Source organism: Parapedobacter sp. SGR-10 (assembly GCF_011030405.1).
Classification (GTDB): Bacteria; Bacteroidota; Bacteroidia; order Sphingobacteriales; family Sphingobacteriaceae; genus Sphingobacterium.
In genome coordinates this window covers 57,672-100,726 of the sequence record NZ_JAAJTJ010000014.1, presented here as the reverse complement: position 1 = coordinate 100,726, position 43,055 = coordinate 57,672, and the positions used below count along the sequence as shown (strand labels likewise).

37 protein-coding genes (1 of these 37 only partly in view) are annotated in these 43,055 nt (G+C 44.1%); 2 read left to right on the top strand and 35 right to left on the bottom strand.

All coding sequences use genetic code 11. From position 1 onward, the window contains the following. The 35 genes from G5B00_RS11435 to G5B00_RS11260 form a co-directional block, all read right to left on the bottom strand. Nucleotides 1-379 (bottom strand): hypothetical protein (locus tag G5B00_RS11435; protein WP_163875195.1); only part of this gene is annotated, 379 nt, incomplete at its 3' end. A 72-nt stretch (nucleotides 380-451) separates the two neighbouring features. Further along, the gene (locus tag G5B00_RS11430) at nucleotides 452-1,027 is read right to left on the bottom strand and encodes a hypothetical protein (RefSeq protein WP_163875192.1); all 576 of its coding nucleotides are present in this window, start codon (nucleotides 1,025-1,027) and stop codon (nucleotides 452-454) included. Nucleotides 1,028-1,139: 112 nt separating this feature from the next. Then, nucleotides 1,140-1,409 carry a hypothetical protein gene (locus G5B00_RS11425; RefSeq protein ID WP_163875190.1) on the bottom strand — a complete coding sequence of 90 codons (270 nt, stop codon included), beginning with the start codon at nucleotides 1,407-1,409 and terminating at the stop codon, nucleotides 1,140-1,142. 21 nt (nucleotides 1,410-1,430) lie between these two features. After that, nucleotides 1,431-2,099, bottom strand: a complete 669-nt coding sequence (locus G5B00_RS11420; protein ID WP_163875188.1) for a hypothetical protein — start codon at nucleotides 2,097-2,099, stop codon at nucleotides 1,431-1,433. 222 nt (nucleotides 2,100-2,321) lie between these two features. Continuing rightward, a complete protein-coding gene (locus G5B00_RS11415) occupies nucleotides 2,322-2,528 on the bottom strand; it encodes a hypothetical protein (RefSeq protein WP_163875187.1) in 207 nt (68 codons plus the stop codon). A gap of 410 nt (nucleotides 2,529-2,938) precedes the next feature. Further along, nucleotides 2,939-3,355, bottom strand: coding sequence for a hypothetical protein (locus G5B00_RS11405; protein WP_163875181.1), 417 nt, complete (start codon nucleotides 3,353-3,355; stop codon nucleotides 2,939-2,941). A gap of 181 nt (nucleotides 3,356-3,536) precedes the next feature. After that, the gene (locus tag G5B00_RS11400) at nucleotides 3,537-5,000 is read right to left on the bottom strand and encodes a hypothetical protein (protein WP_163875178.1); all 1,464 of its coding nucleotides are present in this window, start codon (nucleotides 4,998-5,000) and stop codon (nucleotides 3,537-3,539) included. A gap of 353 nt (nucleotides 5,001-5,353) precedes the next feature. Next, nucleotides 5,354-6,577, bottom strand: a complete 1,224-nt coding sequence (locus G5B00_RS18345) for an O-antigen ligase family protein (protein ID WP_163875175.1) — start codon at nucleotides 6,575-6,577, stop codon at nucleotides 5,354-5,356. Continuing rightward, on the bottom strand, nucleotides 6,574-8,538 hold the full coding sequence (locus G5B00_RS11390) for a discoidin domain-containing protein (RefSeq protein ID WP_163875172.1): 1,965 nt from the start codon (nucleotides 8,536-8,538) through the stop codon (nucleotides 6,574-6,576). Before G5B00_RS11390 ends, G5B00_RS18345 begins: the two co-directional genes overlap by 4 nt. Before the next feature lie 246 nt (nucleotides 8,539-8,784). Then, the gene (gene cysM / locus G5B00_RS11385; protein ID WP_163875169.1) at nucleotides 8,785-9,663 is read right to left on the bottom strand and encodes a cysteine synthase CysM; all 879 of its coding nucleotides are present in this window, start codon (nucleotides 9,661-9,663) and stop codon (nucleotides 8,785-8,787) included. Next, nucleotides 9,663-10,472, bottom strand: a complete 810-nt coding sequence (gene epsC, locus G5B00_RS11380; RefSeq protein ID WP_163875166.1) for a serine O-acetyltransferase EpsC — start codon at nucleotides 10,470-10,472, stop codon at nucleotides 9,663-9,665. The genes cysM and epsC overlap by 1 nt, the downstream gene beginning before the upstream one ends. A gap of 251 nt (nucleotides 10,473-10,723) precedes the next feature. Beyond that, on the bottom strand, nucleotides 10,724-11,107 hold the full coding sequence (locus G5B00_RS11375) for a DUF3037 domain-containing protein (RefSeq protein WP_163875163.1): 384 nt from the start codon (nucleotides 11,105-11,107) through the stop codon (nucleotides 10,724-10,726). Next, nucleotides 11,085-11,882: a HipA family kinase gene (locus tag G5B00_RS11370; RefSeq protein ID WP_163875160.1), complete on the bottom strand. Its 798-nt coding sequence runs from the start codon at nucleotides 11,880-11,882 to the stop codon at nucleotides 11,085-11,087. The genes G5B00_RS11375 and G5B00_RS11370 overlap by 23 nt, the downstream gene beginning before the upstream one ends. A gap of 97 nt (nucleotides 11,883-11,979) precedes the next feature. Then, on the bottom strand, nucleotides 11,980-13,071 hold the full coding sequence (locus tag G5B00_RS11365; protein WP_163875158.1) for a serine hydrolase domain-containing protein: 1,092 nt from the start codon (nucleotides 13,069-13,071) through the stop codon (nucleotides 11,980-11,982). 49 nt (nucleotides 13,072-13,120) lie between these two features. After that, complete coding sequence (locus G5B00_RS11360; protein ID WP_163875155.1) at nucleotides 13,121-14,284, bottom strand: serine hydrolase domain-containing protein; 1,164 nt, start codon at nucleotides 14,282-14,284, stop codon at nucleotides 13,121-13,123. 124 nt (nucleotides 14,285-14,408) lie between these two features. Next, on the bottom strand, nucleotides 14,409-15,440 hold the full coding sequence (locus G5B00_RS11355) for an isoaspartyl peptidase/L-asparaginase family protein (protein ID WP_205966397.1): 1,032 nt from the start codon (nucleotides 15,438-15,440) through the stop codon (nucleotides 14,409-14,411). A gap of 112 nt (nucleotides 15,441-15,552) precedes the next feature. Continuing rightward, complete coding sequence (locus tag G5B00_RS11350) at nucleotides 15,553-16,428, bottom strand: alpha/beta hydrolase (RefSeq protein WP_163875153.1); 876 nt, start codon at nucleotides 16,426-16,428, stop codon at nucleotides 15,553-15,555. A gap of 128 nt (nucleotides 16,429-16,556) precedes the next feature. Next, on the bottom strand, nucleotides 16,557-17,363 hold the full coding sequence (locus tag G5B00_RS11345) for a cyanophycinase (RefSeq protein ID WP_163875150.1): 807 nt from the start codon (nucleotides 17,361-17,363) through the stop codon (nucleotides 16,557-16,559). 82 nt (nucleotides 17,364-17,445) lie between these two features. After that, nucleotides 17,446-18,987 (bottom strand): glutamate racemase, encoded by a 1,542-nt coding sequence (locus tag G5B00_RS11340; protein ID WP_205966396.1) that lies wholly within the window; start codon nucleotides 18,985-18,987, stop codon nucleotides 17,446-17,448. Continuing rightward, on the bottom strand, nucleotides 18,984-20,522 hold the full coding sequence (locus G5B00_RS11335) for an N-acyl-D-amino-acid deacylase family protein (protein ID WP_163875146.1): 1,539 nt from the start codon (nucleotides 20,520-20,522) through the stop codon (nucleotides 18,984-18,986). The genes G5B00_RS11340 and G5B00_RS11335 overlap by 4 nt, the downstream gene beginning before the upstream one ends. A 20-nt stretch (nucleotides 20,523-20,542) precedes the next feature. Next, the gene (ggt, locus tag G5B00_RS11330; RefSeq protein ID WP_163875143.1) at nucleotides 20,543-22,249 is read right to left on the bottom strand and encodes a gamma-glutamyltransferase; all 1,707 of its coding nucleotides are present in this window, start codon (nucleotides 22,247-22,249) and stop codon (nucleotides 20,543-20,545) included. A 43-nt stretch (nucleotides 22,250-22,292) separates the two neighbouring features. Then, complete coding sequence (locus G5B00_RS11325) at nucleotides 22,293-23,276, bottom strand: N-formylglutamate amidohydrolase (protein ID WP_163875140.1); 984 nt, start codon at nucleotides 23,274-23,276, stop codon at nucleotides 22,293-22,295. 8 nt (nucleotides 23,277-23,284) lie between these two features. Beyond that, complete coding sequence (locus tag G5B00_RS11320) at nucleotides 23,285-24,448, bottom strand: hypothetical protein (RefSeq protein ID WP_163875137.1); 1,164 nt, start codon at nucleotides 24,446-24,448, stop codon at nucleotides 23,285-23,287. Between the two features lie 5 nt (nucleotides 24,449-24,453). Further along, nucleotides 24,454-25,365, bottom strand: coding sequence for a hypothetical protein (locus tag G5B00_RS11315; RefSeq protein WP_163875135.1), 912 nt, complete (start codon nucleotides 25,363-25,365; stop codon nucleotides 24,454-24,456). A 10-nt stretch (nucleotides 25,366-25,375) separates the two neighbouring features. Continuing rightward, nucleotides 25,376-26,947, bottom strand: a complete 1,572-nt coding sequence (locus tag G5B00_RS11310; protein ID WP_163875132.1) for an N-acyl-D-amino-acid deacylase family protein — start codon at nucleotides 26,945-26,947, stop codon at nucleotides 25,376-25,378. A gap of 105 nt (nucleotides 26,948-27,052) precedes the next feature. Beyond that, entirely contained in the window at nucleotides 27,053-28,120 is a 1,068-nt protein-coding gene (locus G5B00_RS11305) for a serine hydrolase domain-containing protein (protein WP_163875129.1), read from the bottom strand. A gap of 139 nt (nucleotides 28,121-28,259) precedes the next feature. Further along, a complete protein-coding gene (locus G5B00_RS11300) occupies nucleotides 28,260-29,189 on the bottom strand; it encodes an N-formylglutamate amidohydrolase (protein ID WP_163875126.1) in 930 nt (309 codons plus the stop codon). Continuing rightward, on the bottom strand, nucleotides 29,189-30,109 hold the full coding sequence (locus tag G5B00_RS11295; RefSeq protein WP_163875123.1) for an N-formylglutamate amidohydrolase: 921 nt from the start codon (nucleotides 30,107-30,109) through the stop codon (nucleotides 29,189-29,191). The genes G5B00_RS11300 and G5B00_RS11295 overlap by 1 nt, the downstream gene beginning before the upstream one ends. A gap of 65 nt (nucleotides 30,110-30,174) precedes the next feature. Further along, a complete protein-coding gene (locus tag G5B00_RS11290) occupies nucleotides 30,175-30,792 on the bottom strand; it encodes a hypothetical protein (RefSeq protein ID WP_163875121.1) in 618 nt (205 codons plus the stop codon). Nucleotides 30,793-30,849: 57 nt separating this feature from the next. Then, a complete protein-coding gene (locus G5B00_RS11285) occupies nucleotides 30,850-32,568 on the bottom strand; it encodes a hypothetical protein (protein ID WP_163875119.1) in 1,719 nt (572 codons plus the stop codon). A gap of 2 nt (nucleotides 32,569-32,570) precedes the next feature. Next, a complete protein-coding gene (locus G5B00_RS11280) occupies nucleotides 32,571-34,208 on the bottom strand; it encodes a hypothetical protein (protein WP_163875116.1) in 1,638 nt (545 codons plus the stop codon). 1 nt (nucleotide 34,209) lies between these two features. Continuing rightward, on the bottom strand, nucleotides 34,210-35,646 hold the full coding sequence (locus G5B00_RS11275; RefSeq protein ID WP_163875113.1) for a RagB/SusD family nutrient uptake outer membrane protein: 1,437 nt from the start codon (nucleotides 35,644-35,646) through the stop codon (nucleotides 34,210-34,212). Between the two features lie 21 nt (nucleotides 35,647-35,667). Then, nucleotides 35,668-39,180, bottom strand: a complete 3,513-nt coding sequence (locus G5B00_RS11270; protein ID WP_163875110.1) for a SusC/RagA family TonB-linked outer membrane protein — start codon at nucleotides 39,178-39,180, stop codon at nucleotides 35,668-35,670. A gap of 29 nt (nucleotides 39,181-39,209) precedes the next feature. After that, nucleotides 39,210-40,391: a FecR family protein gene (locus G5B00_RS11265; protein WP_163875107.1), complete on the bottom strand. Its 1,182-nt coding sequence runs from the start codon at nucleotides 40,389-40,391 to the stop codon at nucleotides 39,210-39,212. 127 nt (nucleotides 40,392-40,518) lie between these two features. After that, on the bottom strand, nucleotides 40,519-41,106 hold the full coding sequence (locus tag G5B00_RS11260; protein ID WP_163875104.1) for an RNA polymerase sigma factor: 588 nt from the start codon (nucleotides 41,104-41,106) through the stop codon (nucleotides 40,519-40,521). A gap of 304 nt (nucleotides 41,107-41,410) precedes the next feature. Here G5B00_RS11260 and G5B00_RS11255 point away from each other — a divergent pair, with 304 nt between their 5' ends. Both G5B00_RS11255 and G5B00_RS11250 read left to right on the top strand, forming a co-directional pair. Then, nucleotides 41,411-42,625 carry a glycosyltransferase family 4 protein gene (locus G5B00_RS11255; RefSeq protein WP_163875101.1) on the top strand — a complete coding sequence of 405 codons (1,215 nt, stop codon included), beginning with the start codon at nucleotides 41,411-41,413 and terminating at the stop codon, nucleotides 42,623-42,625. Nucleotides 42,626-42,642: 17 nt separating this feature from the next. Beyond that, nucleotides 42,643-43,055, top strand: partial view of a hypothetical protein gene (locus G5B00_RS11250; RefSeq protein WP_163875098.1) — the 5' portion only. 703 nt of this gene lie beyond the right edge of the window; only the first 413 of its 1,116 coding nucleotides appear in the window; its start codon is at nucleotides 42,643-42,645; its stop codon lies beyond the right edge, outside the window.

Sequence of the window (43,055 nt, the reverse complement as noted above, 5' to 3'; positions counted from 1 at the left end):
CAGGATCTCCAGTGCCTCCGATACAAATCGTTCCGTATGCGGGTTCACACACGTCATTGCAGACCCACTCCCCACCGGACATCGTCGTCATACCCTTCGAAGACACCCGTCGGGCAAGCACCTGAGAATTTGGCACAGCGTGACGTCTCACCGGCCGTCCATCTACCACACGAACGATCCCTGTACGGCTACCCGTAGGCGTGAGGTACTCCAGATAGCCTGTATAATCTTCCAAACCGTACAGATGCAGGTGGCTCACATCGTAGTTATACTTTTCCAGATAGGGCCGGTCAGGGTGATAGCGTACGATCTTGGAGACAAAGGGCGAAGAAGCATTCTCCCGGAAGATCACCAAACGGTCAAAGATCGTCTTGAGCATAGTACGATTAAACCTGTAGCCCAGACTGTTGGTATCATGTCTTAATAAAAAAATAGACCTAAATAACTTTCTTTACTTAAACGTAATGCTGTTCAACAAACTATCGATAAAGACATGTGCTTTGAGACTATCCGTTTTTTTAACGTATATACAACCTTGTACTTCATATCTATCTAGATTATCTTGTATGATAAAATTTTTACGAGTAGATCTTGTTTTATAATAATCCACCAAAACCTTAAAATCATTGACCGACTTGAGCTCCGTAAAATAGTCGTTAACCAAAGTCATGTCCTTCGATCCGTCGCGTCTAGGAATGGAAGTAGGTGTACTGGCAAGCTGAATATCTTTCATATCTTCTTTTGGATAATTTACAGTAATCTCCCGCGGGATAATATTGACCAACATACTATCTATCCACCAATATTCTCCGATCATGTCATCGGCCGTCTGTCTGATGGTATTGGGATCGATCTCCAGAAGCTTTGTATTGGCCTGTTCCATTGTCAACCTCGGATACCCCTGTAATATGGAACTGTTTGCGATGGACAGCATAGAGATCACATTATGACCATCGATATACTTCTGTCCGTTTGATACATTCACTATCAGCATCATTAATGCTGTGATAAATCCTATATTTTTCATGACTTTAATACTAAATGAATTAAGCATTACATGGATTATTATCCGGGACGAATGATCAAGTGCTGCTTCTGATAGCGCACGCTTGCCGCGTGTGCTTGTTTTCGAAGGAAAACTAATTTTTGTCAGAAACTAAGGCTTCAAAGCCCGAGTATGTATTGATATTGTCATAATAGATCGTAGGAAGGTCTTCTATATTTCCTCCTGCAATAGCCATCCATCTCAATTCGTCCCTAATCTTGGACAATGGGCTAAATTCATTATCAACAGTCCTGTGACGCACAGTTATGCTGAAAACTACACTATCGATCAGAAAATATTCGCCGTTCATCCTTTCACTTGTCATCGACAGTTCGCCAGCCCTTTTAAATGACCAGCCATTCACTATGCGGATGATTACCTTACGTTATTCAATTCCCTCTGCCAACATCACTTTTTCTGCATAGATGTTTTCAGAAAACCGTACCATACTTAGTTGTATATCTTTACGATGAAAGTAGAAATAAAAATCAAAGGAACCGCCTACAATACCTTTTTCAGGTATATATACAAAGCGGTCTATGCCTCTATCTACTTCATAAAAAACACCTTGCTGATACCAATTCGTATAAGTCCAAAACTGGTAGGCCTTTTGCCCTTTGTAGTCAAATATCTTAGATAGGTACTCACGGCGATCACGTATCCGATCAAAGGAACCATACATGGTTTCGTAGCTGTCTAAAGGAAAATCAGAAATGGATTTATATTTTTCTTTGTACAGTGCACGCATATCTTTAATGGAACACGGCGACTGTTCTGTATTGATCGTGCCATAAAAATTGGGGAACGGATCGGGTCTGTTTCTGATTGCAAAAAACTGCAACAAACAGTTTTTTGCAGCATAGTATTTACCACCCCTTTCCACAACTAGATTAATTTCATTGAAATACTTTGTTTTTTCTGAATAAGTCTTGTCAAACCTCTGCGCAAGGGAAGATTCCTTCAATTCATTCAGATTTTTGTACGATAAAGTGTCTTTTGCAATACTGTCTAAGTTCACGATAGCCCAATCCGCATTACCTTCAAGATTAGGCAATACAGAAAAAAGGATTATATCCTGAAGTTCCGAAGGCAGGTTTTTAGGAACAGATTATACAACTCCACCTGACCGGAGAAAGGATAAAGGCTCTCTGTACGTAGAACATAGTTTTTCATGCTATATCTCGTGTTGTTGTCCCGCAAGACAAAATACTTTATTTGTCCTGATCCATGACTAGAAGAGAGTATTGCGACAATTAGGAAAATATATTTGATCCAATTATGGATTATTATCACAATCTGTTCCATATGTTGAATTTTTAAAATTCATATTTATATTCTTCTCAAACTGTGTAATTCCGGCAGGATCAACAATTCCTGCTTTGGCAAGAGCCATGGCTTCGTAAGGGCTAATATTTGGATTATAGGATATTATTGCATCTGCTAAATCCTGTAAATACTCGCCAAAATCCTCGTGACCAATCAAATACTTGGGTCCTCCCGTAAAGGACTATACTCAACAATAGTCGGATAATTCTGCTGAAATGCCACCGCTCCTAATTCTTGTTTAAGAGAATAAAGGTAAGCATGTAAAACCTCATGGTACATTGTAACTAAAATATATTCTTGACTTGCAGAATCCAGTATATTAGTATTTAGTGTAATCAAATGCCCAGTTCCATTCTCCGCCTGTGCCGGACACAGCCGACATACCTCGATAGGTATACGGTGTGACCTACACAGTTTTCTTGACACCTTGTCACTGGAGAGTAAAAAAAGCCTTCGGAAGTTTTTGAACTTCCGAAGGCTTTTCATAAAAAACATGAGGTTTCTTTACAAAGAATCAGATATTGCTTGATATGATTGTTATATATAAAAGACCTCATACCATTCTTCCTAGTTGAATGTAATACTGTTTAATATTTGCGTCAGTAAAGAATGAGCCGTATTAGCATCGCTAACCTTATGATAAATACTTCCCATACATACATATTGCCCTGCAGTATCCTGAATGATGAATGAGCTTGAATTTGAAACCTTAAAGTACGAAATCAAAGCTTCAAAATTCGAATAAGTGCTGATATTATCATAATAGATAGCAGAGACATCTTCCGAATCTCCACCTGCGGCAGCCATCCATCTGTAAGTATCCCTTATTTTGGACAATGGACTAAATTCATTATTGACAGTTCTTTGACGCACGGCTATATTAAAAACTACACTATCGATCAGAAAATATTCGCCGCTCATCCTTGCACTTGTCATCGACAGTTCGCCAGCCCTTTTAAATGAATCTATTTTAGATAAAGCCAAACTATAGGAAATTCTTACCGAATCAGGTAGATAACTACTTGTGGCAACACTGTTAAACGGAATAACCCCTACTCCCGAAATATAGGTCTGTGCGCTAGCATATTTCAGTGTACAAATGAAAATGCTTAATGTTATTAAAATTTTATATCTCATTTCTATATATTTAAAATTTACAATTCAATTAACAAGGATTGACAATCGGCCCACCAAGAGTTAACTGTAATGGTTGAAAATCCAAGGTGTTTTGCACAGGAGACCTATATATATTGACCGTATTGCCGTACATCTCCAACAAAGCACTCAGCTGTGACTCGACACTATTAGTCCAGCCAAGCGTTTTCATATACTCATGTGTTAACCTTCTATATTCATCGTTTGCTGCATCTCTATTTGATTGTACACTTAGGTCTATTCCAGACCATCGAGTAGTATTCTTTATGGTAATAACGTAAATATAGTCATCGGTCATAACAGTCGAAGTGTAATAACTACTATAAATTGATTGTTCCGCAGTAGGGACAGAACTATACCATTGTGACCCAAAAAATAAATCAGAAGGAGACGGCGCACTATTAGATGGATGTATATGGGTATAACCTATCGTATAACCATCCAGAGGAGACCATCTTGTATCTAAATTAACCCCAGCAGGATTATTGGATGTTTTCACAGGATTCACTTTAAACTCTTTACTAGACAAATCAGTCAACAAAGTTTCAAATCCATATTCTACTTTTTTACCATTTACTAAGTTATTGTTCATCCTAGACCTTGTAGTATCCATAGAGGATGAGATAGTATCTTTGTTTAACCGTTCATTCACAGCTGCTTTCCCTCCACAGGGATCATTCGATGGAGCGATTTTAAGTGTATCTAAGAGTATTTCTTCAGGTTCCTCCGGCCCCTCTGGATCCCCATAACATTCTTCCCAGTTTTCAGGAAAGTCACAATAATCCGGTTCCTCTTCCTCCACCCATTCACAATCGTCATAGCAATCCTGTCCTACGACATCATCGCTACAGATCTCGTCTTCAGGGTTATCGGGGTCTTCCGGGTTGCCCACACATATCGTTTGTATGATGTCCTCGCATATTTCTATGCAATCCCAGTACCCGTCCGACATGATCGACATACCCCGGGACTCCTGACGCTTGGAAGCTGATTTGCCCTTGCCGCTATACTTCCGCACAGGACGTCCATTCACCACACGAACGATCCCTGTACGGCTACCCGTAGGCGTGAGGTACTCCAGGTAGCCTGTATAATCTCCCAGACCGTACAGATGCAGGTGGCTCACATCGTAGTTATACTTTTCCAGATAGGGCCGGTCAGGGTGATAGCGTACGATCTTGGAGACAAAGGGCGAAGAAGCATTCTCCCGGAAGATCACCAAACGGTCAAAGATCGTCTTGAGCATAGTACGATCGGGCTTGTAGCCCAGACTGTCACGGCTAAAACTCAGCAACGAAACAATACGGTGCGTCGCATAAAAAGGAATTTCTACGACCTGCCTTTCTCCTTTCGCAGTCGTATGGGCTTTCTGCCACAGCAGATGAAACCTGGGGAGAGCTGCTGCCGGCTGCTTGCCTTTGGCAACACGCCCGATGGAAAGCTTCGAGAACCGGGACTGGAGGGAATCTCCCATCTCTTTACGCAACTATTTGACAAAGTGTTGTCTCGCTGCTTCGACAAGTCCCGAATCCTGAGAGACACTATACATTGTCTTTTGTCCTAGATCGTCAGTGATCCACTTGTTGCACGAAAAAACAAATAGCCCTAACATAAACAATAAAAAAGAGAGTAATTTTCTTCTTGTCATAATAAGGTTTATTAAGTTAATGTTTGACACAGGTATGTATACATATATGTGTTTACGTTACCGTAAATATACAGACTCTTTTTTTATTTACCAAAAGTTATTATTTTTTTTATAAAATTACAAAACGGCTATTTATTGTACATTATGAAAAAAATACGGGTTTATATAAAAACGACACTTTATCTTATCTCCATGAGCAATCGCTGTACATCCTTCCTGATCATATCTACCCGTGCGGAAGGTACCTTGACCGGAAGCTCTATGATGGATTTGCCCCAATAGAATGCCTCCTCCTTCCGATCAGTCTCTATGTAGTAGGTAAATAAAGCAAAGCGGCTTTCAAAACGATTGGGCACCATGTAGATGGATTTTAAAAATGTCCGTTCGGCTTCATCATACCTTCCGACCTGATGGTAGCATGTGCCCAACGACATATACATACGGTGTCCTACCCAATGTGGCAGTGCCTGCTCAAATATCTCGATCGCTTCGTGAAATCTACGGGCAGACATCATCATTTCCGCATAGTCGCGGAGGAAACTTGCATCTGCCTGTAAATAGGGGTAAGCAACTTCAAAATTATGAAAGGCTTGATTGAAGTATCCCATCCTACGCAACGAATTGGCCTCCCTCCATTGGTGATAAGCCTCACGGGCAATGATCTTGTGTCCAAACTCCGCAGTCAAGAGCATAAATACGCCCAACAGCACACATGCGAAATAGAATACACGGTTTTTGATCCACTGCTTCGCAAAGCCCCACACGATCACACTTAGGCTTAAGAGGAAAACGATCTGTATATATACCCGCTCAAACACATGGTTAAAGCAGGCGGCTACGGCTATGGTCATCAGCAATACACATCCTGTAAGAAACGCAGTATTTGTCCGATCTGCAGAAGAAAGAACTTTGTGTATCATGTAGACTATAGAAGATATAGCCAACAACAGCACTACACCTCCAAAAACTCCCCACTCCAACATAAATTGCCAGTAATCATTAAAAGCATAGTAGGTATTGCCGGCCAACAGCAGTTCCTGTTCGCTGTAATTTCCCCGCTCGAAATATGCTGCCTGATAGTGCAGATATTGTTTCTTAAAGTTACCAAGGCCAAGGCCCCACAGATAATGCTCTCTAAAGATACCTGCCGACACCTTGTAAATGAGTATACGACCATGGGTAGAGGCACTTTTTACGGCAAGCGCCAGCACAAGTATCAATCCTGTAAAGCCCATCGTAACGAGACAAATCGATATAGCAGAAAAGCGAAATTTATTTGCCGTAAACAAAAGAAAAATCAAAGCAGCTACAGAGCCTAAAATAAAAGACCTATTCTCCAGGTATATCGAAAGACAAAGTATAATACACGCCGACAGGAATGGAACCAAATATGCTTTTCTCACCACCATATCTGCTTTCCATGCTCATAGGTAAAGATACGCTCCTCCTTGCCTCGGGTAAGGTTGTGCAGGATATACAGTCCATTAGCAGACACTTGCTTATATTCCAGGTACTGGTGAGAAGCAACCTGTTTGCCCAGAGATTTCCATTTCCCATCGTCCCAGACACACAACTCATACGTATCGCCCGCCAATATAAAGTTGGTATCACTTCTGGGAGCATATCTTACCTTGGAAATTCTTCTCGGTTTTCCGAAATCCAAGCCCGCCCAGCTTTCCATTTTTTTACCATATGTAAAGAAATAGGTACCGGGGTCTCCATCGAAAACGGCATGATAAGACGTCCCGTATTCTTTCTCTGTCTCTGGGTAGCCTATACTACGCCCCTGCAAAGGAGAATCACTGTCCCTATCATCATACAGTATAAGTTCACCGACGCTCATTCTTTTATCTCCATCTGACAGGATACGGACATAACGAAACCTTTGCGGATGATCGAAAATAATTTCTTCTATACTATCTGGTATTTCCGTGATCTTATAGAGATCGACAGCGTCCGAAAAATCTGCTTTATTGGCTCCTTGTATCCGGCTCCCGACAATGAGTCTCTCTAAATTCAATATTTGCGGAAACCGTGGAAACTTACGTAGCAAATGCATATCCTGCACTCCTGATGGACATATATAATGGATTTCACCGGATCTTTTAAGAGAGAACGGATCACTAGCCGGTACTAATTTACCTTGTTCGTAGAGCATGGCCATATACACCAAGTCGGATCCCATATTATCGAAATAGGCTTTACCTCCCTCCCTGATATCCCCCCAAGACTGTGCCTTCCACTCTTTATTGTCAAATGTACAGATGACCGCACGTTTTTTGTTCTTCTCCCTGGCTGACGGATATAGCTCTACAACTATATCATGAGTCGTGGTATACAGATGGGTCACATCCAGGCGTTCCCTGCCAAGCAGTGTAGCCGGAACATCTTCATAGAGGACAGGCAGTTCAAGATCGAAATCTTTCATTTTAAATACCTTGCGATACACTTTCGCTGCTCTGTAATGGGAATAGTCAAAGTCTCCGAAAGATTTGGATGCAATGACATCAAACGGGAGTGGCACCCCATCCTCAAGATGTAACACACACCAGAAATGACCTCCGTTTCTCGATCCCCATAATGGGACATAATCTATAGACACGGGCAGACCATTCGCACGCATGACCATAGTCATATAGTGAACAAGATTAGGACATACTGCCCGTCTCCCGATTGTCATAAGACTATATGGGATATCATACGGATAGCTGTTGAAAACACTAGCGATTCCCAGCCTCTTAGACAAGTAGTTGTAGATATCTTCAGCTGCCTTCCTCCTATCCCTAGCTTGTGTGGTGTCCCGAAATGTCTGATAGGCTTCATAGACCTGCCGATGCCAATCTTCAGGACGTTCGGTACCTATGCGATAAGGCAGGATACACTCATAAAAATCAGTTTTTGACATTCCTTTTGCCCAAGGTATGCTATCTCTGATCCGAAAGGCCTGATCTATGTGATCGATGAGCCGGGTAGCCTTGTAATACTCGTAGTCATAATATTTTTCTGCAAACTGAGGATTAGGAACTCCATGCAAATGGACAAGATGATCCCACTTACTGCGAACCAAAACGGAGTTCTTCGGATTCATGATTTTATTCCGCCGCAATGAATCCATATAGTAAAATAAGGTATCAAAACCCGTCACGATCTCACCTGTATAGAAATATTTATTGCCCATCGCCCCGATCAGATAATAGGCAGCATCCTTTTTCTCCCATTGCCCCAAACTATCATAATGCGCAATAACTTTTAATAATTCGTCCCGGTTGCTACCTGCTTTTTCGATCACCCGTTTATAATCATCAGGCATCCGATTGCACGCAACGCATATACAGAGAAACAAGAATAAGATTTTATTTTTCATTCGATGATTACTTATGCCTTGCCTAAAGATAATAAATACAATGTGGTTTACCAAGCCTCTGCCAGAAACCATTATATCTTCAAAATAAAAAAAGCCACCAAAAAAGGCAGCTTTCTTAAGTCGTACATGTTCATAAACAATATGACATCGGCCATTACCCAAATAAACCACTTTCTCTCACAAGTTACACAATAGAAAATCCCGTTCTTTTTAGGATTTTCTATTGCTAAACTTGCGAGAGGGAGGCTAACTTACCCCAAACAGGTCCGAGCTCAGATACCGATCACCCCGATCACAGGCTATAAATACGATCACCCCCTCCTCGAGCTCCTGGGCAACCTGCAGGGCCGCATGCAAGGCTCCGCCTGTACTCATTCCGGCAAATACTCCTTCCTTACGCACCAATTCCCTCGAGCGGCGCACTGCATCGTCTTGGTCCACGTCAATGACCCGATCCACACGGGAAGGATCGAATATCTTGGGCAGGTACTCCTTTGGCCAGCGGCGGATACCGGGAATAGAAGACTCCTCCGTAGGTTGACATCCCACAATCTGTATATCCGGATTCTGCTCTTTCAGAAAAGCCGAGCAACCCATGATCGTACCTGTCGTCCCCATGGCACTGACAAAGTGTGTGATCTTCCCTGCTGTATCCCGCCAGATTTCAGGACCTGTAGTCTTGATATGTGCTTTGTAATTATCGGGGTTGGAAAATTGGTTCAAAATGAAGAGCCCTTCCTTTGCCGCTTTCTCCTCGGCATAATCCCGGCAATACTCCATTCCTTCCAATAATGTGACCTTTGCCCCGAAAGCCTCCATCGTCAACGTACGCTCCCGCGTAGAGGTCGAGGGCATGACCAGTTCCAGCTCCAACCCGTACATGCTGGCGATCATCGCCAATGCAATGCCGGTATTGCCACTCGTCGCCTCGATAAGCCGATCCCCTTTTTTGATTTCGCCCCGCTCCATAGCGGAGCGTATCATATTCAGTGCCGGTCTGTCCTTGACGGATCCTGCCGGATTATTTCCTTCCAATTTGACAAACAGACGTACATTTCGATTATCGTGAAAGCTGGTCAGTTCGACCAATGGCGTATTGCCTATAAAATCAATGATATTTCCCATTAGATGACAGGTTTTGTATCGATAAATTTAGAATTGGGTTGATGATAGACCGTTGTATAAGGCTCTACACTGCTGGTGAGCCATACATTTCCACCGATCACCGAATGGTGGCCGATACGTGTCTCTCCTCCCAGAATAGTCGCTCCTGCATAGATGATGACATGATCCTCGATAATCGGATGTCGCTGCGTACCCGCAAACCCTTTCTCTACGCTCAACGCACCCAACGTGACCCCTTGGTACAATTTTACGTGGTCCCCGATGATACAGGTTTCGCCGATGACCAGGCCTGTACCGTGGTCTATGTACAGGTATCGACCGATCTGCGCCCCAGGATGTATATCTATCCCAGTCTTGGAATGTGCATGTTCGGTGAGTATACGAGGAATCAAAGGCACCTCGGACTGCCAAAGCTGATGTGCCATACGATAGATGCAGATGGCCGTAAAACCCGGATACGTACGGATGACTTCCCGGATACTCTGCGCCGCAGGATCACCGTGCATAATAGCTTCGGCATCGGTCTGCATGACTTCGTAAACTTCGGGAAGTTCAGCGAAAAATTTTTGGGCAATGCGCTTATTATCGCAGTGCGAACAAGCCTTCGTTTTCAACAACAACTCAAACAGTTCATTTTCAGACTGCTCAAAGGCCAATTTGATCTCTTCTACACTTTTGAATCCCCTGGAATTTCTTTCGGGAAACAAAAGATGAAGCAGGTTTGTCGACCATGCAGCAATACGTTCATTGGAAGGCATATCCTGTACTTCCAGTTGTTTTAAAAACAGTTGCTTGTAAAATTCTTCCATCTCTTTCGATATTGACTATTCAAAGATAAAACAATTGCGACCAATCTTATAGAATTAATTCTATTAAAAACCACATAGGAACATAGTCATCTTATTTAAGTTTATGAAAAGAAAACATATAAATCTCTTTAGAGATTTCACATAGACTGCAGCTTTGCTTCGGAACTATGTGCCTCTATATAGTCTTGACTAAAAAACTCAAACCTATGTATCTATGTGGTTAAAAAATTTAGGACATACCCATTTTATTCCTACAAAACCAACTTCGCAAACAATTCATCCAACGTCTGCTGTGCATCCACACACAACCCCGGATGCGACACCGAACACTGTATCATCGTACTCCGTTTGGCCGTAAGCCAGCGAAACCGTTCTGCCTGATCCAATTGGGCAATTTGTCCCCCATCCCGCTCACCTGCACAGATACGTTGAAAAGATTCCAGATGTCGCTCGATCAGATCAATATCCACATCCGGGTCAATAGCTCTTAACCTGTCCCGATCCACATGTATCCTGACCGCTGCAAACCGCTGTCTACGGCAATACAAGGCTACCCCCACATTGACAAACTCCTCCCGCTCCACACGAGGAACCACACGCACCACGGCATACTCATATACTGTTCTCTCGTTCATGCTCGATCTGTTGAATGAATACTTCGGATTGTGCTATTCGCTGTATCAAAAAATCGGCATACACCTGCCGTACGCCATCAGGCGAGAGGTCCCTGCCTTCGTCTATGAGCCACTCGTCAGGGATTACGCTCAATACGCTTTGTATATTTTCTTTTGAAAAACAACCTCGATACTGTTGGTCTATCTCACGCAAACGTGTAGCTTTCCGTAACAATACATGATCTTTGATCTGCACAAAAGGCTTGGCTACCTGATCCTTCCAATTGTCCCAGGAATGGTGAAAATACAGAGACGCTCCATGATCGATCAACCAAAGTTCCTTATGCCAGATCAACATATTGGTATTGCGGGCCGTACGATCCACATTCATCAGCAAGGCATCCAACCAGACAATCTTGGAGGCTTCCTCCGCTGTCACCGTATCGGCAATCGGGTCAAAAGTAAGAGCTCCGTTCAGAAAATGTACGCCCAGATTTTTTCCAACCGAAAACCGCAAGAGATCCTGGATTTCCTCGTCGGGTTCCATACGGGCGAAAGACTCATCCAATTCGGCAAAAACCATTTCCGGCATCCGCAAGCCTAAAAATCTTGCCAATTCCCCTCCGATCAGCTCGGCTACCAACGCTTTCTTGCCTTGCCCTGCTCCGCGGAATTTGATTACATAGCTGAACCCATCATCTGCATCCACCAAAGCAGGAAGGGAGCCGCCCTCACGAAAAGGCTGCACATATCGGATAATATTGACCTCCCGAATTTCCGGTTTTTTTATTTTCATAGATCAAAAATAAAAAAAACCTATAAGGTTTTGAGATTCTTATAGGTTTTTCCAAAGTAGAGACGCGATTAATCGCGTCTCTACGGAATCTATCTTCTTACCGCTGTGTCAGCCAATAGGTCTGATCTTTCCCAAAAAACTTCTCCAGCACATCTGGATTTATGTCACGGCCCTTATTCGAATTTGTAAACACGGTGATGGCCTTTTTACTTTCCGGGTAAACGACAAACAGACACTGAAATCCTGCTCCATTTGATCCAGTATGCCAATATGCCCTTCCGGCCTCATTGTCCTGGCTACGGATTCCAAAACAGCATTTGACATACTTATCTTTTTCCTTCTCTTTCCCTTTGGCTGCCGTGATGACCTTGGGGGTCAGAAAATCTTCGTGTAGCTTTTTGGATAGTCCCTTACCATTCAAAACACCTTCTATTACAAATTTCATGTATTCGTCGGCCGTCGTATACAAGGTGAAGGCAGCATTTCCGTTACTGAATTTGTGCACCCGATTCGTAGATTCCATATCTTTGTGGCCGATAGTGATATTCTCTCCTAGCTGCTGATTATAGACATATGTAGATTTTTCCATACCAAAAGGTTTGAAAATATATTCGGCACAGATCTCATCCAGAGATTTGCCCGTAAGCTTCTCTGCCACCAATTGCAGGTACTGATAGGCTTCTCCCGAATACTTGTAATCCGTCCCTGGCTTAAACGCTGCTTTCAATTCTGCACCTCTTGGCTTGGTCCAATTGGGCAGTCCTGTTTGATGAGTCAGGACATGGCGAGCTGTCATCAGTTTTTTGTAACGGTCATTAGCCAATCGATCGTACTCATAATATTCCCATAAGGGTTTATCCAGATCCAATATGCCTTTGTCTACCAAAATCAAAAAGGCGTAAGTGGCCACCACTTTGCTCAACGAAGCTGCCTGAAATATGGTCTGGCTGTCGATAGCATCTTTTTTTGCAATATCCTTATAACCATAATCGTAATGCTCGACCTGACCATCGTGCAGGTAAGCGATCTGAATGGCCGGGGTGATATTTTTAGCAATTCTACCGAGCTCCTTGTAGGTGGCTACAGAATCTTTCTTCTCTAAAGAATTTGTTCCTGCTACGGCCACATACCCAAAACATGCCGACAGTAACAAAAAGCAGGAAGTTAGTGTTAGATGTATAGTTTTCATATGTTTTTTTACTGTTTTTATCCACAGACCCATAAGGTTTGGATACTACTTATTTCTTTATAAAGTAATCGTGCAATGTACTTATGGTCTGCTTTATCAAAGCAATGTAGCCATCTTCCATAACGGTGTTCATACCACTGACAATGACCACAAAACCAAATTTCTTGTGTGGTTCGAAGAACATCGCACTGCGCAATCCCGAAGCAGAGCCCGTATGGCCGACCATGGTCTCGCCAGCAATCAGATCCTGGGCAATACGTAGACCCAGGCCGTAGTACCTCAAGTCTTCTACCTTGACAAAAGGTCTTTGCATCAAAGCCGACGATGGCTCTGAGACGATACGGACTCCATTAAATACACCATAATTCATATGCATCTGCATATATTTAGCCAGATCCGGTGCCGAAACCTTTAGTCCACCCGTAGGAGAAAAACGTGCGCCACTATAACCTATGACATAGTCTTTTTCTTCCACAGGCAACTTGTTGTAAGCTACTTTAGACTTGTCAAAAGTCCCCGTTTTTCGGTCATAGAGATAGAGTGACGCAAACCTCGATTGATCCAAAGAATCTACATTAAATCCCGCTTGCATACCTAGTGGGGCGAGGACCTCATCTCGAATGACATTGTCAAACCTTTTGTTGTGCAGCTTTTCCAAGATTGCTCCGGCCAGATTGTAGCCCATGTTGCAGTACTTGAATGCTCCACCCGGAGGGTAGTCGCTATAGCTCTTGGCATAGGTAGGGTTCTTGTCTGGATTGATAATATCCAAGTTTCCGTACTTTTGCGAATCGTTCATACTTGATGTATGTGAGAGCAACATTTCCAATGTAATGATCTTGTCCGGAAAATTAGGATTTACCACCGGAAAACCGATCAGATCACTGACATTGTCCTGTAGGCTGATTTGTCCTTTTTCCACCAGTTTCATCAATGCCGAAGTAGTAAAAGACTTGGAGATCGAAGCAATACGGAAAATAGCATCCTCTTTCAAAGGGGCTTTAGTCTCTATATCTTTGTCGCCCAATGCTTTGGTGTACACCACCTTATTGTCCTTGACCACGACCATGGCCACACCGACACCGCTATTTTCGACCCGAATGGCTTCCAAATCTCTTTCCAGATCTTTGATACTGCGCTGTGCCGATACAGGTGCATGGTATAAAAACACAAAAGCACATATAAGTGTAAAGTAAATGTTCAATTTATTCATGTTATTCTGATTAATCGTTTAAGTGTTTATATTGTTTAAGTGTTTAATCGTTTAACCGGTTCAATGTTATTTCTAACCAATCAAATAGTTAATCATTGTCAGCTGTCCATTGTCAGCTGTTCCCTTAAAATATCGCTACCTCTATTTCACCGTTCGCTTTGACGGCTCCACGGTACATACCCTTTGTATTATAAGGCACAGCCACTTTTCCATCCTTGTCCAAAGCGATGATACCACCTGTACCGCCCAATTCTCCTATTTCGTCGATAGCCTTCTGTGCGGCTTCCTGTACACTTCTATTCAAATGCTTCATCTGGGCCGACACATTGTAAGCCGCAGCTGTACGAATAAAAAATTCACCCCATCCGGTACAGGAGATAGCCACCTGATCATTTGCATAGTTACCGGCTCCGATAATAGGCGAATCCCCTACACGTCCATATTTCTTGTTCATCATCCCTCCTGTCGACGTGCCCGCAGCTAGATTTCCGTTTTTGTCCCTGGCCACGGCTCCTACGGTGCCGTATTTTTCATCCAGATTTTTCACCGTAGGTACAAATGTTTGTTTCTCATCATGATCCAGCTCTACTTTGGTCGAATCTCTTTTCAATATCTTCTGCAAAGCGTCCCAACGATGTTGTGTCCAAAAATATTCGGGAGAAACAATTTCCAACCCTGCACTCTCCGCAAAAATCTCTGCCCCTTTGCCGGTCAGCATCACGTGTCCGGATTTTTCCATGACAGCACGTGCGGCCTTGATCGGATTTTTGACCGTCGTGATCCCTGCCACTGCACCGGCCATTCTCGTTTTTCCATCCATAATGGAAGCATCCAGCTCATTTTTACCATTATGCGTAAATACTGCACCTTTTCCCGCATTGAACAACGGCGAATCTTCCATGACCTCGATAGCTGCAATCACAGCTTCCACACTACTTTCTCCGTTCTTGATCTTCGCATATCCGGCCTTCAGTGCTTCGGTCAATTTGGCTACGTATGCAGCCTCAACCTCTCCCTTGATACGATTAGGAGACATCGAACCGGCACCACCATGGATGACCAATACGTAATTTTCACCAGAAAACTTTTCTTGCGCCTGTGCAGCCGTCAATACACCGAAAAAAGTACAGATCGTACAAATAAATAATCTCATCATATTTCTCAATTTTATTTTTCTTATCATCTTGCCTGTTGCGGGATACGAGGTGCCTGTCCATTGTCAACTCTCCATTGTCCTCTGTCCACTTTCAACTTTCAACTTTCAACTCTCAACTACTTCCCCCATACAGAAACTCCGCGGCATCTACGGCCATCTTACCATTCTGATGACCTACACCGGGTACCGTACGGATACTCCAGTTGAAGGACATTCCCTCTTTTTCGGCAACTTCCCGTGCTGTTTTGAAAAAGTACTGTCCACGTTCGAAACGATGTTCTCCTTGTTTCATAGCTTCTTTTCCCTTGGGTAGTTGATGATGATTCGGGTCATTATCATTCTCTCCTAACTGCACGACCAACTGCTTGGCAAAAGCAACCCGCAAATGCTCCTTATCCACTGGCGTACCTTTCAGACCCCACGGAAAAGCGATATGCTGATCGAGCACCATATACGATCCCGCATTCGAAGCAACGACCCGATTAGCTTTCGTATCTTTATTGAACAAGAAAAAACGATGGGCAAACTGCGAGCCTGCTGAATGTCCAAAAAGATCGTACAACTGTACCTTACTATCGGTTATTTTGACCACATAGTCAAAAATGGGATCTATCAGCGAATAAGACCAATACTTCTCGTCCACCGAGTTCCCTCCCTTGGTAAGTACATTACCATAATTATAAGCACGACTACCAGGAAAGTCTTTGTTGGAAAACTCCGGTACAATGACCAATACCTTATGCTTGTCCGCTAACGACACCCAATTGTCCCTATACACATCCGCATTACGTAACATGCCGTGCATCACAAATAGTATCGGCATGCGCGTCACATCCCCGGTAGGTCTATAATAAAAGATGCGCATCTTCTTACCTTCCAGATGCTCATTATCCGAAAATTCAAAATATCCCTTGCCCTCGGTGATCTGAGCCTCCGCCATCATAACCAAACCTAAGAAAGCACAGATCGTGCAAATAAATGATCTCATATATTTCTCAATTTTATTTTGCTTGTCATCTTGCGAGGAGCCTGTTGCGGGATACGGGGTGCGAGGAGCCTGTCAACTCTCCATCGTCCTCTGTCCACTATCAACTGTCCACTGTTCCCTGTCAACCTCTACTCTCCCTTCAAATCATATGCATCCCCAGCTTTGAGAATGATTTTTTTAAGCTCAACGTTGTCTTTGTCCGCTTGAGGGGTTGTTGCCCGCAACACCGTGACGGTCCCTTTGCCGATCACGGTAAACTTATGATCACCTCCATATACCACACCTGTACTTTCATCTATACCGATACCGACCAGATTTGGATGTCTCTTCACAGCGGTTTCCAGGCGTTCCAACCGTTTACGCTCGCTAAAGTGCTGATCGATGATGACTTCGGGCCACAATTTCAACCCATAAGAAAGTGTAGGTATCAATACCTTGGTTTCCGGATCGCGTTTCGAACTTGCCATCATCACATCCGTTTGTACACTTGCTCCGGCACTTGTACCACCGATCAAGGTGCCCTCTGCATGTTTTTTACGAATGACATCGGCTACGCCTGCTTTTTCCAATGCCTTCCTCAGACGTACTTGTCCTCCCCCGGACATCCAGATGATATCGCTCTCTTCGATCACTTTTGCGGCTTGTTGGGAGTCCGACAAATCCAACACACGGATGTCTTTTACACCTGCTTTTTGAAAACTATCCTGTGTCTTTTTAAGATAAGTATTGATATCTTTGGCAGCATACGGAATGATCAGCACACGAGGTTCTCTGACCTTACTCAAGGACAAAAATTTCAGCATAAAAGCATTGTCCAGTGCACCTCCTCCTACAGGCACCAAATGTCCCGGCTGTGCAAAGGCACTTGTGGACAGGAGTACGCATACACTTAAAGTGCATAAGACTAAGGTAAAAAAGCGATTTATTGATTTCATATTATTTTATTTATAGACAGTTATCTTATTAACCAAAGCATTCCGTAATCCAGAACGGTTTATAAGCAGTGGACAAAATACATCAATTTATTTTCGCCTCTTTGGCAATCGCCGTACTCTTCGCATTATTTTGGCTGAAATTACGTATCAACGTAAACGTCTGTGGCACCATCTCCTTCAACCTATCCAGTGTTTCTTGAGGTACATTTTGATTGTCAAAAGGTACAGCCTTGACATATTCCTGGATCTCACCGGCATTGCGGCCATATTTATAATCGTAGGTAAAACGTCCCAAACTATCCAGTTGTATATTCTTGTTGGATGTATTGGGCACAAAAATATAGAACTCACTATTGGCCGACATATTGCCGTGATCATTGAACAATTGACGTTCTTTCATAACCTCAAACAATTCTCTCGCAACATAAATAGCGGGATCGATGATATCCACTTCGTCACTGATCAAATCCTTATAAAGATACGTTTGGGTCTTCTCATCACGAAGATTCCGCAACTCGTCCAAAACCAGCTTGATCTCCTTGATCATATAAGGATAATGTGTACAACCTAAGATAAGTGACTTCAAAGGCTGTGGATTTTCCATTGCTTTCAGATTATTCATCATAGACACCAAGTGGTATCTGACGTAATTCTCGGCCGAATTGATTTGCAAGATCGTACAATCGTCTGTATTTTTTGAATCACACAACATCTGATTTCCTTCAAAATTGAAATTGTACACAGGTAGCAATTCCTTTTCGATCTTGTGCTTATCGTTGTCCAAGGCAGGTCCTCTGTAGGAGTCACGTGGTCTATCGACCTTTCTGTTGATATAGTCCACTTCTCCATCCACGGCCTCGGCCAGTCCATGCCCTCCCTGATTGACGACCTGTACCTTGCCGGTATATCCCTTGGCTTTCAAGGCATCTGCAATAGTTCTTTCATAACCTTGCGAAGCGATAGTCCCTACCGTAGCAAAAACGCCAATCGTTCCGTTCTCGTTCTTGTCAAATTTGCTCAGTGTACCTTCTACCGCAGCATTAATAACGCCAATAATAGGCACGTCAACTCCGGCCTTCTTCACAAATTCCAAGGCCTCCTTATACCCATAAGCCGTAGCGGTATTGCACGCCACCACAATAGCTTTGACCGGTTTCTTATCGGTCAGCGGAGCTTCTCCTCCCGGAGATGTATAGTATTTGTTGCCAAACAGAAACTGGAAGTCCTTGATGATATGTTCCTGCAACAGATCTGTCTTATTGGTTGCATGGTAGTTGCCATAAGGCATATTGGCCTGATCAGCTAGATAGATGAAATCCTCGTGCTGAAAATCAACTACCCCATCTGCTCCGGCCTGCTTATCTGCATTGTTGTATTCGTCAAACCGTACAATAGCATCCAATACTGTCAATCCCCCCGTCCCCGAATCGAATACACCTATAGGCAATCCCTTCAAAGATGTGGGGTACTGCGCAAAATTGATGTAATAAAAACTTGAACTATCCTTTAAGATAGTTTGCTCTATAGGCAAAAGGTCTACATCTTTCTTTTCTTCCCTTTGCTGAAAACAAGAGACCATACTTCCTGACAACAAGGCCAGAAAAGCAAAATTTAACTTTCTCATTGTGCTCTTTTTATAGTTTGTCCTGGTAATTTTTTAGTAAAATTCTTCTCTTCGATCACGGGCTTGCCATTGACAAATACATAACGCATACCTTCCGAAAGCCGATCTATATGGACAAAATCCGAGTGTGCTTTGACTTCTTCGGGTTTGAATAGGATAATGTCGGCAAAATACCCTTCTCTGATCTCTCCCCTATTTGGGATCTTAAACTTGCGCGCGGTCATTCCTGTCGCACGGTGAATGGCCCACTCCAAAGGAAAGACTTCCTTCGCCAAACTGTAATTTTCGACAATCTGTGTGAAAGTCGCATAGGTACGCGGATGAAAACCTCCTCCGTCCGACCCGGTCATGACCCAGGGTTGTTTGGAAAAATTAAGAATATCCTGCTCGTCCATTGTAAAGCTCATGCCGCTGATAGAGGGTTTTAATTTTAACAGCTTGACCGCAGCTTCTTCGATAGGCAACTGCCATTCCTGGCACAGGTCGTACAGCGACTTGCCATTGAGGTATTGCATCTCTTTGTCCAACGTAGAGACGACTACTCTCTTGTTTTGCTCATCCGTCCGTTTGACCAAAAAAGCCTTTATCTTTTTCAGGTCTTCAGGATCGTTCAATCGTTGCACCATCCTGGCATTCCCTCCGGCCAAAGCCCATTTGGGCATTAATCCATTTTTCAACCCCGTCAACGAGGCTACAAAAGGATATTGATTGGCCGTGATGTCCATACCTGCTGCACGGTGTTTATCAATGAGCTCGATGACTTCTGTCGAACGTCCCCAATTGCGTTCTCCGCTGATCTTGATGTGCGATATATGTACCGGAAGCCCGGCTTCTTTACCAATGGTAATTACCTCATTGATACTTTGTATGATATTGTTTGATTCCGAACGCATGTGCGTATCGTATATACCTCCGTATTGTGCTGCTACCTTGGAAAGTTCGACGATTTCGGGAGTTTTTGACCATATCTGTGGCACATAGAGCAGCCCGGTAGAAAGGCCTAGTGCACCTTCCTTCATTCCCTGTTCGACCAAGATTTTCATTTCTTCGATATCCGCCTTGTCCGGTTGCACGACATCGTTGCCCAAAACTTTGCTCCTTATCGGTCCGAAACCGACAAAGGCCGCTACATTTGCTCCCATGCCTTTTTCCTCAAATGTAGCAAATGATTTGTTGATCTCATAGGTACCAAAGCCATCACTACCAACAAATACTGTCGTGACACCCTGTGCCACCCAAGGGAAAAGATAATTCGTATCGTCCCCTTTCAACCAACGATCAGCATGTGTATGTGGGTCGATAAAACCGGGAGACAAGACATAGCCTCGACCATCAATAACATTTTTGGCCTGCATAGTACTATCTGTTCCGACGTACTGGATCTTGTCTTTAGATATGCCGACATGTAGGATTGTACCAGCCGCACCCGTACCATCATACACTGTTGCATTCTTGATAAAATAATCAAAACTCTTTTGTTGGGCAGCCAATACTCCTGAATAGAGCAAGATCACCGCCAAAACAATTTTTTTCATGTTGTTGTTATTTTATTTTTCTACAATCCCGCCACACTATCATCACCACGATTGTCCCCTACGGCTTCGATCACACCATTACGGATCAACAGTACCTCTGTGCGACCAATATTTGCACGTTCTTTCACGACATAACCTATAGCTTCCAATTCCTTGCGTAGCTCCGGATCAAAGCTCTTCTCGACATGGATCAGATCCGGCATCCACTGATGGTGAAACTTAGGCTTATTGACAGCATCGTAGGCTGGCATATCAAATTCCAATATATTCAGCAAAGTCTGGAATACCGATGTGATGATGGTCGAACCACCAGGTGTACCGATTACAGCGTAGGGTTTGCCGTCTTTTTTGACAATCGTAGGTGACATCGCACTCAGCATTCTCTTGCCCGGAGCGATAGAATTTGCTTCTGTCCCCAACAATCCAAACTTATTAGGCACACCCGGTTTTGCACTGAAGTCATCCATCTCATTGTTCAAGAGAAATCCGGCACCACCCACGACAACACGGCTACCATAGTTTCCATTGATCGTGGTGGTCAGCGACACCATATTGCCATACTGATCGATGATCGAGAAGTGTGTTGTCTCTTCTTTTTCCTTACCCAAACCGGCTTTTATGTGTTCACTTTTGGAAGGTTTCAACGGCACAAAATCATTCATTCTCGAACGGATATACGTTGTATCCAACAATTTGGCTACAGGCACATCCACAAAGTCCGGATCCCCCATGTACTCCGTACGATCTGCATAGGCTCTACGTTCTATCTCGACCATCAGATTGACGGCTTCCTTGCTCTGAAAACCATATTCTTTCAAAGGATATGGTTTGATCATCTCCATCATTTGCTGAATGACCAGACCGCCACTCGAAGGCAATCCCATCGTGATGATTTCATACCCTTTATAATCAAATACAATAGGGATACGTTCTTGTGCTATATAATTTTTGAGGTCTTGCTCGGTGATGATACCTCCTCCGCGCTTCATTTCTTCTACGATCAGGCGGGCAGTTTCGCCCTCATAAAATCCTTTTGCTCCATCCTTCTGAATACGTTTTAGCGTATTGGCCAGATCGGTCTGGATCAAGGTGTCATTGGCTTTCCACCCTTGTTCTTTGACAAATGCCGGAGTCTGGGTATTGTATTTGATGAAGTCTTTCCTATACCTGTTCAGCCCCTTAGCTTCTCTTTCCGTGATTGCAAAACCTTTTTCGGCCAGATCTATAGCCGGTTGTATCAGCTTAGCAAACTCCATCGTACCAAATTTTTGATGGGCCAATTCCATACCCGCTACAGAACCGGGAACGCCCGATGCGAGGTGTCCGTCCTGACTTTTGGTCAGGTCAGCGTTGCCCAACGAATCCAGGTACATATCCCGATGTGCCGAACCCGGAGCCTTCTCCCGAAAATCTATCGTATAGGATTCTCCTTCCTTGGTATGTACGACCATAAACCCGCCTCCACCGATATTTCCTGCATTCGGATAGACCACAGCCAATGCGTACTGTACTGCTATAGCTGCATCCATGGCTGTCCCCCCCTGTTCCAATATATATCTTCCCACTTCACTTGCCAAGGGATGAGCCGAAGATACTGCGGCCTGTTGAAAAGTGTCATGCTTGACAATCTGATAATTGTAGGCATCTATCGCAACGGGTTTATGCTGTTGCTTGCACCCCCATATCAAAAACCCGGTAACGAGAAAAAATAAGGAAATTCGTTTCATGTTGTCTTGTAAAATTATGTGTTTGTCCTAAAAAAATTGAATATTAAAATGTTGTATTTTCCAGATATTGCATGATAAGCTTGGCAAAAGTCTTAACAAATGCTGATCTTTCCGCATTTCTGATCGAAGGATGGCATTCCATCTGAAATCCATAGACGCCGGGATACGCTACCGCGCCATATCTGTCGGAAATATACCCACCGCTAAAGAAACTCACCCCCGACAGCGGAGCTTTCTTTTGCTTGCTGGGCATGGCGGGAATCCCTTCGTTTTCCAAAAGCGTTCCAAATGCGGCATCTCCCATAATCATGCCCTGAAAAATCGCCGGGGATCGTTTCGTCATATAGTTGACCATGGTAGATTTGGCGATCAGATTAGTGATATCATTACCATTGGCCAAGGTACGCAGATTGGTTCCCGTCAGCGAGTAGCCTAGTTCGATCTGGTCTCCTACATGCCCATGTAGATCGACAAACAAGGCGCGGCCATGATGATGTACAGCCGTAGACAAAGCCGAGTCGATATAGCCTTGGAAACCACGCCATGCTTCTTTCATTGTTTCATTGCCACAAGAGGCCTCTTCGATTTCCCTATTGGGATCCAACTTGCTACGGTGCAGGAGATTGATGACGACGTAGGGACGTACACCGTATGTCTCATACAGCTCGGCCGCTATTTCCCTAGCTAGTTCCTGTGTGTACAGGTCCTTTGCTGTTTTAGCATTCGGGCAGGATCTATCCGGTATGCCTGCGGGCTTTATATCTCCTCCATGGGGTGCGGTAAGGACTAAGGGCATATCTCCTACCATGCACTCAGCCCATTCGTTGTCGGTAAAAAACCTTTGACCGACTTTCCAGTGTTCTGCTACCAATGGATTCGGCTGTGTACCGGGGGTGCCTTCTTCCTTTTTCGGAGGCTCAATCTTTTCGGCAGACGTTTTTGTACAATGTGTCAGCAAGATCAAGCAGGACAATACTCCTATGTATAGCCCATGTCTAGCGCACATATAGATCATCAATCTTCGCATACTATTTATTATTTAAAATACGTGTATGGATATGCGCTGTTTGGAAAATCATAGCCGTACCAATGGTTGAGGTATTTGATAATAGCACGTTTGAACTGATGTATCGATCTCGACCTTACAACCGCGTTGTTTCGAACGGTAATACCAGGTGTTTCGATCTGAATAGACGATATATTATCGGGAAAACCTATATTTCCCCCGGCAGGTTTTATCGCCGAGCCGTATTTACGTGTCAAGTATCCACCATTAAAATAGGGTCTCCGCCGAGGCTTTCCGTCTTTATCTGTTCCAAACAACTCTACATTCCGTTCCAGTACAGGTATCAGTCTGCCGGGAACTGCAACAGTACCTTCATCATCCAAAAGGGCACCTAAACTATACGGCCCACGAATCAGTTGAGACAAAGATACAGAGGGATTGGTTTTGACGATAGCATAGATACTCGAATATTCTGCCAACTTGTCCAATTCACTGTCTGATTTTTCAAGTGCTTCATTAGATATAGCATACGCTACTTCGGACTGACGAATATACTTGGACAAAATCTTTTGGCCATCTACCGGCGAGATATATTCCTCTTCATACCCTTTGACATAGGTATGTCCATGGCCGTGCATATCAATAAAAAGCCCTCCTTTTGTGTCTGCCAAATTACGAGCCATCGTCGCGCGCGCCAATAACAACAACTCGTGATAGCTATCATATGTTTTTCTTGCGTCTGTATCCACACCATATCGCTCTTCTATCAACTTGGGAAAAGTATTTGCATCCACACGCTGCCGATGAATCTCACATATAATAATCCACGGTTGCAGTCCGGCATCTTTCCTAAATAGTTCTGCGATACCCAATGTAAAAGGCTTTGTATTGATATCCCTACCGGACTTAGTGACCCGTGGTATCTCGGGATCACCTTTCATGGCACCATCATGGGGAATACCCAACAATAGAGGTGCCTTGGCATCTCCTACCACCAATTTGATGTAGTCCTTGTACCCATATATGGTATCGCCGGCATGGTACCATTTGCCCTTATACTCCACGACACCTTTTTGTATCCTATCGATCGGACTACCCTCATCTAAGGTGTAATCCCAAGCAAATGTAGTAAACGAGGCTACCAAGCAGACTATCAAGCCTAAAAATATCCCACAAATCTTTTTGATTTTCATTACAGCTATTTTTTATCTTTTTCAACCTGTTTGCTTCCGAACAAAATCTCTGCGACTGTAGAAGCCATCTGCGACTGTGAATGTCCTGCTTCCGGCACCAATGCGAAGCTCCATCCAAAAGAAACTCCCAACTGTCCGGCCAGCTCCTTGGATCGTCTGTAAAACTCCTGTCCGCGCTCCACACGGTCTCTTCCCTGTCTATTAGCTACTGGAGTTTTGACCAGATCCGTTCGGCTTAGCACCGTATCGGCATCACCCACCAATAGAATCATGTCTTTCTGCAACATACCAGACAAGTCTTGGGGACGTACTTTGGTGTTTTTCAACCCATAAGCATATTTCACCGATAGATCCGGCATGGTGTACGTACCAGCGGAACCTGCTATGGCACGCGACACCCTATTTTGTGGCTGGAACATCAAGAAACGATGCACGAACTGTGACCCGGCCGAAAAACCATACAGATAATAATCCTGGCTTGTATTTCCGGTTTGGGCTTTCATATAATCAAACAAAGGCTCAATCAGTGAAAAAGCCCAGTATTTCTTCTCCACCGCATCGCCCTCTTTCGTGAACATCCCCCCTTGATGGTAATCCCTTGAGTTTGGAAAATACGCCTTGGAAAATTCCGGCACAATCAGCAAAAACTGATGCGCTTTGGCATATGGCAGCATAGTCTTCCAATATCCCTCAGCATTCCGACTATTGCCGTGCATGACAAACAATACTTCCGCATCAGGTTTATTATCCGGAATATAATACCTTACTGTAATAGGTTTGTCTGCCAAGGGCTTATAATCTGTATAGACAAAACTTCCTTCTCCGGCCGGAAGCCTTTGGGCATATACCCGGACTACCAAACTGAAAGCCAGCAGCAAAACCGTAACATACACCGTAAGTAAGTTCTTTTTTTTCATATACATTCCCTTATTTCCCTTCATTCATCCGCAGAGTTCGTCCAGCTAAGGCTTTTGTGTACTCTCCTCTATCGATTGTCAGTGTCCCGTTGACAATGACATATTCCATACCTTCAGCAAGCTGTTCTGCTTTCCCAAACTCTGCCTTGTCCACTATAGTTTTGGGATCAAATAATACTACATCCGCAAAGTACCCTTCCTTGATCAAGCCGCGATCCTTAATATTCAATGTCTGAGCAGTCAGTCCTGAAGATTTATGAATGGCTTCGGCCATGGAAAGTACGTTTTTATCCAATACATAACGACGTAGTACACGGGGGAAAGTTCCATAAGCACGAGGATGGCCACCTCCGCCGTCCGAACCTACCATAACCCAAGGTTGACGCATAAAATTCAGCAGGTCGTCTTCGGTCATGCTGAAGGAATGTACAGACGGAGACTTGTCCTTCAAGATTTCAATAGTTGCTGCTTCAGGGGACATTTCCCATGCTTTAGCCACTTCATCCAATGACTTATTGTCCAAAAATTTATCCGATGGTATAGACAGAAACAGTTTATCGGCCGTACCTGTACGGGCTTGGATAAGCCCAGTAATCCCCTTGAGAATACTGTCCCGAAGTGTTTCGTCCTGAAAGCGTTTTTTCATGGCAGCACTTCCACCATCCCGTACCCAAGTAGGCACTATGGCAGAGCCTAATCCTGTACGTGAAGCTACATAAGGGTATTGGTTTGCAGAAACTTTTATGCCTTTTTGTTGTGCTTCTTCCATCAAACGGACGATCTCTACACTCTTTCCCCAAGATGGCGTACCCGACACTTTGATATGGGAAATGTGCACTGGTATACCTGCTTTCTCCCCGATTTCGAGTACTTCCCTGACAGAATTGATGACTCCAACACTTTGTGAGCCTTCATCCCTTTGGTGTGTATCATAGATACCTCCGTAAGCGGCCGCTACTTTTGATAGTTCGATGACTTCGTCCGTAGAAGAAAAAAAACCAGGCGTATAAAATAAACCTGTCGAAAGGCCAAAGGCGCCCTCTTTCATGCCTTGTTCCACCAATTCTTTCATCTGTCCTATCTGCTCGTCGGACACACCGATATTGCGGTATCCGATGACTTTTGCACGTACCGTTCCATGAGGTACGAAAAGAGCGGCATTGACACCTATACCGTCTTTCTGCCATTGATCCAGCGTCTTGCCAATAGGCAATGGACCGGATCCATCATTGCCCATAAATATCGTGGTCACTCCTTGTTTGAGTACGCGTAATACAGCACGGTTTTCAGCCTTTTCACTCATAAGGCGTCCATTATGATGGGTATGGGGATCGATAAAACCGGGTGCAAGGTACAAGCCCGTGCCGTCAATAATCTTTTTTGCCTTTAATTTCTGATCGGCTTTACCGACAAAAGTAATACGATCTTTTTTAATGCCTACATCCAGTTGTACGGAATCTTTTCCCGAACCGTCAAAAACCCAGGCATTTTTGATGAGAATGTCTTGCTTGCCTATACGCTGTGCCATCAAGAATGAGACAGATAATAATGTCAGACAGGCCGTAACTAAAGTTTTTTTCATGGTTTATGTTTCAAGAGGCACAAGCACCGTTGCACTAATGCTTGCGCCAGACTTACCTCTCAATCATCTCTTTTTCAAATCTTCAAATTCCCACATCTCCAATCACTACATCCTCGCATCCAATATCATTGTCAACAGCTTGGACCATTGTCCTCCACTCACAGACCTGCCCCGTATGTCGGAATTGACCCGATGTACCACGACCATGTTATAAGCAGGGATGACCATCAAGTATTGTCCTTTAGCCCCGTGAGCCGAAAACGAGCCGGCCGGAAGGTTTTTCAAGACCTCCCCATTATACTTGGCAGGGTCATGGGGTATCCACCATAGATATCCATATCCATAACGACGATTATGCGTATTGGAATACGATTGTGTAGATTCCTTTACCCAAGCACTGTCAATAACCTGCACATCGTTCCAGCGGCCATTGTTGAGCATAAGCCATCCAAACCTGGCCAGATCTTTTGCCGTGACATGAAAAGGGTAGGCATTATGTATGGAAGCCTTGCCGCTGACATCATGGCCATCGGACGGTTTGTAGTCCTCCATATCGATAGGTTTGGCAATATCTTCATACAACAGATCAAAAAAGTGTTTTTTTGTCTTCTCTTTGAGGATAGTACCCAATGCATTAAAGTCCCAATTATTGTAATAGTAGAATGTACCAGGCTTGTGCGAATACCGTTCGGGCTTGCGTTTTTTCATGCTTTCCGTCTCGTAGAGCGCCGGATGGTATATACCCGACCGGGCTTTGAGCAGATCTCTTACGGTCGCTTTCTTCTCTTCTTTGCTCAGTCCCTCCACATCGTCTATGCCCAGATCGGCCATCGTGGCATCCAGATTGATCGTACCATCCAACACATACTTGCCATACAATGCGCTGATCACACTCTTGCGTACAGAATGTGTATTGATCTTTTTGTCCGTATCACCCCATTGGTAAGCGATCTTACCATCGACGACCACCACCACCGCATCCGTTTGCAAGGTTTTCGAAAAGGCTTCCGCTTCCTGCAACTTGGCTGTAGACAGCCCAAGTTCCTCGGGAGAAGTCGCAACTTCCCAGGTTTTGCCTGGATAGTGCGGATTTTTGGCCGGCTGTGCTTCAACCGTATTTCCCCACATACCAATGGCTATGAATGCTGTGTATATATAGAATGATTTTATCATAATTTATTCTTTTTTGTTGGATAGGATTAATCGCTTAAGGGTTTAACTGTTTAAAGGATTAAAAGGTTAAAGGGTTAATCGTTTAGATTGACATCAATTAAACAATTAAAAACAGTTAACCTCAGTTAAACATTTACGACTAAAACTCGTGCAACATGATTTCTACAGACTCGGCCAGGCTCTTTGCAAACTGGGCCCGTCTATTGGCTGTGTTTTTGGAATTTCCATTAGCTTCAATCTGAAAACCATACACTTTCGGATAGTCTGTGGACGTCGCAAATGTCGTATTATATCCTCCCGTAAAATAAGACTGCCCCGTCATAGGGTGAGGATCCTGTTTACTGGGCACAGAGGGAAAACCTTTATCGGCCATCGATGTACCAAAAGCATGATCTCCCAAGAGTAGCTCACGGAGCGTGTACGACGAATTCATGCGGAGTAGATTACGATAAGAAGATTTTTCACGAAGATTACCTATATGCGCAAGATTCTCATGCCCCGTAAAGACATATCCCAATTCACTGATAGTCAAACTCACACCTAGTTCCAAACGTTGAACAGCATGACCGTGAGCATGCAGATCGATAAATACGGTCTTATCAAACTTTTGCGAAGAATACTGTAACAATGAATCTAAATAGTTATGGTAGAAATGCCAGGTGTCGGTCAGTTCCACATTGTCGCAAAGTGCTCCTTCCAATTCCCGGTTTTGATCGATCTTCATCCGCGAAATATGGGATATCACGACAGAGGGTGTCTTGCCGTAGACGATCCGATATTCGTCCTGGATTGCTCTGGCCAACTCTACGGTATAGGTATCCTTGACAGTTTCGGCTCCTTCACACTCTCGGTCCAATATATGTTCGGGAGCGATATCACCACCATGGGGCACGCTCAGTACCAACGGATAATCTCCGATCACGACCTCCGTGTATCCCTGGGCATCTTTGATGACCTGCCCTTCTTGCCAATGTGAGAAATTGTAGACCTTGGTTTCCGGTCCGTCTTCTTTCGAACAGCCGGTCAATATGACCAACCATCCCATACAGATATATGCAATCTTCTTCATTATATATGCTCAATAAATTCCCAATATGTTTTTGCAAAGGTTTCCGCAAATTTCTTTCTGTTCTCGTCCGTATCGCGTATTCCTCTAAAATGGAATTCGATCTGAACTCCAAAGACTTCCGGAAAATCTTTGGCTGTAAATTTCCTGGTAATATGTCCTCCTGCAAAAAAAGCTTCCCCCTCCTGCGGATGTGGATCCTGCATGGACGGTGTAGCACGTACGCCATTCTTTTCCAACAATGTACCAAAGGCATACTCACCGAACAGCATATCGTGAAAATCCCTCTTGCCACCCGCCGACAGATAGTTGGCCACAGACGAAGTCGGTGGCATTTTGGGGGTATTCTTGCGGTTATACGCCCATGCCAGCTGCTTGGCCGTCAAGCTGTAACCCAGCTCCAGGCGCTGCACCTTGTGACCATGACCATGTACATCGATGAAAAAGATCTTACCATGTTGTCGGGCATCAGCTATCACGGCCGTCACCGCATCGTGGTAATTGTTCCAGGCTTTGATGCCAAGTGCATCATTGCAGGTAGCCAACTGTATCTCCCTATTCTGGTCTACTTTGAAACGGGAAAGATTGGCAATAACCATATACGGTCTCTTCTTGTATTTTTGGTAAAAATGCTCCTGCATAGCCATGGCCAGCTCTTTGGTATTTCGATCGATACCTTTAACCACCCGACCAAACTCGGGACAATCCCTGTCCGGGATACGTTCATCTTTGAACGTCCCTCCATGCGGAACACTCAGCACCAAAGGCATATCCCCCTTGATAACTTCTACCCATCCTTCCTTATCTTCGAGGGTATCTCCGGACTTGTATTTAGCCAGTTCTTGGATACCGACTACCTGTGCAGTTGCCGATCCCCATACCAGAAAAAAGACCAGATAGAGTAATGATGATAGTTTTTTCATGTTTTTTTTATAGTCTTAAAATCTTTTCCAAAGTTTTGAACTTTGGAAAAGTTATATCCGAGAACCTACTGTGTTACCTTAAAATCTATTTCGATGACACCCTTAACCCCATCTTTGATGGACGACACATAGCCTATAGCATAGAACTGTCTGCTTTGGCTCCTGAATAGAACTAAATCTCCTTCTTCCAAGTGTGTAAGACGGCGTGCCGGACCATGTCTCAATTCTTTATAATCTGGAAGACTCTTTACCGATTTTGCCGTTTCAGTGTACAGTTTTTTGATATCGGCATTCTTCTTTATCTTCTTAAAGATTTTTTTGTTTGCTTTGTCCGATTTAATAGCCACCATCATACCTCTGTTTTTGGTTTCCCACTCTCCATCAACCTTATTTTTATAGTTTGGGCCGAATTGCTTGAGGGAGCTGCTATTTGGTGTCATCAGATTGGCCAGAGTTGTCTTTCCAAACGCATACAACAGGTCGATATCGCCTTGACGTCCGGACGCCTCGGCTACCTTATAGGTCTTACCGTCCTTAAGATCTATCAATGAGCCATATTCGGCTGTCTGGTTATGGCCTCCTATCGGTAGAAAATACTTCTTGACTTTATTATTATCCTGTGCCAACACAAGTCCTACCGAAAAAACCGTTATTAATACAACACTTAAAATTCTCTTGATCATGATAATATATATTTGGTTTTTATTCTTTACTATTCTTATTTTTCAACTGTCCTCTGCCTACAATTCAATGACTTTATAGCGATATACCCCAACAGCATCTGTACTGGTTTTGAGTGCTTTTACAGCTATCAGCAAATTTCTATCCTTGCTATGAATGAAAATAACTTCCTTTGGTTGTATGGGATACAAACGCTGCGTAGAAGAGACTCCTGACGTAGCTGTCTGAAAGACATCCCACATGGTCTCGTCTTCACTTAAGTTGTGGTACAGTTCCCAAGCTCCGGAAGCGCTTCCCAAACTATATATGTCAGAAGCATTTCGCACAGGCCAAGTGGCCACTCTATCCCGCCAGGCACCTGACCAAGCACCAAGAGCCGAAGCATTGTCCAATGGGTAGAAATTCTGATAAGAACTACTTCCCCTTACTGCCACAATATCAATATCTGCGCAATGCTCTTTTCCTTCGGCTTCAGTTTTATACACAACTTGGTTTTTAAAGTCTACATAAGCCGCTCCTGAAGTACTGCCTTCTGAAGTAAATTCCTTTAATATCGGCGCTGGCGGATCGGTCTTACCATAAGCAGCCGCTCTGACACGTCCGTCTACATAATCAGCTCCCACATCTGTAATCAGTATGACACCGTACACATTCCTGGAGACCACATGATACAGCACCACATCTCCCGGTTCAAGGCCACTGACAGACAATGCAGGACCATAGGTTTGCGGGTCATAATCCTCGTACGCGCCCACGATAGCTTCTCCTTTTGCAAAGGCTTCACGTATGAGGCTATTGGTATAGCTTCTGTTGAACAGCGAGGTGGCTTCGGCCGATGCCTTCACACGGATAAACTGGGTCTCGTTGCGCTGCTCCCAATCGCTTTCCACCTCCAGTACATCCTCTCCAAGCAAAGGCAAGGGACGGCTCATCGAAGATACAGTAACCCCATTACCATCTAGATAAAAAGCTGCATCCGTCAGATGTTGGCTGTAATAACCTTCGGTCACGGTGTGCTGTGTACCTATAGCCAAATCAAACAAGTTTGCTCCCCCTAAGACCGATAGCTCGTCCGTCGTGAAGTCAAAATGCTCTCTACGCTCCGAAGCAGGCAATGGATCTACTTTGGCCTCCTTACTATTGTCTATCTTAAAACTGATCCGCAAGTTGCCGGTATTACCGGTCGACAAATCCTGTACTTTAGCCAGCGCGTACACATTTTTGGCTGTACGTACACCGACAATATCACCCACGGCAAGGTCGCTTATTGCCGTACCTTCGCCATCCACTTCGGGATCGTAATTGCTCTGATTCTCTACCAAGGTCTTGAGCGTCTCATAGGCAGGTTGTATATCCTCCTTACTCTTGATACCATCATATAGCTCATGGCCCGCTGTAGCAGATTTCAAGCGAATGAAACGGGTCTCGTTCTTGACAAACCATTCTTCGTTGATCCGTGCACCTCTCTCCCATTCTTCGAGATGCTCAATATCCCATGGGGCCACGATATTCGAGGACGTGGTTGCGCTCCACTGCATGATGATATCTATTTTTTCGGGCTGCTCCACGGCATCCGCATAGTTGTACACTGCCCCGGTGCTGATATCCAGGTACACTTCTCCATCCTCGTTTCCGGGACGTGAAAGCTGTACTTCATACAGGGGTAGGTTTGAATTGGGATCAAAAGATCCTAAGTCGTCTATAAACATCTCCTGCTTACAGCCAAACGCCAATAAGAGCATTAAAGCTGTACCTATTTTATTTAGATTCTTTCTCATCGTTAGTTCAGATCACTTTTGATTAATAACTCCATTCTTCTGGGAGAAGCTGTATTCAAGCTTCTCACGATCATCACCGAATACAGATCCCGCCCCGAACTGCCGGACTTGAAATAGATAACACTACCTGCTTTTATTTCCCGAACACGGCTCGACGGACCATCGTTGGTCGCATTATAGCCGGGTCGGGATGCCACATCTGCCTCTGCTTGATTATAGGCATCGATCAGTTGTGCTCTGTTCGTGATCCTCGCCGCAGTGAGTATTTCTGCCGCTGTAGGATTGGACAGTTGGACAAATGTGCCCGGATTACGTTCGGCTGTAGACCATGTGGTAACAATATTGTTGATACTAGCCCAACCACTAAAGCCTGTATTATTCATAGCTATGAAATTCGCATTTGATGACGAGCTCCACAAATACGCAAAATCAGTACTTGTCCTTTCCATAGTCGTCTGTGCGTTGTCAAAACCGTAGCTATTAATACCTGCCAGATCCACCAATCCGTTCGGACGCGTTGTATTCAATTCCTCAAGGGTCAAAAGATCCGTCTTGATTCTATTATCGGGATCAAACTGACCGGTCTTGACATCGACCACGATCTCTCCCGTATTGGCCGGAACAGTACTTTTTATCCGCATCACAGTCACATTCTTCCGGTCGGCCGAATACACTATGACCAGCTGACCCGGTGTGAGATGCCTGATCCGCATCGCCGGACCATCGTTGGTCGCATTGTACCCTGGGCGCGTGGAGAGTGTTGCCGAAAAATAGCCATGGATAGCCAGTAGATCGGCTACACTGCTGGCATTTTGGAACATATCGAGTTCCCCTTGATCCGGATCAATGACACGCATGATTTCTCCCGTATTCAAGTGCGGCCATGTCGCCGGGATAGTTCCCCAACCTGACCAAGAACTCCAGGCCGTAGAGCCCGGCATCAAAAAGTTCATACCTGTTGTGGATCCGTTCATCAATCCAACGTCAATGTGTTGCGAGTTGACCTCTGCCCCAGCACGTACATACACATTGAGGGTATTGAAGTCCACAAAATTCCCAATATTCTGATTGCTATGGGCACCGATCAGGAAATCCGAATATGATATGATATCATTGATATGCTGTATCTTGTCCGGATCGGGTTTTGTCAATTGGTATAGAAACCGAAGCCCTATCTTATGATAGCGATCCAACACTTTCATATCATCTCTGGGTAATAGCTCTAGGACCAAAGTCGGCATCCCGCTTCCATCAGGCAAAAGCTCCACTTCGATATAACCAAAACTACTGTTGGCAGGAATAACGAAGTCTCTCCCATGTGGAAAAGCATAATCTCTACCTTCAACGGCTGTCGTTTCCTCCGGTACGATCCGAAAGGGTATAATCCTATCCTGATCCGAATGTGCACCTGTCATATTGACCCTAAATTTGTATTTTCCTGTTTCTGCCGGAATGGGACCCAATATCGGAAAGGTCTTACCGCTAGTATTGCCATTGGTTACCGCATCTTCAAATTCAATGCGGTTCTCCGAAAAGAGATACCGCTCTTCGTAGTCCTTGAAGCACCCCGTCAATAAGGTTGTCAGGGCGCAGATGGTGTATATCATCAACCTTTTCATATCTCGACTATTTCTTTTCATTTTAGTAATTATAGTTTTGTCTCATCAGAGAAGCAGCTCTCACATCTCTCCACGGGATACGGGACAATATCCGATAATCCGTAAAGTTCAGTGTCGTACCATCGGGTTTAACAATATTTTGGCCCCGTCTTTTATAGTCAAACCAATTGTGTCCTTCAAAACACAGTTCCAACCTTCTCTGCTTGAGTATTTCATCGATCAACGCATCTCCTTCCAGACCTACAGCATTGGCCAATCCTGCCCGGGTACGAATGAGATTGAGATCTGCTATAGCTGCAGTTTCTTCTCCGTCTATCTGTGCATATGCTTCTGCCCTATTGAGATACATTTCCGAGAGCCGTACCACAGGGATATTGTCCAGGTTAGGCGTCCCACCGCGGCTCAGGAACTTGGTCATTTGGTCATCGTTGGAACGGGTACCCAGACCTTTCATAATCAACTGCTTGCGAACATCATTATCCCCTTCCGATGAAAACAATGCCATCAGATCGTTCGAGACACGCCCGATACCACGGCCATTGGGTGCTGTAGTTTCCAAATCTACCCTATTCGTAAAATCCGCACGGGGCGCATAGTTGACCCCGACATTCTGATCTATCCTAAACTCGACCTCAAAGAGAGATTCGGGATGCGATGCCGCTCTCCAATCCGCTACATAGGTCGCATTGGTCGACAATCTGCCCACACCGGACTCGATGGCAATAGTGGACCATTTCACGGTATTCTCCCAATCACCGTTGTACAGGCATACCCGTGAAAACAGTGCGGCTACGGCGGCCGGCGAAGCAAAGAAAGGTGCTCGGTTATATTCTGCCTCCACCAGCAAGGTATAAGCTTCCTCTAGCTCCGAGTACAGAAATGCATAAAACTCTGCCTGCGTGGCACGGCCCAGATTTTGACTACCCGTATAACTGTAAACAGCTTTTGTGTGTAAAGGAACCGTACCTCTATTGCGTGAGGCACTCACCGTATGGCCGGGCTCGTAGCTGTACACTTTGCCCACGATATGGTAATACAGTGCTCTCAAAAACAACAGTTGACCTCTGATTCCTTTACGGCTCTTCTCAGTTCCTTTAAAGTTAGGCAATTGATCCAGCACGATATTGATCTGCGCTATGGCTTCATAAGCCCGCTGCCACGGACTCATGTGCTGCCCACGTGCATTTCTGGACAAAGTAAGTAAGTTGGTCACATGGCCGGGATGATGGGCATTGTTGCCCAACAGTTCGGGGTACACAATCAGTTGCCTTCCGTAAAGAGGCGTCTCCCGCAGGTAGGAATAACATCCTACCGTAGCTGTATTAAAATCCTGCTCTTCGACCAGACTCGTCGCGGCATCGATCGCGTCTACCGGTTTCACATCAAGAAGTTTTGAACAAGAACTGGTCAAGATGCTGACCGCTATCCAAACACCCAATATATATGTAATCTTTTTCATTTCTATCTTAATCTTGTTTCATTAAAATCCTACCCTCACTCCCATGGTCACGACTTTGGACATCGGGATCTGGCCGATATTCGAATCAAAATTCGAGTCGTCGATATAGAACTCCGGATCGTACCCTCTCCACTTGGTAAGTGTCCACAGATTGACGGCCTGTGCATACACTTCCAATCTGCTCATTTTCCATGCACTGATCGTTTTCGGTGCAAACTTGTAGCTCAGTCCCACTTGCTTGAGACGGATGTAGGATGCATCTTCGAGGAATCGTGAAGAGGCTGATGTATGACTGATCGACAGAGGCTCTACCCCACCGTTGATCGGTCTCGGAAACGCCGTAACCTGACCGGGGGTCAACCAACGTTGCTCATAAGCACGCAACGAAGTATTATGAACAGCCTCTCCGTTCCTATATAGGCGTAGGTTTGTACTATTGTACAATTCCCTACCCATATCATACTGGAAGAACACATTCAATTCCAATCGTTTGTACGTAAATTTATTGGTCCAACCACCGTAGTAGTCTGAGAGACGATTGCCACGACCGTATGGTGTATAACTTGTAGAACCTTGTGATCCAGGGGCATAGCTGATCCTATCTTCGCCAAACCACCACATGGGTCTACCTGTTGCGGCATTGACTCCGGCATATTGCCCAACAAAATTGGTATGCAACGGATAACCGACGCGAATCCCGGAATTGTTTGGCATGACGGTAACTTCTGTTTCTTCAAACTCTTCCTCATCGGTACCATCTGCATCTTCGCTGATCCCTCGATACAGTCTGAGGACTTTATTCCTTTGAAAAGAAATATTGAAACTAGAAGTCCATTTGAAATCCCTTTTCTTAATGATATCTGAATTCAGTTCGACCTCCAATCCTTGGTTGCGCACTGCTCCTGTATTACGGAACACACTGGCAAACCCGCTGGTAAAGGGTAATGGTGTATTGAGTAAGAGATCTGTACTTTCTCTGTTATAAACCTCCACACTACCATACAAACGCCTTCTGAAAGCAGAAAAATCAACACCTATATTGGAGGTTACACTTTTTTCCCATCTCAGATCGGAGTTACCTATCTGTGTGGTCCGTGTACCGGGTTCTCCACCATAGGATCCCGAACCATTCCACAGAGAGAGCGAAGCAAAGTTAGGAATCTCACTATTTCCGGTCACTCCGTAACTTGCCCTAAGTTTCAACTGCTGTAACCAGCTGATATTTCTGACAAACCGCTCACGTGCCATATCCCAGCCGGCAGATACCGAGGGGAATAGTCCGAAACGATTGTCTGCACCAAATCTGGAGGATCCATCGTAGCGAAGTACTCCGCTCAACATCAGCTTTTTCTTATAGTTGTAGTTGGCCTGGGAGAAGAAGCCCAAGCGCCTATTGCCAAACCAGGTTTCTTCTGCGCCCAATATCGTAGAGGCTGCGGATAGATATCTAAACTGGTAGGAAGGGAAGCCTTCGGATGTACCGGAAGCCCTATATAGTTGATAATCCCTAAACTCAGCACCAACCAAAGCATTGATATTGTGTGTATTGCGAATGGATTTATTGTAAGCCAATGTATGTGAGGTCGTAAAAGTCGTCGACGGCTGTACCCTAAATGATTTGTACCCCTGTCTTGCATAAGCTTCCTGTGTACGAGGGTCTATATAAAATTCAGTACGCAAGATACGATAGTTCAGCCCCAAGCGTGATTCAAACTTTAATGTCTTCGTGATGTCGTACGTGTACCGCAAGTTAGTCAGCAAATTCGCCGTTCTAGACTGTTGCGTATTCACGTCTGTCACCTGTATCGCATTGTATGGATATCCTCCTGGGAACCGCTCTACAGGTGCATTGAAACTTCCGTCCTCGTTGTAGATAGGTAGAAACGGAAGCATGTAAGGTGCTGTAAACTGCGGAGAAGACAGGTACGCATAAGACCCCCACGAACGATAACTACCATTCTGTACGATATGGCTGAGATTACTCGTAGCCTGTAATTTCATTTTCCGATTGATATCGTGATTAACCCGTAGGTTCATTGTTCCACGGTTGAAATTGTTACCGATGACATTCCCTTCAGTCGCATTGTACGAACCCGACAGACGGAAAGTTGTCTTTTCCGTTCCTCCAGACATCGTCATCAGCACATTATGTGCCTGCCCGTTTTGGTAAGCCTCGTTCTGCCAATCATAAGATGGAAGAGCAGCAATCTCTGCATCTGTCATCGTCACAGGCAACTGGCTTTCGGCCAATACCTCAGAACGCACTCTCTCGGGTGACCAGGCCGGGTTGAAATTGGCCATAGCCTCCATCCGTACCGTCAGATACTGCTGTGTGTTCATGACCTGCAACAATTGAATAGGTGAAGTCATACCTGTATAATACTCCGCACTGAACTTGGTACTGCCCGCTTTGCCGGATTTGGTCGTGATCAACACCACCCCATTGGCAGCCTGCGCACCGTAGATTGAGGCCGCCGCCGCATCTTTCAAGACTTCTATGGATTCTATATCATCCGGATTCAAAAAAGATAGTGGATTGGCAGCATTGATGTTGGTGGCCGCGTCTTCAGAGTTGATCTCCACTCCATCCACGATATACAATGGATTGGTTCCGGCAGAGATGGAACCTTGTCCACGGATTTCTACTTTGAGTGGGCCGCCGGGTACACCGGATACACCTTGTACCAGAACCCCCGCCATCCGACCCTGCATAGCCTGGTCAAAGGACTGTATAGGCATACCCTCAAAATCTTCCGCTTTGATCTGGGACATAGAGCCCGTGATTGTTCTTTTTTCCTGTACCTGGTATCCGGTGACGACAACGTCATCCAACCCTACAACGTCCTCCTGCAGCGTGATATTGATTGCTGTTGATATCGACGCGACTTTCACCTCCCGTGTACTGTAACCCAAATACGTAAATACAAGTATATCACCCGTTTTGGCGTTGATCGTAAAGTTACCTTGATCATTGGTAAAAGCTCGTCTATTCGTCCCTTTTACTGTGACGGTAACCCCTACACCCGTCTCCTGCTTATCTCCCAACTGCAACAATACCTTTCCATGGACAGAAGCCTGCGCTAATGCAGTCGGAGGTTTTGTGCCTGAAGATGTAGCCCCAGAAGGTTTGGTACTTCTTGGACTGATGACAATATTGCGATCTACGATCTTGTAGTTTAAAGGTTGATCTTTGAAGTAAATGCCCAACACCTTTTCTACTTCCGTATTCTCAATGAATAGATCTTTTCGTTTGGCCAAGACCAGATCATTGTCCGTATAGATAAATCTATACTTGCTCTTTTGCGTGATAAAATCCATAAATGATTTTAACGTCACGCTTTTTTGCTTGATCGTGACGATCTGCGCCGGTATAGCCGAGGACATGAATAGATGGATCAATGCAAACAAAACAAGACATTGCATCTGTTTGAGTGACATATATCCGTACCCTTTGGCAAAACACGATGAGGACAGTTTCCGTAGAAATCGGTTTTTGACCCATCCTCCCCTCGTAATAGCACTACTTCTCTTCATAAATTTGATGATAGTTTTATTGATACTGATTAATTATTTTCTACGTTATTTTCTTGATGCCTTCGCACGGTGACCTTATTACCTTCGATAGTAAACCGTACTCTATTCGTCATTTCTAATTTGTTTAATACCTTTTTCCATTCTTCCTTTAGGGATATCTCACCGCTAAACAGATGTTTAGGCATATCTCCCTCATACACAAAATGGATAGGGTACATTTGCTCCATATCCTTCGTGAGCTCCACGATGGATACATCTTCAAAAACATAGACACCTGTTCTCCAAAGGCCCATACGATGAATGTCTTGTGCACGTTGTACGACCTTGTTTTTCGTCTTGTCATACGTCAATTCGTGTCCCGGCGTCAGTACCTTGGTATAACCGATGTCCTTGATACTGATCTCGACCCTACCGGTAGCCAAGCCAAGCTTGAATTTGTCATGTGTCTCATAACCGTTGACATTGAACGAAGTACCCAGCACTTTGATCTCTCTACCATTGTTCTCTACAATAAAAGGTCGTTTTTCGTCCTTTGCAACCTCAAAAAAGGCCTCACCGCTCAACTGGACACGACGCTCACCTTGAAGATCATCTTGATTGTAAAAAAACAGCCGCGAGTTCGAGTTAAGGTACACCGTACTACCATCGTACAGCTTGAAGGCTATCGTCTTTCCAATAGGTGTACGGATCACTACAGGCTCCAGGCCATCCGCTTCGGGCGCATCTGTACTGACTTCACGCAAGAGTGAAGATACCTCGTATACACTGTCTTGCCTGACCACCAAACCCTCACGAAAATCACCCGTATGCAAGGTAATCATATCGGATTCATCCATATCGGGGATGGATACCAGTTCCTTATTCAAATCGACAGAATCTTCAAAAAGCGGAACAAACAATAAATAAACAATGATCGAAGCTGCAGCTACTATGCTCGTGTACGTAACCAAGCGCTTGACTTTTTTGGCTCTGGCCCGCTCTATTAATTGTGTATACCTTCCCAACGTATCCTTTGCCAACATCCCTTCCAACTCATTGATTTGATCTTTGGTCAATAAACGATTGTACAATGCCCGGTTTCGAGGATTGCGATTGATCCATTGGTGCAATGTCAGAAGTTCTTCTTCGGTCAAATCTCCCTTTTTTGCCTTACGGATAAGAGACACAATAGTGTAAATGGAATAATTATGATAAGGCGTATTTTGCTTCATTATTATTAGTAGAGTTTATATTTAGGTTCTGATTCGACCAATACACTATCAAAACGACACCGTCGTCAAAAAGTACTCTAAAAAAATAAAAAAAGTAAAAATGTAACCTTATAGACTTCGAAAGTCTCTAAAAATCCATTTTAAATAGATAAATACCGATAAACAAAAGCAAGCTCAATATGGCCTTTCGAACAAGGGCTGTCCGCAAACTGGCTACGGCATTTCGTTTATAATTTTTGACAGTCTGAAGGGACAACTGCAATTCATCGGCAATCTCTTGATTGCTAAAGCCTTCAAAATAACTCAATTCGATGATCCGCTTATTGTATTCCGGCAAAGATTGGATTTCACGGTACGTCTCGGCCAACACTTCATTCTCTACGATATCGTTAAAAAAATCTTCGTGCTCCAGTTCTTCCGAATACACTTGATTTCGATTTACCATACGGTTGTCGGACTTGAGTGTGTCCAGACATTTATTTTTTACACTCCTATATAGGTAGAATACAAAATCATCTTTGCTGTCAAATACCATTTTCTTTTGGTACATATTCGAAAAAACAGCCGACACTACATCCTCATCATGAAAATTGCCTACATATTTTTGGGCAAAAACACATAAAGGAGCAAAATACCCAACAAACACTTCTTTAAACATCTGTTCGTTTGACAAATCCACTTTTTCTCGTAAAGGTTTTTCAAAATATCCAGCCATATTTTGGGTTAGTATTAAAGACGACTATCGACCACACCTATTTATTTACTTTCGTAGCGAAAGTAAAGGAAAAATCTTATATATGGAAGAATTTTAACAATCTATGTCCCCTCTGATAGCAGATACCTCTCAAGCTTTCCAAACAGAGCCGAACACCGCAGGCGCAAAACATTATAATCCAGATGTTTTTCATAAATCATCATATGGGTTCAACAAAATTCCATTTTATTTGTTCATATGCACGGAACGTATAATTGAAGTCTCTAACAGGCAAGTATAATACGAAAGATTTATTGTCATATCTATGAAAACAGCTATAATCGGAACATACCCACCAAGGCAGTGCGGTATCGCTACATTTACACAAGACCTTTTTCGGTCTATTACGAAGTCTTCAACACATCGACATGGCATCATCGCTATCTCTGATGGTACAGAAAAGTTGTTTCCCGAAGAGGTAGATTTTGTGATCGAAAAGAATAACTTAAAATGTTATATAGCTGCCGCTCGATATATCAATGCCACCTACGACGCTTGTATCATCCAGCATGAGTATGGTATCTTCGGAGGGATTTCGGGCGACTATGTCCTTGCTTTAGCAAAGTCCCTGAACCTGCCCTTAATAAGCAACCTTCACACTGTATTGGAAAATCCAACTGACAGTGAAAAAGCCGTACTCCAACATCTTACACAAAGGAGCCACAAAGTCACGGTAATGACACAAAGGGCCATCACTATGGTACGGGATATATACGGTGTCCCCGAAGATAAGATCAAATTGATCCCGCACGGTGTACCCGACTTCTCCTATGACCAGCATAACGCCAAAAAGAGCATAGGCTATCCGGACAAAAAAATCATGCTGAGCTTTGGATTTCTGGGGCGAAACAAAGGCTTCGAAACAGCTATCGAAGCAGTAGCCTCTGTACACGATGACAATTTCGTCTATATAATCCTAGGATCGACACACCCCAACATACTACGTGAAGAAGGTGAAAGCTACCGTGCATCTTTGATCCAGAAGACCAAGGATCTTGGTATTTCGGATAAGGTTAAATTCATCAATTGCTTTGCGTCCGAGGCCCTGCTCAAGCAATATTTGAGTGCCTGTGACATCTACGTAACGCCTTATCCAAACGAACAGCAGATCAGTAGCGGAACACTGTCCTTTGCCATTGGTGCGGGAGCAGCAGTCATTTCAACCCCATATTGGTATGCCAGAGATCTACTGACGGAAAATAGAGGGTTGCTGTTTGATTTTAAAAATGCACACCAACTTGCGGATTTAATCAATCAATTGTTGGAAAATCCGACGCTGCTAGCCAAATACCGTAAAAATGCGGCAGCGTATGGTAAACAAATATGTTGGAAAAATATAGGAAAGCAGCATTTGGCACTTTTAGAATCGCTAAAACCGGAAGACAAGGAATTTTCTATAAATTTAAATACACTAACAGAAAGCCTAAAGGAGAATATTTCACCTATATTTTCAGTTAGTCACAAAAGGTTGTACTCTTAATTTTTTTTATTGTGGATATGATTTTAGGATCTCGTCATTTTAATCGGCACGAGGGATATGCTTCAGAAATATGGGATGAAAAATTACTCCACGATATAATCCCGGATTTGCCCGCATTCGACCTGATGCATATATATCGCCTCACGAACCAGGTCGGCATCCTGCAACATGCCAAGTATTCAACCCCAAATTATCACCATGGATATTGTTTGGATGACAATGCTCGGGCTCTATTACTAGTCGTGATGGCTCACGAAAAAAAACCTTCGGTCCATTTGGAACAACTTATCTCGACATATCTGGCTTACCTGTATTATATGCAACTGGGAAACGGAAAGTTTAGAAATTTCTTGTCATTTGACCATGTATTTTTAGACGAAGAGGGTACCGAAGACAGCTTCGGAAGGACGATATGGGGGCTCGGCTACTT

Coding starts and splice junctions, on each gene's coding strand:
- G5B00_RS11430 (WP_163875192.1), bottom strand. CDS start 1,027: ATGAAAAATATAGGATTTATCACAGCATTAATGATGCTGATAGTGAAT.
- G5B00_RS11400 (WP_163875178.1), bottom strand. CDS start 5,000: ATGGGAGATTCCCTCCAGTCCCGGTTCTCGAAGCTTTCCATCGGGCGT.
- G5B00_RS11390 (WP_163875172.1), bottom strand. CDS start 8,538: ATGAAAAATAAAATCTTATTCTTGTTTCTCTGTATATGCGTTGCGTGC.
- cysM (WP_163875169.1), bottom strand. CDS start 9,663: ATGGGAAATATCATTGATTTTATAGGCAATACGCCATTGGTCGAACTG.
- epsC (WP_163875166.1), bottom strand. CDS start 10,472: ATGGAAGAATTTTACAAGCAACTGTTTTTAAAACAACTGGAAGTACAG.
- G5B00_RS11375 (WP_163875163.1), bottom strand. CDS start 11,107: ATGAACGAGAGAACAGTATATGAGTATGCCGTGGTGCGTGTGGTTCCT.
- G5B00_RS11370 (WP_163875160.1), bottom strand. CDS start 11,882: ATGAAAATAAAAAAACCGGAAATTCGGGAGGTCAATATTATCCGATAT.
- G5B00_RS11365 (WP_163875158.1), bottom strand. CDS start 13,071: ATGAAAACTATACATCTAACACTAACTTCCTGCTTTTTGTTACTGTCG.
- G5B00_RS11360 (WP_163875155.1), bottom strand. CDS start 14,284: ATGAATAAATTGAACATTTACTTTACACTTATATGTGCTTTTGTGTTT.
- G5B00_RS11355 (WP_205966397.1), bottom strand. CDS start 15,440: ATGATGAGATTATTTATTTGTACGATCTGTACTTTTTTCGGTGTATTG.
- G5B00_RS11350 (WP_163875153.1), bottom strand. CDS start 16,428: ATGAGATCATTTATTTGCACGATCTGTGCTTTCTTAGGTTTGGTTATG.
- G5B00_RS11345 (WP_163875150.1), bottom strand. CDS start 17,363: ATGAAATCAATAAATCGCTTTTTTACCTTAGTCTTATGCACTTTAAGT.
- G5B00_RS11340 (WP_205966396.1), bottom strand. CDS start 18,987: ATGAGAAAGTTAAATTTTGCTTTTCTGGCCTTGTTGTCAGGAAGTATG.
- G5B00_RS11335 (WP_163875146.1), bottom strand. CDS start 20,522: ATGAAAAAAATTGTTTTGGCGGTGATCTTGCTCTATTCAGGAGTATTG.
- ggt (WP_163875143.1), bottom strand. CDS start 22,249: ATGAAACGAATTTCCTTATTTTTTCTCGTTACCGGGTTTTTGATATGG.
- G5B00_RS11325 (WP_163875140.1), bottom strand. CDS start 23,276: ATGCGAAGATTGATGATCTATATGTGCGCTAGACATGGGCTATACATA.
- G5B00_RS11320 (WP_163875137.1), bottom strand. CDS start 24,448: ATGAAAATCAAAAAGATTTGTGGGATATTTTTAGGCTTGATAGTCTGC.
- G5B00_RS11315 (WP_163875135.1), bottom strand. CDS start 25,365: ATGAAAAAAAAGAACTTACTTACGGTGTATGTTACGGTTTTGCTGCTG.
- G5B00_RS11310 (WP_163875132.1), bottom strand. CDS start 26,947: ATGAAAAAAACTTTAGTTACGGCCTGTCTGACATTATTATCTGTCTCA.
- G5B00_RS11305 (WP_163875129.1), bottom strand. CDS start 28,120: ATGATAAAATCATTCTATATATACACAGCATTCATAGCCATTGGTATG.
- G5B00_RS11300 (WP_163875126.1), bottom strand. CDS start 29,189: ATGAAGAAGATTGCATATATCTGTATGGGATGGTTGGTCATATTGACC.
- G5B00_RS11295 (WP_163875123.1), bottom strand. CDS start 30,109: ATGAAAAAACTATCATCATTACTCTATCTGGTCTTTTTTCTGGTATGG.
- G5B00_RS11290 (WP_163875121.1), bottom strand. CDS start 30,792: ATGATCAAGAGAATTTTAAGTGTTGTATTAATAACGGTTTTTTCGGTA.
- G5B00_RS11285 (WP_163875119.1), bottom strand. CDS start 32,568: ATGAGAAAGAATCTAAATAAAATAGGTACAGCTTTAATGCTCTTATTG.
- G5B00_RS11280 (WP_163875116.1), bottom strand. CDS start 34,208: ATGAAAAGAAATAGTCGAGATATGAAAAGGTTGATGATATACACCATC.
- G5B00_RS11275 (WP_163875113.1), bottom strand. CDS start 35,646: ATGAAAAAGATTACATATATATTGGGTGTTTGGATAGCGGTCAGCATC.
- G5B00_RS11270 (WP_163875110.1), bottom strand. CDS start 39,180: ATGAAGAGAAGTAGTGCTATTACGAGGGGAGGATGGGTCAAAAACCGA.
- G5B00_RS11265 (WP_163875107.1), bottom strand. CDS start 40,391: ATGAAGCAAAATACGCCTTATCATAATTATTCCATTTACACTATTGTG.
- G5B00_RS11260 (WP_163875104.1), bottom strand. CDS start 41,106: ATGGCTGGATATTTTGAAAAACCTTTACGAGAAAAAGTGGATTTGTCA.
- G5B00_RS11255 (WP_163875101.1), top strand. CDS start 41,411: ATGAAAACAGCTATAATCGGAACATACCCACCAAGGCAGTGCGGTATC.